The following is a 57,671-nucleotide window of genomic DNA, read 5'->3' as shown; positions in this document are numbered from 1 at the left end:
TTCCTCATCCGAAAAGCGCTCATTTTGAGCATTTTGAGCAATGAGTTTGTCTAACATCGTCGATCCGATTATGCGAATTTGCAACCGCGATGCAAACGCGCTAGCTGCCTTACGCCTATCAGTAGTAGCAACTACCGCATGCTCCACACCAACAGCACGTCTTAACCCCTCAACCCAAAGAATTCGTTCGAAAACCTGCGCATGCTTAATCTTATACTTACAATCCACAATTACACGTGATCGATGTGTGGGAGAACCTACACCATAAGCCCAAAGGTCGAGATCGGTAACTTCTTCACTGTTGAATCGAAACTTTATATTACGCACAGGAAAGTAACCTATCTGGAGGAAAAACGCACGGACAGCTTCCTCTGCTTTGTACCCTCCGTTATTATTCTGTGCCATTAGAAAATCCTCCCGGTGCGAAGAGATTGAAGCATATCTATAAATTTTCCGTCTGATGGAGCCACAATTTTCTTTTTTCGTACCTTCCCTCGGTTTTCCTCAGGACCTGAATAAGTTATAACCGGAGAACCGGGGAGACGTTCAAGAAGAGATTCCGAGCTACCACTTCCTTGAGTAAGTACTTCCAATGCAACTATACCTACTTCTTTTTTTAATAGCCGCAGGTTATAACAGCCTGCTTTAATGCCCTCCCTCGTCTCGACGACACGCTTTAACTCCAGATATCTATAGTCCTGGCCAGCTGCTGTGTTTTCATTTAACCACTCGCCTCGAATAAGCTTCTCAAGGAGTAGATGAAGTTTGAATATCCTACCCCGAGAAGCTGAACTGCGAGTCATACCATATGCAAGAGACGATACAAGTGCCTTCGCGTAATCAAGAGTATCCTCCTCCCACGGGTTACCGTATTTGGAGAATGATGCAGGACGTGTGACGTATAAGACCTCCTCATTCTCGTTAGCCACTCTATTAACATCAAAAAGAGCTATGGACTGAAGCTTTGAAAATAGGCTTGAACCAAGAAGTTTCTTAGCTTCATCAACGGTAGCATAACCACGTGTGGCAACTATTTGACTGAATTCGTTAACCTTATGTTGTTCACTACTAGACAATGATTGAAGAACACTATATGTCTTTTTAGCATCGTTTGACCGAAAGATATTACCGTTGAAATAAAGTTTGTCCTTGGATGCTAAGTTTATTTCCTCAGCATCAACAAAACCTATATCCTCCGCCTGAGCAAGTGTTTCCTGAGTACGTTTCTTGGTTAGTCTATATTGATCAGAAACGTATTCTCTCATTTCCCTCGCAAGTATAGGTTCTTGTGATACACGTTCTGCAATGTCTACAACAGCCAGTTCTTCGGGCTCAGGACTTAGGTCATCAAAAATTTCGGCTGTTTTCTCTAAAATAGTGCCATGAGTAAGGCCAAGGATGGCTACTTCACCGTTCTTCGAACGACTAATAAGATGGCGTTCCTCCATTTTTTCAAGCAAAACTGGTAACTCTAGATCTGGGTTTATGCTATTAGCTTTTGCCAGAGTCGTAAGCTTTCTCTTTGAAATACTTTGCTCGTCAGTTGCCGATAGTATTGACAAGGTACGACCAAATTTACCAGCGCTTTCAATACATGTAAACTGACCTTGCGCATCAACCTTTTGAAGTTTTAATGAATGGGCAATAAGCCAAGCACCTTTCGTTCGTGTGGGAATAGTCATTTTCGACCTCTCCGAAGTTCTGCTAGTATTACATTTTAATAAGAATTCGGCAACAAATTAGGTACTGTCACGGGGACGGTTCTGTTGACAACAACAACATCAACGCTGGCGTTTGTCCCGTAAGGAGAGCTCTGACGGAGGGCCGTTCACGCGATACGGTGCGGTGAAGACTCGGTTAAGGGAACAGGCGCGCGCATCGTGCCCGCCGTAGTTATAGGGTTTGATACGAAGCAATCAAGAACAACTCGTCCAATCCGCCATCGCCTGAAAAGTAACATCGGCTCTATAAACGGGCCGTAGTTCCCTCCAAGGCAAGCCGATGTCGCCGTCGGCCCGGAGCACTGCTCTCCGGTGGGACGGACGATAGCGCCTCGCTACCTGTTTCAAATACTACCCAGTTCCATAAACCTTTCCATTGGTTATATTTTCCCACAGTCGTCGAGACATTTCAACCTGCGGGGTAATATAATGCATAAATTTGTCTGAATTTGTTCACAATCATCTTTCGAGGATCCCGCATTAGTTAAACACTATTGGCTGGCGTTCGTCACACAATGAGAGCTCTGACGGAGGGCCGCTTACGCGGACACGGTGAAGACTCGGCTAAGCGAACAGGCGCACACATCGTGCCGAATTCACGGAAGGAATTTAACAGGCATGGAAAAAGGCTGTTTATTGCCCAATCCGGCTTCATTGAAAAGGTAATGTCAGGCTCTATACGTGCGCCGTGGTTCGCTCCGAGGCGAGCCGATGTCGCCGTCGGCCCGGAGCACTGCTCTCATGGGGGTACAACGCCAGCGAAGCCTGTTTTTTTCCGTGGTTTTCCTTTCAAAAATCAGGAGCACCTTCCTTTAGAAGATGCCCCTACCGTTTCTGTAAACCGTTTTGTTTTTCCGCTGCTATCGTGTTTTCTTAGTGCTTGCGATCAGGCGCGCTCCCCTAAAAACCGAACGGCCTCGGTCACTTCACCGCCGGGTCCTGGTGAGCGTTATGCAACGGCTTCATATCCGCATCCGTTTCCGGTTCCCACACCCAACCGCCCGCGTCCCACTTCCCTATTCGCCAGCCGCCTTTGGTAGAGCATGCTCATTAAGATCTTTGTACAGTCTGGCCTGTGCCGCCGAAAGCTGAACATCCGTTTGGGCGTCCACGGGCTGTTCGACCTTTACGTCAGGCTCGACGCCCTTATTGTTTATATCCCGCTTTTTCGGCGTGAGGTACTTGGCGGTGGTCAGTTTCAGGCCGGCCCCGTTTTTCAGATCGTAAACCGTCTGAACCACACCTTTCCCGTAAGTTCTCACGCCCATAACCACTCCCGCGCCGGTGTCTTTAACGGCGCCGGCGACAATCTCCGCCGCGCTGGCGCTGTTTTCGTTTACCAGAACCACCAGCGGCAGGGAGAGCCGGTAAGCATCCGCCTTGTGAACCTCGTCCCGCCCTTCCCGGTATCTGACGTAAACCACCGGTCCCTTCGGCACGAAGTTATCCGCCACCGCCACCGCCGCGTTCAACTCACCGCCCGGGTTGTCTCGAAGGTCGAGGATTACCGCCCTCATACCTTTGTTCCGGAGGTCATTGATCACCTTGGAGAGTTCGTGCGGCGTTTTTTCGGTAAACTGGGCGACTGAAATATACCCGATTTTTTCGGGGAGAAGCTTTCCCTCAACCGACGGCACACTTATCTCCTCCCGGGTAAGGGTCACCTGCAGCGGTTTGCTCCCTTGGCGCATTATGGTGATCGTCACCTTTGTTCCCACCGGGCCGCGCATAAGATTAACCGCCGTTTCCAGGTCAAGCCCCTCCACCCGGTGGTCACCGATCTTTACGATGACGTCCCCGGCCTTGATCCCCGCCCGTCCCGCCGGCGTGTCCGGAAAAGGCCTAATAACCGTCAACTGTTCGTCTCTGATGCCTACGACAATTCCCAGGCCGCCGAACGATCCCCTGATCTGCTCCTTAAGATGTTGATAAGTTTTAGGTTCAAGGTAAACCGAATAAGGGTCGTCGAGAGAATCAACTATTCCTTTGGTTGCTCCATTAAGAAGCTGTTTAAGGCTTGCCTCCTCGATATAATTCGAACGGATAAGCGAAACAACTTCAAACAGGTTTTCAGCCTGGTTTAACCCGATAAACGCAGTCCCCAGTCCGATTAAAAGGCCGAACACCACCAACCCCACGCATCCGACCGCCAACCAGAACCGGCTCACGTTATATAACCGCACGCAATCCCCCCGTCCACGAATCCGTCTCCGGAAAAACTGTTTTACATTATACCATAGATACCGGCGCCGTCCGAAAACTATACCAAAACAAAACACCGGCTGACGATCCTCCGGTGTCAAAAACTTTTGCCGGATAAACACTTTGGCGGTTTACCCATTAAATCCTAACCCGGACAAGCCGGAACCAAAACTTCTCACCACAGAGTCACAGAGTTCACAGAGAACTGTAAAACAAAGAATATAGAATATAAAATGTAGAATACAGAATCCGGGACCGCTCGTAACCCGTAACCCGCAACACGGAACTCGAAACTGAATTAGCCCCCCTCCGTGTGCTCTGTGTCTCTGTGGTTGTTTTCTCTCGCCATCTTGCGTAGATCTTGGCGTCAAAGGCCCTACAGGTAATTGTTGGGGTTCTGGGGCGTGCCGTTAAGCCGTACCTCGAAGTGCAGGTGCGGTCCCGTCGACATGCCCGTGCTCCCGACGCGCGCGATCTGATTCCCGCACTTAACCTTCTGTCCTTCACGGACGCTGTAGCTGGAAAGGTGGGCGTAAAGCGTCGTCAACCCCCCGCCGTGGTCCAACATCACCACATTACCGTAACCGCTCATTGTACCGACATAAATCACCGTGCCGTCTTGAGCCGCAAGAACCGCCGCACCGTAAGACGCGGCGATGTCGATCCCGGAATGGTAACGCATCCGGTGAAGGATGGGATGCATTCTGTTACCGTACCCGGAGGAAATAACCCGCGTGCTCGGACAAGGCCATAGAAGCGCTCCGGTAACACGCTTCCCCTGCTTCGCCCTTTGGACGGCGATCTGACGCAGGATTTCGCGTTCCTGGGCCTCCAGAGCATCGAGTTCCCTCTCGAATCGTTTCAGATCACCCTTGCTGTCCGCAAGCAAAACCTCTTTCTCACCCTGGCGGGAGGCCATCTGGGCCTTGGCGGACAATTGCTGTGACCGAAGGGCAGCCAGATGGTCGCGTTGTGCTTCGACCTTCTGTTTATACTCCGCCACAGCCTCCCTGCGGGCGGTCATCTCTTCAACCAGTTCTTTGTCAAATGATGTAATCTCACGCAAGAAATCCGCCCGCGAAATCAGATCGTTTAAATCGGTGGCGCCGAACAACACGTCCAGGTAGCTTACGCTTCCCTCTTCATACATCGCCCGAAGACGCTGGCGGAATATCGTCACGGTCTCGTTGAGTTTGTCCTCGGCGTCCTTAAGATCCCGTTCGGCCTTCCGAAGTTTGGCCTCGGTTGCGCCCAATTCCTGGTCAATATTCTCAATCTCGCGTGATTTATCCCTTATGGCCTGGTCGAGTTTTTGAATCTCCTGCATGAAGCTGTTAACGGTCCGTTTCGTACTGGACACCGCGCTGCGTTTTTGGGACAACTTGTTTCTGGTCTCCTGCAGCTTTTGTTCTAAGGTTTTCCCCCAGGCGGCGGATAAAGCGCCTGTAAAGAGGCTCGCGACCAAAAATACAACCACAAGGCTACGCCAAAAACGCACCGGCATCACTCCCTAAAAAATCTGTTCTTCTTCTGGTGGGCGCGACAATAAGCAACGCATTGCTACGTCAGCCCGGTGAGCCGAATCCTCACGTACGCACCCAGTACGCTCCGGTTCGTCTGCACCGGTCTTCCTTGCACTGCATCACTTCTCCCCGCGCTCCGCCCGTATTACGCTACTGCTTCTAAGCAACCAGCTTACGAGTCGCGAGTTTCTAGTCAAAACCATAACCCTCAACCAATAGTCATTGCCTCTCCGCTGTTTCCCGGACTGAGGACTGAGGACTTTCGACTAAGGCCTGATAATTAAGTCCTGAATCCTAAGTTTAAATAGCTTCCCCTACTACCTACTCCCTACTATCTTACTGCTCTATACCGTAAGAAAACGGTGAATCGATAACGCACTCGACACCGCGCCGAGCAACACCCCGCACCCTAAAAGACAGCCGAAAAGCGGGGCTGCCACCTCGCCGCCGGGTACAGGATGTATAAACATAAGAGAAGCCTGACTGACCTGTTCGATAAGGGAAGTGTAGCCGTAATAAAGGAATCCCGAAGCCAGCGCGGCGCCGACAAAGCCGATTATTATCCCCTCCAGAATGAAGGGACCGCGTACAAACCAATTCGTCGCCCCGAGGAGTTTCATGACGCCGATCTCCTCCTGGCGGTTGAGAATCGAGAGCCGGATGGTGGTCATAGTCAAAAACACCGCCGCCAGACCGAAAAGCACCACCAGCCCGACCGCCGCGATCCTTACCCAGTTGGTAAGCTGGAGAAGCTTTTCCACGACGCCTTCCCCGTAACGCACCTTTTCAACCCCCGGAAAGGTCGCCGCCTGTTTGGCAATCAACGTAACCGAAGACGCGTCTTCAGGATGCAACCGGAAGGTGTCGGGCAGCGGATTATCGTCCTCAAGCCCGTTCAGAAGGTCGCTTCTTTCCCCAAGGTCGCGTCTCAGTTTCTCCAGCGCTTTTTCCTTAGGTATGAACGTCACCCCGGCCACGCCGTCTATTTTCCCCAGTTCCTTACCCAGTTGAGAAACAAGGTCGGCGGAAACGTCCTCCGCGACGAATACCGCCACGTCAATTCCTTCTTCCACCGCCCGGGAAAAATGTGCGGCGTTCAGAGCCAGCAGACATACAAAACCCAGAATAAGAAGAGCTACTAAAACCATTCCTGCTGCCGATGTAGCCAGCCAACCATTGCGGAAAAGGGAAACGAAAGCCTCACGCCACCAACGCAAAAGGGTCCTAAGTGCCATACAGATAGCTTCCCCTTGCCTCGTATTCCACAAGGCGGCCTTCATTTAGACTTATAATCTTTTTGTCCAGCGCGTTGACAATATCCAGTGCGTGAGTCGCCATTAAAACGGTGGTGCCCTCCCGGTTTATCTCAAGGAGAAGCCTGATAAGCTCACGGGCGTTTTCCGTATCGAGGTTTCCGGTAGGCTCGTCCGCCATAACCAGACAGGGCCGGTTGACCAGAGCCCTGGCGAGCGACACTCGCTGCTGCTCTCCCCCCGATAGCTGACCGGGGAAGGAACCTGCCTTGGTAAGAAGTCCGACCTGATCCAGGACCTCGGGAACCCGCCTTTTGATCTCGCGCCAGGGTATACCGTTGATTTCGAGGGCCAGGGCTACGTTCTCAAATACGGTTTTCCGCGGCAGCAAGCGGAAGTCCTGAAAAACCATGCCGATACGCCGGCGAAAGAGCGCCACTTCCTTGTGCTTCAACCGCCCGATATTCTTGCCGTCGAAAATTACCTGACCCCGTGTGGGCAGTTCCTCACGACAAATGAGCCTGATAAGCGTGGTCTTTCCCGCGCCGCTCGGCCCTGTGACAAAGAGGAAATCCCCTTTGTTCAACGTGATGGTCACGTCCGTAAGGGCCTTGACCGCGTTCTGGTATACCTTGGTGACATTGTACAGCCTTACCAATAGAGTCACTCCCACCGGACGCCGAAATCCATGCCTGCGTCTTCTTATTACATCGGTTCCTTATGAATCGAAATTAAATAGGATAAAAGGCAATTGTTTTCGAGCGTCCCGTATTATTCCTGTTGGTTCTTCGTGGTTAACTGAAGACGCCAACTTACTTGTCCATTCGACATTACCCTGATAAATCCTCTAAAAACGGGAAAATAAGTAAGGAACTTGTTGCCTTTGGTTCCTTAAAAAACAAAAAATGATAGGAGTTGTGGTTTAAGAAGAAAAAGTCAAAGAAAATCACCCGTGGGTGGTTTCAATGGAACAGGTAAGAGGGGGTTTAACTAAAAGGAAACGCCGGAACGCTGTCGCGGGGTGCCCTGTGTGCAGGAGGGTTGGATGCAAGTACCGGCATCGACTCCCCAACCCGCACTCAGGAAACCGCCGCTTTGCTGTCACAACTTCTTTCAGTCCGGTCTTTACCTTTTGCGTTTTATCGCTTTTTTTACCGAAAGCGCAATGTTGGCCGGGGTTAGCCCGTACTTGGCCAGCAGTTCAGCCGGTTTCCCGGATTCACCGAAGGTATCTTCGACCCCTACCCTTCTCAGGGGTACCGGGTAGTTTTCAGCTAAAATCTCCGCCACCGCGCTGCCCAGCCCGCCGATTATGCTGTGTTCCTCCGCCGTAACGACGGCGCCGGTCTCCCGCGCCGCCTGTATCACCGCCGAAACGTCGATGGGCTTGATGGTATGAACGTCGATCACCCGGACCTCGACCCCTTCCTTGCTTAAACCGGCCGCCGCCTCCAGAGCGGCCCCGACCATCATCCCGGTGGCGATAATGGCGGCGTCGTTCCCATCCCGGAGTGTTACCGCCTCACCCGGTCTGAACACAAAACCCTCCCCGTGTATGACCGGCACCGCCAAACGCCCGAGGCGGATGTAAACCGGACCGTTAATCGCGGCGGCCGCACGCACGGCGCCTGCCGTTTCAACGGCGTCCGCTGGAACAAAAACCGTCATGTTCGGGAGCACCCGCATCAGCGCGATATCTTCAACCGACTGGTGCGAACTGCCGTCCTCCCCTACTGTGATTCCGGCGTGGGTTGCGCCGATTTTCACGTTTAAACGCGGATAGGCGACGCTTTGCCGCACCTGGTCGAAAACCCGGCCGGTTGCGAAAACCGCGAAACTTGAACAAAAAGGGATTTTCCCTGCAGCCGCAAGGCCGGCGGCGGCCCCGATCATGTTTTGTTCCGCCACACCGAAATCAAAGAACCGCTCAGGGTAATTCTTTTTAAAATCTATGGTTTTAGTGGATTTCGCAAGATCAGCATCCAGAACCACTACATCCGGGTTTTCCGCACCTATTTGAACCAGCGCTTTGCCGTACGCTTCCCGGGTGGCTATCTTCTCCGACATACTCAACCCCCTCAAAGAAAATAAGCGTTCTTTATGTGGGGCGCAACTATAAGCTGCGTATAGCTTTGTCGGCGCCACCGGCCGGATGCTCACGTACGTTTCGAGTACGCTCCGCTCCGCCCGGCGTCGTCCTTCGCACTCTATTTGCTTCTCGTTGCGCTCCGTTCATGTTACGCTTCTGCTTCCAAGTTTCAAGCTCACGGGTCTTTACATTTTCATTCTTATCGCTATGCCTCCCGCTACACTTAGGCACAAAGCGTTACAAAAATAGTCCTTTATAAGATTTTATATTTCGTATTATGGTTCCCTTGGCGTCTTGGCGGTTATTTGATTCCCGCATTCCGCATTCTTTCAACCTTGAACCTTGAACTTTGAACGTTGAACCTCAAACTCCTAAGAAATAGGCGCCCCGAGCTCGATCAAGGCCTTCATCGACTGCTCTCCCTTCGGAGCGGAGCCGTGCCAGTCCACCTGATTTTCCATGAAGGACACACCTTTACCTTTTATCGTGCGGGCGACCACCATGGTCGGTTTATCCTTGATCCCTTTAGCTTCTTCCGCCGCTGCCAGAATCGCCTTTAAATCGTGACCGTCGATCTCGATGACGTGCCAGCCGAAAGCCCTCCACTTATCCGCTACCTGCCCGAGCGACATGACCTCTTCTACCGCGCCGTCTATCTGCAACCCGTTATAGTCAAGGAAGGCGGTGATGTTATCCAGTTTGTAATGCGCCGCCGCCATAGCCGCTTCCCAGACCTGGCCTTCCTGGGTTTCCCCGTCTCCTAGCACAACGTAGACCCGGTAATCCCGGCCGTCAAGCCTTGCGGCAAGCGCCATCCCGTTCGCCGCTGAAAGACCCTGCCCCAGTGAGCCGGTAGACATCTCCACACCCGGCAGTTTGCGCATATCCGGATGCCCCTGCAAACGGCTCCCGAGTTTTCTAAGGGTCATAAGCTCCTTTACCGGAAAAAAGCCGCGCTCCGCCAGGGTCGCGTACAAGAGCGGTGCGGCATGTCCCTTGGACAGTACAAACCGGTCCCTGTCGGGATCATCCGGACGTTTCGGGTCAATCCGCATCACCCCGAAATACAGCGCCGCTACGATATCGGCCGCCGAAAGCGACCCTCCGGGGTGGCCCGAACCCGCAGCGGTTATCATCAGAATGATGTAACGCCGTATCTCCATTACTTTTTCCTGCAACACATGAAAAGGCACCGACATCTTTCTCAACCTCCGGATCTATCTTCTTTCGTGGCAACTATTCAGCCGTAACCTGACACTTACGGAGCGCTGCGAGGAGTAATGCAGTGCAAGGAAGACCGGCAGAGACGAACCGGAGCGTACTAAGTACGTACGTGAGGATTCGGCTTTGCCGGCTGAAGCAGCAACGCGTTGCTTATCGCTGCGCCCCTCGGAAGCACCTGAATAATTACCTTTTGTATTCCTTGAACCCCTCTCCCAAAACCTCATGAACATCAGCCAAAACTATGAAAGCACGTGGGTCTATCCTGTAGACCGCTTCCTTCATCTGTGTAACCTCGCTCCTCGATACCACCGACAGCAAAAGGGTACGATCATCTCCCGTATAAGCCCCGGTCCCCCTCCACAGGGTTACGCCCCGGTCGAGTTCCTTGAGTACAACGTTTGCTATTTCCGGATACTTATCCGACACTATTAAGAAGGCCTTGGTGTACCCCAGGCCTTCCTGGACGACATCGACCACCCAGACCGAGACAAAGATGGTGATCAAGGCATACATCGCCAGTTCCGGTGAACGAAAAGCGAATCCGGCGGCAAGAACGACCGTCCCGTCAATAAAGAACAACAGCTGACCCACGTTAATACCGACGTAGCTTCGCAGGATCGCCGCCGCCAAATCGGTCCCGCCGGTGCTGGCCTTAGCCCGGAAGACAACTCCCAACCCCAGACCGAGCAAAACGCCGCCGTAAAGACTTGACAGAAAAGCGTCGGTGGTGGGAACAGGCAGGAACGGCACCAGAAAGTCCACCGTACCGGAAAGAAGCACCGTTCCCAAAAGCGAACGTAGGCTAAAACCCCACCCGAGACGAAACAACCCCCAGAAGAAAAGCGGAACATTCAGCGCCAGCATGGACACACCGACCGGAAAACCGAAAACATAATGGAGAACCGTAGCGATACCGCTTACTCCACCGGCTGCAATCTTGTTGGGCACCAGGAAGAGGTCCAGCCCCAGGGCTATCAAAACGACCCCGATTAAAAAAAGTAGTAAATTCCAGACCACCCTGCCCAGCATCGGCACCCCTGAACTTTAGCATGCCCTGGGATGCCGATGCAAAACAACGCCCGGCTGTTCGGAAGTCGGATGCAGGATGTCAGAAGTCGTAGGTCTTGAAGGAATTCACTGTTGCGGAATCCTCATGTTTAATCTGACATCTGACTTCCGGTTTCTGACATCTGAATCCGCGCCGGTCGTCTTCGCCTTTCGCGCCATGCTTGTTTTTCGCGACCTCCGGGAACTTTTCTAAGTTTGGTCACCGAAAGCCGTCAGGGACGTGCATCACCATCCCATGATTACCGCCGGATTTTCCGGAAGAAGCGGCGCAACTTCGTCCGGCTGACCTTAACCAAGAAACATGGAACATTTATGACATTCCGGGTGGAACGCTTTTATTTAATTCGCGCCCCTGCGGTTAATTCCTCCTTTTCCTCTGGGAAAAACAGCCTCTTCGACCGCCGTAACGCATCATCCGCTGATGAAATAAAAAAAACCGGGAGGTTGATGACCGCCCGGTTAACTATGCATATATCTGGCACCCCGTAAACCCTCGGGTCACCCGTTATGGACCCGATTGGCTTAGCTCCTGAGCCTCCAGTTGCAGGAAGGCACGAATAAAATCGTCGATTTCACCGTCAAGCACCGCCTGGACGTTGCCTCGTTCCAGGTTCGTCCGGTGGTCCTTCACCAGGCTGTACGGGTTTAGGATGTACGAGCGAATCTGACTGCCCCAGGCGATGTCACGCTGCTCCCCCCTGATCGTGGCCAATTCCGCTTCACGCTCCTTAAGCCTCAGATCCAGGAGTTTCGCTCTTAAAATTGTAAAGGCGGCGGCCTTGTTCGCCGCCTGAGAGCGCTCGCTCTGGCAGGTTACTGAAATCCCGGTAGTCAGGTGCGTGATCCGGACGGCCGACTCAGTCTTGTTGACATGCTGCCCGCCGGCGCCGCTTGCCCTAAAGGTGTCTATCCTGACTTCATCCGGCTTAATCTCTACCCCGGTATCGTCGCCCACCATCGGCAGCACATCCACCGAAGAAAAAGAGGTGTGCCGTCTCCCGCTAGCGTCGAAGGGAGAGATACGCACCAGGCGGTGGACACCCCGTTCCGCCCGGAGGTAACCGTAAGCGTTATCCCCTGTAACCTCAAAGGTAACACTTTTCAAACCCGCCTCGTCACCGGGCAGAAGGTCGAGGGTCTGAACCCGGTAATGGTGCTCCTCCGCCCAGCGTGTGTACATCCTGAAGAGCATAGCCACCCAGTCCTGGGCGTCCGTCCCCCCTGCCCCCGCATGCAAGGCGATAATAGCGCTGTAAGAATCGTAAGGTCCCGAGAGCATAACGGTTATTTCGAGGGCGGCCACCTCCCCGGCCAGACGCTCGAAGTCCCTCGCCAGATCGGAAGCTAACCGCCCGTCGTCTTCCTCCTCCGCCAATTCGAGCAGCATGCATATTTCCTCGTGCCCGTCGCGCAGGTGTTGATACTCGGACAGCACGTTGCGCAGTGCGGCCATCTGCCGGCTGATTTCCTGAGCGCGCCCCTGATCATCCCAGAACCCGGGCAGGGCCATTTGCTTTTCTAACTCTGCAATCCTTTGTTCTTTAGCGGCTGTGTCAAAGAGAGGCCTCGAGGTTTCCGATTTTCTCTTCCAAAACCTCGAGGTCCCTCCTTAATTCCATGAACATCTTTATCCCCCTGTCTCCTCAGAAAATAGTGCTGCTTTCGGTGGGCGCGGCGATAAGCAACGCATTGCTGCGTCAGCCGGGGGAGCCGAATCCTCACGTACGCACCCAATACGCTCCGGTTCGTCTCCGCCGTTCTTCCTTGCACTGCATCACTTCTCACCGCGTTCCGCCTTTGTTACGTTACTACATCTAAGTAACCAGCTTACGGGTCCTTCGTGATGCCGCCACAATGAAATGCCGGCTTCTGCCTCCTGCCCCCGACTCGTAACTCGCGACTCGTAACTCGTAACTTATTTTCGTTACCCCGTCGAGACCTGACGGCCGCAGCACTTCTTGTACTTTTTCCCGCTGCCGCACGGACAAGGGTCGTTACGCCCTACTTTTTGTTCCCGCCGCACCGTTTGCCCGCCGCCTTCCTCGGACTGCCGGTTCTCCACCGTCTGTCTCCGCTCGGGTGCTTCCGCAACCCGCACACGGAACAGGTAGCGGACAGTGTCCTCCTGAATCGAGGCGACCATGTTCTGAAACATTTCGTAGCTCTCAAACTTATATTCTACAAGCGGGTCGCGCTGCCCGTATGCCCGAAGTCCGATTCCCTCCCGCAACTGGTCCATCGCGTCGAGGTGGTCCATCCACCTTTCATCCACCAGCCGCAAAACGACCAGCCGCTCCAGTTCCCGCATCGTCTGCGAGCCGAGTTCTCTTTCCCGCTGGTCGTAGAAGGAATGCGCCCGTTCCAGGAGGATGTCTTCTATCTCCTCGTGGCGCCTGCCGCTGAGTTCGGCGGGATCAATCCCCTCCGGGAAAAGCACCTCGGTCGCGTAATTCGCCAGGGCGTCAAAATCCCAATCTTCCGCATGCACGCCATCCGGGCAGTAGGTTGCTACCGTACGGGAAACGACCTCTTCAATCATGCCGTTAATGATACTCTGGGTATCGTTGCCGGAAAGAACCTGCCGGCGCTGGCTGTAAATAATCTCACGCTGCTGGTTCATCACGTCGTCGTATTCGAGGACGTGCTTGCGTACGGAGAAGTTGCGGCTTTCCACCCGCTTTTGGGCGGTTTCCAATGAACGCGTGACCAGCGAATGCTCGATCGGCATATCCTCTTCCAGCCCCAGCTTCGTAGCCAGTCCCGAAATCGTATCGCCGCCGAACAACCGCAAAAGGTCATCTTCTAAAGATGAGAAAAACTGCGTCGATCCCGGGTCCCCCTGGCGGCCGCAGCGGCCCCGGAGCTGGTTATCGATTCGACGGCTTTCGTGCCGTTCCGTTCCCGCAATATGAAGCCCACCGAGTGCCACGACCTTTTCCCGCTCGGCCTCGCAGGCTTTGGTCGTCCTAGCTAGAATTTCCTTAAAAGCCTTCCGTGCTTCCGCCACCTCCGGGGTCGAGGGTTTCCCGTACTCTGTCGCCTCTGTAACCACGGATATCGGGTAGGAGCGCCGCAGCTCTTCTTTGGCCAAAAAAACCGGATTGCCGCCCAGAAGAATATCCGTACCGCGACCGGCCATGTTGGTGGCGATGGTCACCATGCCCAGACGCCCGGCTTGGGCAACGATTTCGGCTTCCTTTTCGTGGTGTTTAGCGTTAAGAACATTATGCGGAATCCCGCGGCGTTTCAACATGTCACTTATGACCTCGGACTTTTCGATCGAAATCGTCCCCACCAGCACCGGCTGCCCGGTGGCGTGCCGGTCGGCGATCTCCTCCACCGCCACCTTAAACTTCCCCCGCTCTGTCTTAAAGACAGCATCCGATAAGTCCTGCCGGATCATCGGTTTGTGCGTCGGAATGACGACAACGTCAACACCGTAAATCTTCCGGAACTCCTCCTCCTCAGTCGCCGCGGTACCGGTCATGCCGGCAAGCTTCTCGTACATTCGGAAATAGTTCTGGAAGGTGATGGTGGCCAGTGTCTGCGATTCTCGTTCTATCTTTACCCCTTCCTTGGCCTCGATCGCCTGATGCAGCCCCTCGCTGTACCTGCGCCCGAACATCAACCGCCCGGTAAACTCATCGACTATGATAACCTGGCCGTCCTTAACCACATAATCGCGGTCCCGCTTCATTAAGGCCTGTGCTTTAAGCGCCTGCCGGATATGGTGCATCAGCTCGATATTCTTCTCATCGGAGAGGTTATCCACCTTGAGGAACTTTTCCACCTTGTCTACACCGGATTCGGTGATGGTAACCGTATGCGCCTTTTCATCCGTTACGTAATCCTTATCAGCTTCCAGACGGGGCACCAGCCGGGCGCAAACGTAGTAAAGATCCGTCGGCTTGCCCGAAGGGCCGGAAATAATAAGCGGTGTGCGCGCCTCGTCGATAAGGATGGAGTCGACCTCGTCGACGATCGCAAAGTAGTGCTCACGCTGCACCACCTCATCCGGGCCTAGCGCCATGTTGTCCCGGAGGTAGTCGAAACCGAACTCGTTGTTTGTTCCGTATGTTACGTCCGCTCCGTATGCCTTTTTCCGAGCGTTCCAGTCCAGACCGTGCACCACCACGCCGACCTCCAGACCCAGGAAACGGTAAACCTGCCCCATCCATTCCGCGTCCCGGCGCGCCAGGTAGTCGTTCACGGTGACCACATGGACACCCTTGCCCATAAGGGCGTTGAGATAAACCGGGAGGGTGGCTACGAGCGTCTTGCCTTCACCGGTCTTCATCTCTGCTATCCGGCCCTGGTGGAGCACTATCCCACCCATCAACTGAACGTCGAAATGGCGCATCCCCGTTACCCGGCGGGACGTTTCACGCACCACCGCGTAAGCCTCCGCCAACAGGTCGTCAAGCGTCGCCCCCTGCTCCATTCGCGCGCGCAATTCTCCGGTTTTTGCGGCAAGTTCGGCGTCTGAAAGAGCCTCCATCGAATGCTCGTATTCGTTGATTGAGGTTATCGAACGTCTCAGCTTCTTGATTATCTTGGCGTTATCGTCCAAGATGTTGCTTAAAATCTTAAGCAGGGTCATCCCCTCCACATAAATTAAGGAACCTTAACGGTTCCTTAATTTTAACTCAAGTTCAATTATTACCGACTTAAATTATTGTAGCACTCAAAACGTTTCTGTTCAACCGGTCAACACGCTCAGGCGGCGGTTGACAGCATCCAGTGTGGCCCTTATGATGGTATCCGCTTCTTCCTCGTCAACTACCGCACTTCCGGTCAGGAACTCCTCTCCCATGGGGGAAAGGAGCGATACGGCGACAAGGGCCACCCTCTTGCCGGCAAGCGAAGCCACCGTAAGATCCTCAAGGATAAAGGTATGTCCGCTCTGGATCCAGTTACCCAGGGCTATAAGCGTCGCCTGGGCGATCAAACGCTGACGGTTCCGGATGGATGACGGACCCACCGCGATCCCGTTAACCACCGTTCCTTCGTTGGCAATCTCCACCTTGATCTCAACCTGGTTGCCCTTCGAACTGATGTTTAGTCCGGCAAACCGTGGGCGACGTTCTATGGACATCGTGTTATCGGTCTGCGGCGGTTCTTGAAGATGGGCGACGGTAACCATTTCCGGTTTTACATCGACCGCAAAATACTTCTTCATTACCGCTACAACATCAGCAGCAACTTCCGCCGCGCTACGCTCCGCTCCGGCAAGTACTTGAACGGAACTGGCGGTGTTCTCCGGGCTTAAAGTCACACGGGCAGACACCACGTCAGGAATATTACGCAGCATCTCTTCACACAAAGATACCTGCCCGTTCCCCAATTTACTCATCTCAATCTCCCCACTTAAAACGGGATTATCAAGCTTCTGGCTCAATAAGTCCAAAATTACCGTCTTTCCGCCGGTATATGACGTTCACGGCTTCTGTTTCTGCATTGGTGAAAACAAAGAAACTGTGGCCGAGCAGATTAATCTGCATTAAGGCCTCATCTATACTCATCGGCTTTATCGCAAAACGCTTAACCCTTACCAGGTCACTTTCTTCCACGGGTTCTTCCTTCAGATCAGGCGCAGGCGCCTCAATACCGGAATTTACGGCCTGGCGTACACGCCGGTTGAACCGCTTCTTATAGCGCTTAACCTGTTTTTCCAGTTTTTCTACGACCACATCCACCGCGGCATACATGTCATGGGTAGCTTCTTCGCCGCGTAAAATCAAGCCGTTTACCGGAATCGTAACCTCTATACGATGGTCTTCCCGCTCCACCGAAAGCGCTACCTGTGCTTCGCCGAAATTATTAAAGTAACGGTCCAGCTTGGCAAGCCTTTTTTCTACATATTTTCTCAGCGCGTCAGTAACCTCAATGTTTTTCCCTCGTACGGTCATTTGCATTGTGGTCAGCTCCTTTCTGATAAACGAAGGGATTTATGGTATATTATTTCCTCCTTTCGTAGCAAATTCCTGCTAACATATTTAGAAACCTTTCGACAATTATTAGACTATACACCGGCAGGATCGATTTTTAGTGACGTGCCATACCGATTAGAACACTACACTCGGAATCGTTGCTCGGCGCATGGCCGTCACCCCCGGTGAGATAAAAAAACCCCGGCTTGTCGCCGAGGTCTTTGGTTCGTCCTTGTTAGACTTTTGTTACGTTTGCCGCCTGTGGCCCCCTCGGACCATCGACTATCTCAAATTCAACTTCTTGTCCTTCCTGGAGTGCTTTAAACCCGCGCTCCTGAATGGCGGAATAATGTACGAAGACGTCACCGCCGCCATCCAAACGCTCAATGAACCCGTAACCCTTTTCCCTACTGAACCACTTGACTCGACCTTGCATTAAAAAACTACCTCCTAAGAATTTATCCGCGGCACGCCGCTTGAGGTATTTTATCACAACCCGACCGTTATGTCAAGTTTCTGGAAAAAACCGTATACTGTCAATATTTATTATCATGCGCCGACGGCTTTATGATACATATAATTCAAAATAAAGGACGGCCTTCCGGACCCCTGCCCATATAAAAAATCACAGCGCTTGAAAGCCGTTCTCAAGCCTCCGTCGTTCTTCGGTTCAGTCCTGCTGCCGGCGCGGTGCGACCGGAAAACGCACCTCGGTTTCGAGCTCCTCCACAGGCATATCACAAAAATCCGGGGGGTAAACCTCTTCCGCCGGACCGGTGAGACGGTAACCCTTGTCGTAAACCACCTGGAACAGGGCCGGCATAAGGGATTCTATACTTGCGTAACCGCCGCGGTAGATTGAAAACACGACCTCCCGGCGCGGAAGGTCCTTTACCCCCGGCCCGTTTTCATCCGGCGCGCCGGTGGTTTCGCCCGCTACGGGAATCTGCAACTCCCATTCCCGCAAGAGCGGCGGCATTCCGGCCGGGTTGCTGTGATAGACTAAAACCGGCGCCCCTACGGAACTCATTCCCTCTTCGCCGATCCAGGCATCGAGCTTTTTAAAGGCGTCGGGCAGGTCTTCGTACTTTCCTTTTCGCATTATATATGCCGCCCGCGCCGGAGGCAGTGTTTTCTCTTCCACTCGAGGCCACACGCTGTTTCAGCTCCATTCTCGCCGCTTCAATTCTTCGGCCTTTTTAGGTTTCTTTCGCCAGCCCTGCGATCTTTTCCTTTTTACACATTGCTTATGACCGCGGTTTTCACCGGCAATCTTCGTCAGGCGGGGTTCCAGCTTGCCCGGCAGGGCGCCTGACATCATCTCCCGTAATCCTCCGTCCTGCTCTCCGTCTGCACAATTCCACTTGTCCTGTTATAATAACTTAAACACCAGCCATCCGGAGGTGGATCCTTGCCTTTAGTTATGATAGTGGACGACGAGCGTTTACTCGTCAAGGGCCTGAAATACAGCCTTGAGGAAAACGGGTTTACGGTGACCACGGCCTACGACGGCGAGGAGGCTTTAAAGGTTTTACAAGGAACGCGAATCGACCTGGTGATACTTGATATCATGCTGCCGAAAATCGACGGCCTGGAAGTCTGCCGCCGCATCAGAAACCGCTGGAGCATCCCGATAATCATGCTGACCGCCCGGGGAGAAGACACGGATAAAATAGTGGGCCTCGAACTCGGCGCCGACGATTACCTCGCCAAGCCTTTCAACACCAGGGAACTTATCGCCCGGGTCAAAGCCGTCCTGCGCCGCACGACTCACCACGTTTTGGAGCCGGCCGGCGCGGTCCTGGAATTCGGCGAGCTGAAGATTGACATTCCCCGCCGGAGCGTTACCGTCGGTTCGGCCCAGGTGGAGTTGACGGCCACGGAGTTCAACCTCCTGTCCACCCTTGCCATGCACCCCGGCCGGGTGTTCACACGTGAGGTCCTGCTTGAACAGGTATGGGGATCGCCCTACACCGACCCGAGGACCATAGACGTTTACGTCCGCCGTATCCGCGAAAAGATGGAGCCGGACGCCGCCAACCCGCGCTGGATTTTAACCCGGCGGGGCGCCGGCTACTTCTTTCAGGAGTAACGTCGTGCGTCTGAGCATTCGCTGGAAACTCGCCGGAACTTATTTCATCGTTATTATCGCCATTCTAACCGGTACCAATTTATTTGTGCTGCGCACCCTCGAACAGGGATATCTGCAGACCCGCCGCGCAACCTTCCTGGGTGACGCCAACATTATCGCGTCCACTGGGGGAAACACCGTCCTGCGGGCGGACCGGAACGCATACCATCTTGCCCGCCGGTTCAGCGACCAGATGGGAGCAAGAATATTAATCGTAGACAGCAAAGGCCGGGTTATTGTAGATTCCTTTGACGAAGCCCGGCTTAAGGGCAGTCTTCTCCGGCACTCCGAGGTACAAGCGGCCCTGAAGGGCCGAAGCGCCGCCGCCGCTCACGTCCTCACCGACGGGGAACGCGTCCTTTATGCGGCCGTTCCCGTAACCGGGGAGGATGGGGCGTCGGGGGCGGTCGTGGTCGTAGCCGGGCTCGGGGATGTTTACGCCGCCCTTAACCAGATACGAGGCCGGATGGCGGTGGTTTCTGTCGGCAGCGGTTTACTCGCGGCTATATTGAGCCTCATTCTCGCCGGTCTGCTCACCAAGCCGATCAACGAGCTGAGACGGGCGGCGCAGCGTATGGCCGGAGGGCGACTCGGTTCGCTCGTACCGGTGCGTCGCGGGGATGAGATCGGGGAACTCGGCGCCGCTTTCAACAACATGAGCACGGAACTCGCGCGCCTGGACAGGGTGCGGCGCGAATTCCTGTCCAACGCCTCGCACGAACTGAAGTCTCCTTTAAGCTCGATCAAGGCGCTTTCCCAATCGCTCATCGACGGGCGGGAGGAAGACGTGACCGTTTACCGCGAGTTCCTCCGCGACATAGATACGGAAGTCGACAGACTGACCCGTCTGGTAAACGATATGTTGGAAATGGCCCGTCTTGAAGGCGATACCCGTCCCTTGTCCCGCAAGGAAGAAAACATCCGGGGATTAATAGAGCATGTGGGAGCCATTCTCGGCGCGAGGGCCCTCAACCGGGGCATCACCATACGCATTTGGGCTGACCGGGAGTTGAAGTGGCCGGTGAACGCGGACCTGTTGACCCTGGTGCTCGTGAACCTTATGGACAACGCCCTTCGTTACACACCGCCCGGGGGCGAGGTTGCGATTACGGCCGGCGTCGACGCGAAAAATCTTACCGTTACGGTGCGGGATACCGGGGTAGGCATCGCTCGGGAAGACCTGCCACAGGTATTTGATCGTTTTTACAGGGTTGACAGGGCGCGCTCCAGAGAAACCGGAGGAACGGGGCTGGGACTGGCCATTGTAAAGCGGGCGGTAGAGCGTATGGGCGGCGGAATAGTGCCGGACAGCACCCCCGGTAAGGGAACCACCTTTACCATAAACCTGCCGGGTGTAACAATACCGTAACAGTCGTTTTATCGCGCTGTAATAATTCCGTCTTATAATTATCTTAAGGGCTGCAGCCAAAAATTAGATACGGAGGTCTTAATCATGTTCCTGAAAAGCTTAAAGCGTAACACATTGGTCGGTTTTGCCTTGTTAGCGCTATTATCTCTCACCGTGTCAGCCGGCGGTTGCGGCAAGAAGCCGGAAGCGAAACCGGATATCGGAAGCCCCCGGCAGACTATCGAAAACGGAACGCCGGAGATCAGCGCCGAGCCGAAGGAAACGAAGGAAAGGGTCACCCTTTATTTCGGCGACAATCAGGCGATGTACCTGATTCCCGAAACGCGTGAGGTGGCGAAGGGAAACCAGACGATCGAAGAGATCATTGTAGACCAACTGATCGAAGGCCCCCGGAATTCCGAACTCACCGGGACGATACCTGATTCTACGAAGTTGATTTCCGTTCAGGTGGTTGACAGGGTCGCTTACGTGAACTTCTCCAAGGAACTGCAGACAAAACACTGGGGCGGTTCAGCGGGTGAAACCATGACGATATACTCGGTGGCAAACTCACTGGCCAAGATTGAAGGCATCGACAAGGTCCAGTTCCTGATTGAAGGCAAAAAGCTGGAAAGCCTTGCCGGCCATATCGACCTTACCGGACCGGTGGACCCGCGTTGGGACCTGGTGAAGGAGAAGTGAGAGGTTGGAGGTTGGAATTGAAACATTCATTGAAGTTGCCGATGTAGGTTCTGTATTTTTGAGTTGATCCTCGATTTTCCTGGCGCTGAGCCCCCTTGGCATACAGCGCCAGGAATTAGTCCTGTTACCGGGTTCAAATAAGGGAACACTTACAGACCCAAATCAAGGTTTCTTCTAACTATAGCTTTCTGCTTAAGCCCTTCTACCCAAGCTTGAAACGCACGGTCTTGAATCTGGTCGAGAGATTCTTCTTCGTGGACGTGCTTATTTTTCAGCTCCCAATCCATTTCTGCAATAACGTCTGCTCTAAGTTTCTGAAAGGTCATCCATTCGCGAGTCCTTTTTGTAAGTGTTTTTGAATCGAGATCCATCTTTTCTTCTATCCCAGGATAAGCCTTGTTCATTGTTCCTATTCCCTGAGAAACCTCCTGCGGGCTTACGGATATCTTTCTCCTCCCGGCCTCCTGAAGAAGAACTTTTCTTACTATTAATTGATCGAGGGCTTTATTAAACAGTGCTTCTTCACCCAAAGGCTTTCCATGGGTTTGTCTTTTAACCTCCGCCTCCTGCTCATTCAGTTCCTCCTCATAGACGACCTCTCCGTTCACCCACGCCACAATACCATTTGCTTCTTTGTTGGCATTTGTGGAATCAGCAAATCTCTTAAGCGCCTCCTCAAGCATTATCCACTTCGTGAAGTAAGGATTACCGCCGCCAATTTGCTCAGCGCCTCTTAGCGGGCCAAGGTAAATGCTTTCATCCTTCGGGTCTTTACTGCGATAAACCTCACTGTAAATGTCATCACCTTCGTAAATGTCATCACCTTCTCCGTTATAGATCCGGTCGCCGGTAGGTTCTAAATCGGCCAAGGTGATGTTGTCTGTTCTCGGCCAAGTTGTCTCAGCAGATTCAACGGCTAATACATAGGTTTTTCCTTTGTAGTTCATTCTCGCTAAGCCCAGGGGAACCCATCCTTTCAGATGGCCTGATAGCTCGAGCATGATAAACTCGCCTTTGCCGTCCTTTGGCAGATAAACCTGAGCATCAGCGAAGTCAAGATTATTTGTATCTCTATGAAATTGAAGAACCTTATCGGTATACTCAAGGTCCGCCAAGCTCAAGCCGTATGCTTCGGGAGAATCCGGTAGATTATCTAAGTCTTTAACGGCAAATTTGGAGGCAGGCTGTCCACCTATGAAATAAGCAAGCCCTTTGAATTGGACGTACGGCCCCGGGCTGGCACTGATCTTAGACCCCTGCTTTGCTGAATGCCCATAAAAGTTCAGGAATGCCGCCACCAGGCCCAGAGTAAGCACGCACGCCGTTAAGATAATAATCAGCTTTCCTTTCCTTGACATTACTGCCTGCCTCCCTTATTCACCAGTCGGTTAAAATCTGGCCCTATTCGCCCACATCTTATCCCAATGCATGCCGCACCAACTATCCGGGTAAGCCCATGGATCATCCATGATACAAGCAGCGTCACCTGTATGATCTTGGCACCCGTAAATGTGCCCGGTCTCATGGCGGGTTATCTTCCAATTAACAGTCTCACTCCCCCCGTATCTCCTTACGATAACATGGGTCCCAAGTACGTCACCCCAACCCCAATAACTCATCTCGACCGGTTGCCAAGTATAACCATATACGGTATCACCATTACCGGGAAGCACTTCATCTTTTAGCTCATTGAAAAGATATTTGAGAACTCTTGTGTCATCTCTCGAATCCCAACTGTAATAGGTCCATACATACAGGTTGATACCGAACTGAGTATAAAGGTTATTATCGGCAGTTTCAACCGCGTTGTTAGCCGCGGTTTGCCAGCTGCTGCCATAATTAGCTCGCCATTCCTCGTCACAGGCGGCCTTCACCCAGCAAGTATAGATGGTTAATGCGGCTGTTATTTTGTCGCCTTCGTCAGGAATGGGCACTATTGGCGCCGTGTCCGCTTTTAAATCTTCTTCTAACGGCTGGAGTTCAAGTCCTGTACATAACTCACCAGCATGTTTATCAGCCTTATCTTTGTTGGTTACGCCGGTCATTTCAGCTTTATCTTCATATGTCAAGGTGGTCACAGTTTTTGCTGGATCAGCAAAAGCGGTGAGCGGCATCACAAACGATAATGCCAGTACCATTAGAAGCGAGAACAACCTTTTTAAGCCTATCATAGTTTACCCTCCTCTTGATATGGCGTGAAAATTTCACTTCTCTCTTTCGAAGTTAACCTTTTTTCAATCGAGTCTGCATGTTTGCTTAAGCCCTCCTCCTCTCTTTTTAGATTCCGAGCGGAGAAGGCGGCATTACTTGAAAATCACCATCCCTCAGTTGTACAATGACTATGAGGGTAAGGGCGGATCTTCCCCTGTCTCCCATTTGCGAGGCGGTTGACCGGAGGGATCCCACCTTATTCTCTCTGTTATACAGCAGATGCTTTCCACCCCCTTTCGGTAAAATATCCTACTCATCCCGAAACGCTATTTAAAGCATAGCTTAATTTGGCAAAGTATGCTTAGTCAATACCTGCCAGCAGGTATCTTTCTGCTCAAAATCAGATATTTTTGTTCCTGTAGTCAGGTAATTGGAGATAAAACTACGGCGACGAGGTTAAGAATCTACTGTCCGGAACTTTCGCAGTAATTCCACAAGATTTCCGACACCGAGCCTGCCGTAAATATTTCTGCAGTGTGTTTCAACCGTGAGGATGCTCAGAGAAAGCTCGGCCGCGATTTCTTCGTTCTGGAGCCCTAATAGTTTGAGTTGCAGCACTCCTTTCTGGCGTGGGGTAAGTTCCTGCTCCGCCTTCCGGGGTAAGACCGGTAACAGGGAGGCACCGGCGTCGGTCCCCTGAAGGTCTAAGAATTCTCTTTTATCGAATTGAGCAGATTTTCCAGAAACGCCACAGTGCAACCGAGTTCTTTTTCCGCGTGCATCGAGATGTTAAAATACCCTAAAGTATTGCCGTCGGGGTCTTTCACCGGGCCGGCGACGCACCACCAGTCTTTGAAAAGCGCGCAGTAATGTTGTTCTCCTCTAACGGCCACAAGGCGGTCATATTCTTTCGCCAGAGCTAGGGCGTTGGTACCGCAACTCTCCTTAGCGAAAACGGTTCCGGGCTTGATATCGGCATCATCGGCGGCGGTTAAAACCTCCGGCGATGCAAAGATCTTCAGCGCTACCAATTCCCGGTCGCACAGGATATAGATGTGGTCATTTTGCGGTCCTGTATAATGATGCGGGGTGATTACGCGTTCCACAGCGACAAGAAGCAGTGAATTCGCCGCCAGTCGACTGGCAAGTTCAATCTTCGGGAGAATTCTCTGCGGCTTATCGAGCTCGACCGGCACCTGCAAGGCGCGACAGCGGTCGTAAGAGGCTTTCAACTCCTCCGGAGAGCAGAGATAGATACCGTAATCCACGGGCCCCGGGTCTTTCGGAAAAACAGGCAAAACCCCACCCCTTATGGCGATTATATCTTTTCTTTCTTGGTTGGTTGGTCGGATGTTGCTGTAGAAGATGGTTGATGGAATTGCTGGTAGGTTGCGATGATATTCTAACGTGTGGCAAGATGCGACATTATATGGGAATTATTATATCGAAATATGGAGGGGTGTCAAGGGCTTTTTTGTAACCCTTGGAATATGTAAGTAAAGATATCCTGCCCGCCTGTTATTTATTGAAGGATAAGGTTTTATAACAAACGGGATGGTTTTGGGCAAAAAATAAGGGTTTCAATCCCGCGGACGGTGCAGCGGGAACAGTATCACCTCGCGTATGGATGAGACTCCGGTAAACAGCATTATCAGGCGGTCGATACCGATGCCCAGTCCCCCGGCCGGCGGCATGCCGTATTCGAGCGCGGTGACGTAATCCTCGTCGAACATATGCGCCTCCTCGTCACCGGCTTCCCGCTTGTCCAACTGGTTTAAAAAACGCTGCCGCTGGTCCAGCGGGTCGTTTAATTCGGAGAAGGCGTTGGCGATCTCCCGCCCGGCGATGAAAAGCTCAAACCGGTACGTCAGCCGCGGGTCGTCCGATTTCCGTTTCGCGAGCGGCGATATATCCACGGGATAGTCGATAATGAAGGTCGGCTCAAGCAGTTCCTGCTCCACCTTTTCCTCGAAGACGGCGTTGACGGATTCGCCCCAGAGGGGCAGCTTGTCCCCCACCTCTACGCCGAGGCGTCGCGCTTCCCGCCGGGCCTCTTGCGCGTCGAGCTTGCTGAAGTCCACACCAGTCTTCCGCTGTATGATATCGAGGAATGAAAGGCGCGGCCAGGGCGGTTGAAAGCTCAGCGTTTCTTCGCCGCACTTCACCTCGAAGGTACCGAGAACCTCCCGGGCAACGGTACTGATAAGCTCCTCGGTGAGGTCCATCATGTCGTAGTAGTCGGAATAGGCCTGGTAGAGCTCAAGCATGGTGAATTCGGGGTTGTGCCTTGTGGAAATCCCCTCGTTGCGGAAGTTGCGGTTTATCTCGTAGATACTCTCAAAACCACCCACAAGAAGCCGCTTTAAATAAAGCTCGGGGGCGATTCTCAGATAAAGCTTCAGGTCAAGGGCGTTGTGGTGGGTGATAAAGGGCCTTGCCGCCGCGCCGCCGGCGATCGTCTGCATCATGGGGGTCTCCACCTCCAGGAACCCGCGGTCGTCGAGAAAGCGGCGAACGGCTTGAATGACCTTACTTCTTAAAACAAACGTCTGCTTAACTTCGGGATTAACGATAAGATCGAGGTAGCGCTGGCGGGAACGGAGTTCCACGTCCCTCAGGCCGTGCCACTTTTCGGGCAGCGGCCGCAAGGATTTCGCGAGCAGGGTGATCTCCTTCGCCCCGATGGTGATCTCACCCATCCGCGTTCTAAACACCGTACCGCGCACACCGAGGATATCTCCTATGTCGATCTTCTTAAAGACCCCGTAACCTTCAAGCCCGACCTCGTCCTGTCGGATGTGAATCTGTATCCGTCCGGAAAAATCCTGAAGGTCGGCAAAAGATGCCTTTCCGTGACCGCGCTTGGCGATAAGCCTGCCCGCAACGCTCACCTCTTTACCCTCGAGCTCGGCAAAACCGTCGGCAACCTCCTGCGCGCTACAGGTTCGCTCGTAACGTCCGCCGTATACCCGGACCCCGGCTTCCCTCAACTCTTCGAGTTTCTCGCGACGTACCTTAAGCAGCTCGTCTAACTCTTCTTCAGGTCCACGCATTTTACAATACTCCTGCCCCGTTAATTACTTCTTTGTAATATCAAGGATCATTAGTTTTCGCGTCCCGGCGGGAGCCTGAACATCAACGACGGCTCCTTTAGGCCGCCCCAGGACGCTCTGCCCCACCGGCGATTCGTTCGAAATCTTCATTGACCCCGGATCAGCTTCCGCCGAACCCACAATTTTATATTCGTACTCCGCGCCGTCGGATAGATCCTTCAACTTGATGGTAGCGCCGATACTCACCTCATCGGTCCCTACGTCGGCCGAATCGATGACACGCGCATTACGGAGCATCTTCTCAAGGGTAAGGATCTGTCCCTCGAGGAAGGCTTGCTCGTTCTTGGCGTCTTCGTACTCGGAGTTTTCGGTTATATCCCCAAACTCGATCGCCTGCTTAATCCGCTCCGCTACTTCGCGACGCCGGACAGACTTGAGGGTTTCCAGCTCGTCTTCCAGCTTTCGCAATCCCTCACTAGTAAGGATGACTTCTTTTTCTCTCATCAAATCTTCTCCTTGCCGACCGTAATTGCTTCGAACCAATATAATATATCCATATATGCGCGGCGTTTCTTAATATTCGGCCCGGGAATAACCTGATAAAAATAACTTTAGCACTGCGTCCGTAAAAAACAGCACAGTGCCTTCCCTGACCTTTGGGCATCATTATAAAAAGCCTGCTTTTAGTTTGTCAAGTACGGCTTTTTTACATGGGAAAATCTTAATCCGCACTAATCGCCGTTTCCATCTCCCAGCATCAAATAATAAAACGGTCCCAGATTCTCCTTGCATCCGGTTCAACCGGCCCCCAGCCGCCTTTTCAGGGCTTTAACGCCTTCTTTGCCGCTTCCCTCACCTTCTCGATGGCTTTTTCGTCAAGGGCTTTTTCGAAGCTGCGAAAACCGGCAAGACCGAATCCGTGTTTCTTCGCCAGAGCCGCGATCTCTTCGACCTTTTCGGTGGAAAGTTCCCGGCCTAATGTAAAGGATTCGTAGCGGCGCTCAAGAGCCAAGATCATGGTTTCTGCCATACAGGCGTAAGAGGTTTTGGGCGGAAATCCAAAATTAATATTAAAATTAACGTTTCCCGGAACCGCGACAACCCCTCCCTCTATCACCAGGACGTCCGGCCGTTCGGCCGCCACCCGGCGGGAAACGTCCCGGGGACGTGCCACGTCGCACACCACGGCCCCGGGTTTCAGGTCTTCGGGTTCGATGACGCTGTCTATCGCACTCGTGACTGTAATAACGATATCGGACCCTAAAAGGGTTTTCTTGAGGTCGGTTGAGATTTTTACCGCAAGTCCGGTCTTGTAAAGGATGCGGTCCGCAATAAGTTCGAGTTTGCCGACATCGCGTCCGACCATTGTTAGGTCCTTCGTCTCGCGGCTCAATAGCTCGGCGCAGACCCTCCCGATGGACCCTGTCGCCCCGACAACCGCCACCGCGGCCTCACTAAGGTCGTGCCCCATCAACCGCGCCGCTTCTTTCGTTCCTTCGACCGCCGTCGCCACGGTATAACTGTTCCCGGTTGTGACCGGTATTTTCAACGCCTTCGCCACGGTTACTCCCGCGTCCCCGACAACCTTGGTGAAGGCTCCGAGCCCGAGTATCCTCGCGCCCAACCGCTCGGCCAGTTTTCCAGCCCCGATTATCTTTTTCAATACGTAGTCCGGCGGCAGACTCGTAATCTGCCTTGCCGTCAAGGGACAGGAGACGAACCATCCTTCAACCTCGGCGTGCGGCGAACGCACGCCGGTGATGTGCGCCACTTTCATCGACGGCAGCCACTTAAAGGCGCCTTCCAGCATCTTCTCCGGAATATAGCGGGCAAACGAGTACTTGCGCGCTACGTCCGCCACCTTAAGCGGATGCATCACGAAAGCGAAATTATCCATAGGTTACTACCTCCAGGTGTTCGGCAAAACAACAGGTAACTGTTCAGGTATCCCGGTCGCCGGGCGCGGCGATATATCCAGCACTCAACATGGTTTCTTAACGCCGCAACTGTTAATTTCCCAATACAGCTTCTTGACGAAACATTTGAAAGAATTTAGTGCTGGATGCTCACGTACTTCGCTCCGCGCTACCCCAGGCCGGCTTTCCCGCTCTGCTTGCATCTCACGCGTTCCGTCAGAGAAACACTAAGCTCTAAATAATTGCAACATGAAATCCAAGTGGTAGGCAGAAGTGTAAATATATGCTTTTTAACTGGACCTTCGGCACTTCTGACTTCCCGCCTCCGACATCCATAGTAACAAGGGACGGCCTCAGCAGCAAGCTAAAAATTCGGTCAGGAGGGAAATGACCTCACCGATGTCGCCGGCTCTGTATACCGCTTCTCTCAAACGCGCGGCGCCCTTAAGCCCCCGTGTATACCAGTCCGCCTGACGGCGTACTTGGACCAGTACATCGCCCGGTTGCAAGGCTGTAAGCAGCTCGCAGTGTTTGACGGCCGCGGCGACCCGTTCCGCAGGCGCCGGAGGCGGGAGCTTATGCCCGGTCTGTAAAAAACTCCGACAGGCGGAAAAAATCCAGGGATTGCCGCGCGCCGCACGTCCGATCATTACGGCGTCACAGCCGGTCTCCGCGAACATCCGCGCCGCGTCCTCCGCTCCCCATACATCACCGTTCCCTATCACCGGTATATCAACCGCCTGTTTCACCGCGAAGATGATTCCCCAGTCCGCGCGGCCGGAAAAGAACTGGCTGCGGTAGCGCCCATGCACCGTAACCCCCGCAGCGCCGGCCTTTTCCACAACCCGCGCCAAAACAACCGCGTCGATCGAATTCTCGTCCCAGCCGCGCCGGAGTTTCACCAGGACCGGTATATCGACGCTGTTTCTTGCCGCCGCCACGATCGCCGCCGCCAGTTCCGGTTGGAGCATCAGACCGGCCCCGGCGCCGCCCTGTACGACCTTAGGTACCGGGCAACCCATATTGATGTCGACTGCGGAAGCCCCGGCCGCCGCCGCAACCATCGCCGCCTTCGCCATTTCTTCAGGACGCGCGCCGAAAAGCTGCGCCACCACGCCGCTTTCACCTTCGAGATTAAACAGTCTGCGGGAGTGATTCGAGGGATGACACAAAACCGGTGCGGCAACCATTTCCGTCCAGGTCGCCGCCGCCCCGTGCTCCCGTGCGATCAGCCTGAAAGCCTTATCGCTCACTGAAGCCATGGGAGCGGAAACCACCGGGAAACCGGAACCCAGAAGAAAATCAAAAAAACCGGAGGGGCTATCTAGCATACTGCTCCGCACCGAAACGGCAGTTTTTAGTAAGAAGTCCGGAGGCCGCGGAAAACAAGCATGACGCGGAAGGTGAAGCCAGGCGGCGCGGAGCGTACTGAATCAGAAGTTGAAGAACCTCCATCATCTTGCCTCCCACCTCCAAACTAGTCAGGCACCGTTTTACCTTTAAGCCTGCTGGTTTCGTTCATAAATCAGGCGCAAGCCCGTTAAGGTGATATAAGGGTCCACCCTCTCTATCGTCTGGCTCTCCTGAGCTATCAACTCCGCAAAGCCGCCGGTCGCAACCACTGACGGCCCTTCTTTAAGCTCCGTCTTAATCCTTCGCACGATCTCGTCCACCATACCGGCAAAGCCCAGCACGATTCCCGCCTGCATGCTCTGGACGGTGTTCCGTCCGATGACTGCCGGCGGCGCTATCAAATCAACCCGCGGCAGCCTTGCCGCCCGGGAAAAGAGCGCCTCGCAGGATATCCCCACACCCGGAGCGATAACCCCGCCGAGGTACTCCCCCCTGGCGGAAATCACATCGAAGGTGATAGCGGTCCCGAAATCGACGATGATAAGAGGGCCGCCGTAAAGCGCAAACCCTGCCGCCGCGTTGACCACCCTGTCGGCGCCGACCTCCCGGGGGTTTTCGTATTTTATCGGAACCCCGGTGCGGATGCCGGGCCCGATGAAGAACACCTGCCTGTTGAAATAGCGCCGGGACATTTCCTCGACCACCGGATTCAACGGCGGGACGACGGAACAGGAAGCAACGTCCCTCACCTCTCCCGGGTCAAGGTGCTCTTCCCGTAAAAACTGGCGGAGTGTCAGCCCTAACTCGTCCGCCGTCTGCTCGCGCCTGGTCGCCAGACGCCAGGCGGCGGTCAGTTTTTGTTCCTGAAAAACACCCGCGCTGATGTTGGTGTTCCCGATATCAAGCACCAGGATCATCGCCTCTCCCCTCCCGCACCGTTACTTCACCGCCGCTCAACCGAAGAGTACCACCGTCCGGCAGACCTAATACGAGCCTCCCGTCGACTTCAACGTCGAGGATGACTCCGCCCGTCAGCCGCCCGGCATCACTCACCGTTACCTCTTTCCCGAGACAACAAAGCCGTTTTTTATATTCTTCGCGAAAAGGTCCGAACCCCTCCCGGCACCAGCGGGAATAACCGTCTTCCAGGGTCTTGAGAATAGCGCCGAGCAGGCGCGCGCGGCAGGTTTCTTTACCGGTGTGTATCCTCAGGGATGTGGCGGCGGCATCGAGTTCCGCCGGGAAAGAGGTGATGTTTACATTCAAACCTACCCCTGCTACGGCGTAGTGCACCTGCTCCGCCTCGGCGCCTATTTCGATTAAAACCCCGCCCGCTTTTCGCCCGCCCAAAAATATATCGTTCGGCCATTTCAACTCACTGCAAATTCGCAGAAAATCGTTCACACCCTGAACAACCGCAAGCGAAACCAGAAGCGACAGAGAATGAATCCCCGCCGGGGAAACTCCGGGGCGCAGGATCAACGAAAACCACAACCCGCCCCTCGGGGAGTGCCACAAACGCCCGCGCCTCCCGCGCCCTCCGGTCTGCTCCTCGGTCACAACCACCGTCCCTTCAGACGCCCCCGCGTGCGCAAGTTCCTTCGCCCGGTCGTTCGTCGAAGAAAGGACCCCGTGGTAGTGGTAAGGCCGGCCGAACCCTCCGGTAAAAAGCGGAACAACGGCCCAGGGGTGCAGCACATCGGGCACGTTGAGCAAAAGATAACCCTTGCGGGGGCTTGCCGAAATGACGAACCCTTCCCGCCTCAATGCCCGGATGTGCTTCCACACCGCTTCGCGGGAAATACCCAGGTCCTGGCTGACTTCGGCCCCCGATACGTAACCCTTGGCGGTCATCAGTCGGGTCATCAGTTGTTCACGCAAAGGCTGCACTGCCGTCCTCCCTTGAAAATAAGCGTTCTTTTGCAGGGCGCCGCGATAAGCTGCGTTCCGTGCATGTTACAACACTGCTTCTAAATTACAAGCTTGCGGGTCTATATTTCATGCCTCGTCGTGCCGCAACGCAGCATGGGTCACTCCTTCGGAAACGTCCTCTATTTCCAGCGAGATATCCAGCGCTCGCACCGAATGGGTCAACGCGCCCACCGAAATGAGGTCAACCCCCGTGGCCGCGACCGCCCTGATGTTTTCTTCGGTTATACCGCCCGAAGCCTCAATCACGGACCGTCCGCCGATAAGGCGCACAGCCTCTTGCATCAACGCCACCGGCATGTTGTCCAGCATGATGATCTCGGCCCCCGCAGCCAGCGCCTCTTCAACCTGCGTCAGGGTTTCCGCTTCAACCTCTATTCTCAGGCCATGCGGCGCCCCTTCCCGCGCCAGTTTCACCGCTTCTTTGACCCCCCCGGCAACACGGATATGGTTGTCTTTAATGAGTATACCATCGTAGAGACCGAAGCGATGGTTCTTCCCTCCGGCTATACGCACCGCGTATTTCTCGAGTGACCGCATAACCGGCGTGGTCTTGCGCGTGTCAACCACCCGGGCCGGAAGTCCGCTTATCCTTTCCACCATGAACGCCGTCCTGGTCGCAATCCCGGAAAGGTGCCGCAGGAAGTTAAGGGCAACCCGTTCACCGGTCAGGATTGCCCGCGCCGGGCCGTGAACCTCCGCAAGGACCGCGCCGGCCTCGACCCTGGATCCCTCGACAACCCGGTAATCGCAACGGACAGCCGGGTTCAACCGTGTATAGACCCTCTCCGCAACCGGCAGGCCCGCGATCACTCCGTCTTCCCGGGTAACGAACACGCCCCGAGCGGAAACATGCGCCGGGACGATGGCTCTTGTTGTGCAGTCGCCTGCTCCGATATCCTCATCAAGTGCCCGGTCTATCAGCCGGTCTAACCCTATAACATACTCATCGGCCATTTTCTTTACACCTGCCGCCGGAAAATAATATGTTTCCGCCACCGTTTGCGGCTTTCCGCATAATCCGCACGGTAGTGGCCGCCTCGCGATTCGGTCCGCATCAAAGCCGATTCTGAAATTAATTCAGCCACGTCAAGCATGTTCCGCAGTTCCATATCGTCAGGTGCGGCAGCCGCCTTATCCCGCAGCCAATCCCATTCTTCGAGCCGCTCCAAAGCGGTCTCAAGACCTTTTCCCGTACGTACCGGCCCCGCGAACTCCTGCATAAGCGCCTTCAGGTCCTCTTTCAATTTTCCGGCGTCGAAACCGCTCGGCGGATCGAGGCCCTCATTTGCCGCAGACTGATCAACGGTTTCCTTCGTCAGCGTCCGCGCGTGTTCCGCGATCCTCCCGCCGAAAACCAGCCCGTCGAGCAAAGAGTTGGACGCGAGACGATTCGCGCCGTGCACGCCCGCGCAGGCCACCTCGCCGCAAGCGTAAAGACCTTTTATATTTGTCTCCCCATAAAGCCCGGTTTTTACGCCGCCCATAAAATAATGCGCCGCGGGGGAAACCGGTATGAGGTCACGCGCAAGGTCAAGACCGTGAGCCCTCAAACGTTCCGTTATAGTTGGAAAGCGTGCCTCAACCTTTTCCGGTTTCAGGTGGGCGAGACTGAGGTAAACGCATTCGGAACCGTCGATCGCAAGCTCCTTCAAAATCGCGCGCACCACTACATCCCGCGGCGCGAGTTCAGACAGGGGATGGTACCGGGGCATAAAGCGTTCCCCACTGGAATTCAGGAGGATGCCCCCTTCACCCCTGACCGCCTCTGAGATTAAAAAGCGGCGCGCCCCTTTGAGCGCGAGCACCGTCGGATGAAACTGCACAAACTCCATATCCATCACTTCGGCGCCGGCGCGGTAGGCGATCGATATCCCGTCGCCGGTGACGACCTTCGGGTTGGTGGTATGGCTGTAAATCTGCCCGGCTCCGCCGGTCGCCAGCGCCACGATCCCGGCGCGGAAGATGGTCAATTTCTCCCGGACCGTATCCCAGGTGAGCACACCCCAGCAAACCCGGTTGGTGACCAGAAGGTCCACCACGAAATGGTTTTCCAGCACCGTGACCCGCGGGTCCGAACTGACTATGGACGAAAGCACCCTCTGGATTTCCGCCCCGGTTGCGTCCCCGGCCGCGTGAAGAATGCGACGTATGGTGTGCGCGCCTTCACGGGTAAAATCGAGCCGCCCGTTGGCCCGGTCAAAGTTGGCGCCGAACCTTATAAGTTCCTCCACCCTTGCCGGGCCGTGGTTAACTAAAATCCGAACCGCGTCGGCGTCACAAAGCCCCGCCCCCGCGAGCAGTGTATCGCCGTAATGAAGCATCGGTGAATCGCTCGGGCCCAGCGCCGCGGCGATCCCCCCCTGCGCCCGTTCCGTGGCGGTATCGTCTATACCCCGCTTGGTAAGGACCACCACGTCATCCCAGAATTCGGTGGCCACGTGCGCTGTGTAAAGCCCGGCGATACCGCTTCCTAAAATAAGAAAGGCACACTCCGCGGTTTCCAGTTCCCGGCTGTCAAAGTTCACCAGGTAACGCCCGGCCACACACTCCACCCCCATATTTTAACTATTCAAGCACGGGTTCCGGGTCCGAATTCAGAAGTAAGTAGCCAGAATCCAGAATTTTAGAATCAGGAGCTATAGAGCCCTGACCTATACTGGGTATTATCTTCATGAAACGATTGGAAGACCGTGTGAGACACGACTTATAATATTTCTCGAAACCTTCTGACTTCTGACTTCTGGATACTGAATCCTGACCCCAAACAATTACCCGTCAGCCCACCGCCAGCATCCGCTCCACCGCTTGCACCGCACGCTCGCGTACCTCACCCGGGACCTCCACCCGCGGCTCGAGTGTACGGAGCGCATCGCAAATCTTTTCGAGAGTGATCTGCTTCATCTGCGAACAGATTAAAGACGCGGATGCAAGATAAAACCGTTTTTCCGGATTTTCTTTGCGGAGCTGATACAAAAGGCCTTCTTCTGTCACAACAATAAACTCCTCGGCCGAACTTTCGCCGGCAAAACGGAGCATCCCCGAGGTGCTCGCCACCTTGTCGGCCAGGGAAAGCACCTCTGCGCGGCACTCCGGGTGCGCTATAACCCGGGCGCCGGGGTGCTCTTTCCGGGCTCTGAGGATATCAATAGACCGGATCCGGTCATGAACATAACAATGCCCGTCCCATAATACAAAACGCCGGTCCGGGTTCTGCGACGCCGCGTATTGGCCCAGATTATAGTCGGGGACGAACAAAACCTCCTTTTCCGGCGGCAGGCTCTGCACCACCTTTGATGCGTTGGCGGAGGTGCAGACGATGTCACTCTCCGCTTTCACCGCCGCCGAGGTGTTGACATAACAGACAACCGCGGCTTCGGGCATTTGTTCCTTCCGTGCCCTGAGCGCTTCCGGGGTTACTGTCTCCGCCAATGGGCACCCGGCCTGCAAATCCGGAATGAGCACCGTTTTATCGGGTGATAATACGGCCGCGGTTTCCGCCATAAAGTGTACACCGCAGAAAACCAGCACCCCGGCGGGCGTAGATGCCGCACGGCGCGAAAGTTCCAGTGAATCGCCGATGTAATCCGCGATCTCCTGTACCTCGGGACGCTGGTAGTAATGGCTGAGTATCAGCGCATCCCGTTCCTCTTTAAGCCGTTTGATTTCCTGCACCAGTTCATTGTTGCCGCTCAATGCTTCACATCTCCTGCGTTATTGGTCACAACAAAAGCCGCTCAGCCCTTGGATTAAGGTTAATTCTAATTGGGGCGCTTTGCACTGTCAAGAAGGTTGCGGAAGCACCGGTAAATTGTGCCTGAAGCCGGGCTTTGTCCCAAAAGGTATGAAAAAAGGAATCCGATATACGAATTCCTGCAACTTACTCCCGCTCCGGCATTATAATATACTGTCCAATGTCCCGTTTTAGATGCTCCCAGCTTCCCTCGCAGGGTTCACATCCCGAAGCTTCTACCTTCTACATTCTGAATTCTGCATTCTATTCTCCTACCCAACCGTGCCGTGGGTTTCCTCCCGCTTGACCTCAACCACCTTGTTTTTATCGTCTACCATCACTATCCTGGGCCGGAAACTGCGGGCCTCCGCGTAGGGAACAACGGCGTAAGCGATAATGATGATTTTATCTCCGGGCTTCGCCAGCAGGGCGCCCGCGCCGTTGAGACAGACAACCCCCGAATCCCGCGGTCCCGAAATGGTGTACGTCTCGAAGCGCTCGCCGTTACTAATATCGGCGACCTGAACCCTTTCCCCCGGAAAGATATCCGCCGCCTCCATCAACGCCTCATCAATGGTTATACTGCCGACGTAGTCCACATTGGTCTCCGTAACCGTGGCCCGGTGGATTTTTCCCCTTAACATCATTAGGAGCATTTACTCCACCTCCACCAAAACATTGTCAATCAGCCGCGCCCGCCCGAAAAACGCGGCTACCGCCATCAACAACCTGCCCGGCTGTATTTCCTCGACAGGCTTCAATTCCGGCCAGTTTAAAACCTCGGCGTAGTCCAGCCGCGCAAGCGGTTCGGCACTGATGTTCGCCTCCAGCAGCCTTTGCAGCCGCGCCGGGTTTCGCTCGCCTTTCCGGACGGCCTCCTCGGCCAGCTTCAGGCTCCGGTAAATAACCGGCGACGCCTGTCTTTCCTCGCTTCCCAGGTAGACGTTCCGGGAACTGACGGCCAGCCCGTCAGCCTCGCGCACCGTAGGATGAACCATCACGCTGGTCGGGATGTTCAAGTCCTCCACCATCCGCCGGATCACCGCCACCTGCTGCGCGTCCTTAATTCCGAAGTACGCCCGGTCAGGTTGTACGATGTTCAGAAGCTTCGTCACCACCGTCGCCACGCCCCGGAAATGCCCCGGACGGGAACGACCGCAGAGAACGTCTGTTATCCCCGATACGTCAACGGTGGTGGCGAATCCGTCCGGGTACATCTCCCCCGCTTCCGGGAGAAACAGCGCGTGCACCCCGGCGTCGCGGCAGATTCGCCGGTCCCTTTCAAGGTCCCGGGGATACTCACGAAAATCTTCCCTGGGACCAAATTGCAGCGGATTAACGAAGATACTTACCACCACCCGGTCGGTATCTTCCCGTGCGGTCGACATCAGCGCGGCGTGACCGACGTGAAGGAAACCCATCGTGGGCACAAACCCGACCCGTTTTCCTTCCGCGCGCACCCCGTTTACGTATCCGCGCATCTCCGTAATTCTTTGGAATATATCCATAATACTTACTCCTTGGTGAGTATTCAAGGCTTATTATCCAGTAGTCAGTCATCAGTATGCAGTATAAAAAATCTAACCCGTAACCCGTGACCCGCAACTTGCGACTGTTATTGTTTCCCCAATGCCCCCGGACTGAGGACTGAGGACTGAGGACTTTCAACTTGGAACTTCCCGTGACTTACGACTACTCTTTCAAGAAATCATCCAGTTCCTCCGCCGGCATGGAGAAAGAATGCTCGGGGCAAGGAAATTCCTTTTTCAAAACCTCTTCCCGGTAGGCCTCCAACGCCCGCTTGATTTCATCCACCAGGTTGGCGTAACGTTTGGCGAACTTGGGTGAAAAACCGCCGTAAAGCCCGAGAAGATCGTGCGAAACCAGCACCTGCCCGTCGCAGTCGGAACCCGCCCCTATGCCTATGGTAGGCACCGGCACCCTCTCCGTTATCCGCCGGGCCACCTCGGAAGGCACACACTCCAGCACTATGGCGCAGGCGCCCGCCTCCGCGAGACTGACCGCATCCTGCACGAGGCGCCGGGCGGCTTGGGCCTGCCGGCCCTGCACCCGGTAGCCCCCGAGCTGGTGCACGTACTGCGGCGTCAGTCCGATGTGCCCGACCACCGGGATGCCGCTGACCGCAATCGCTTTTACCGTATCGGCCCAATCCTGCCCGCCTTCAAGCTTAACCGCCTGCGCTCCCGCCTCCTTTAAGAAACGGCCTGCGTTATAAACCGCTTCTTCTACGGAAACCTGGTAAGACATGAACGGCATGTCCCCGATCACCATCGCCCGGAAGGCGCCCCGCGCCACCGCCTTCGTATGATGGAGCATTTCTTCCATCGTAACGGGCAGAGTGGAGTCGTACCCGAGAATAACGTTGCCCAGCGAATCCCCGACCAGAATGGTGTCTATCCCCGACTCGTCCACCAGTCTGGCGGTGGGAAAATCGTAGGCGGTAAGCATCGTTATCGGTCGCTTTTCGTCTTTCCACCGCCTGAGATCCGCCGTTGTCACCCGTTCCTTGGACATTTCACTTCACCTCGCTGAAAATTTTTTGGAGTTCTTCTGCCGCTTCGGGTGATAAACCCTTCTCCCGGGCTATTTTCACGGTAAAAAGTCCGATCAGACGGTAAAGCCCCCATTCTTCCTTCCCCATCGCCGCGGCGTGCTGCCGGATCGTCCCGCTGTCCCCGCGGGCGACCGGTCCTGTAAGCGCGGCAATCGGTCCCACCTCGCTTACATTGTTTATGGTGCCCTGGATCAAAGGAAGGAAAGCGGGCAAAATATCGGCCCGCGGCAAACCGGACTGCCCGGCGAGGACGAGCACCAGATCAAGCAGCGTGACAAGATAATTGGAGGCGACACAGGCTGCGGCGTGATAGAGCGGCTTTGCCGCCGCCTCTATCTGAAAAAGGCTGCCGCCCAGGTCGTCTACCAGCTGTCGCGCCAGCGGATAGGCGTCCCGGTCGCCTTCAAAGGTGAAGTACGAACCGGGCAGGCGCTCCAGTGCAAGCTCCGGCGTCGCGAAAGACTGCAGCGGATGCAGCGAAAACACCACCGCGCCGGCTTCCTTTGCCGGCATTAAGATCGCCGCCGGGTGCGCGCCGCTTACATGGGCCACATACTGGCCCCCGCGGATGCCCCCTTCGCGGGCGATTTCCGCCGCCGTCGTCCCGATAACACCGTCGGGAGTCGTTACGAACACCAGTTCGCCTTCCCGCGCCGCTTCCGCCGCCGCGCAGACCCTTGCGCCCACCTTCGCGGCGAGACGCTCGGCCGAAGCCGCGCTCCGGCTTGCCACCGCCGCCACCGGATAGCCCCTTTCTGTCAGACTCAGGGCCAGGGCGGAACCAACGCGGCCCGCCCCGATTACGGCCACCTTTGGATGTTGATGCAAAACCCCACCCCCTTAAAAAAAGAAAATACCTCCGGGCCGTCCGAAAGGTATAATACACTGCTACCCCCGTCTCGGTCCTTACCGGCTCCAAGCGGATTTGCCTGTAAAAAAGAAATTGGTGGTGCGGCTCCCGATCGATGCCGCCCTCATCAGCCAGTATATTATCATATGAGCATCAAACAAAGCAATCAACTAATCCCGACCGGTAGTTTTGGCGGGGCGAACTGAAAAAAACGCCTATCTTGTTGTTACGTTTACGGTTTTAGTTCTTTCGTCCCACTGCACCGTACCCCCGATGGCCTCAACAAAGGAACGCAGTTCAACCCAGGTCTTACCGTCGACTATCTTAAAGGGCACGCCGAGTGCGGGTCGGCCGTTTATAACCAGCCGCGGCTCTTCTTCCGGCAATTCCACACCAAAATGGCGGGCTGCCGCACGCGCTATCGCCCGCGCCATAATAGTCCTGGCCCCCGGAAGCGCCAGAAGATGCTCTTCATGAGGGTTGCTGATGAAAGCAAGCTCCGTGAGCACCGCCGGCATAACGGTGTGCCGGAGGACGTAAAACCTGGCCGTTTTGGTGCCCCGGTCGCGCAGCTTGAGTGCTTCCAATAGTTCGGCCTGCACCAGTTTTGCGGCATCGGCTCCCGGTCCCGTGTCGCTGAAGGAATAGGTTTCCGTTCCGTTAGCCTTCGGATCGTTTGCGCCGTTGCAGTGAACGCTGACAAAAAGGTCGGTGCCCGCCTTGTTCGCTATCTCACACCGCGCGGCAAGATCCTTGTTTTTATCCGCGGGCCACGGAACCTGATCACTATTCCGCGTAAAAATCACGCCTACTCTCGCTCTCTCAAGATAAGAACCGGTCTTGAGCGCAACCTCAAGGTTGACGTCCTTTTCTTTTAATCCTGACGGCCCTGTCGCTCCCGGATCGTAGCCCCCGTGACCGGGGTCTAGGCACACCAGCATCCCAATTACCTCCTCTTGAAAATAGTGCTTCTTTCGCCGGGCGCGGCGATAAGTAACGCATTGCTGCATCACTTCTCGCCGCGTTCCGCCTTTGTTACGTCACTGCTTCTAAGTGACCAGCTTAAGGGTCCTCATTTTCATTCGACGTGGTGCCGTCTTCGGCAGCATGGCGAACTCCTCAGAAAATAGAATCAACCGCCAAGGCGCTCAAGAAAACAAATCCGGATAACAGGCAAATGCCTTACCGTTCCGATTTTCATTCTTATAACCATGCCTTTCGCTGCGCTCAGGCACAAAACGTTATGAAAATGTTTTTCATTTTTCGTTGTGCCGCAACGCGGCATAGGCGACTCCTTCACCGCCGTCCGGCATAACGGGCGGAAGCTTTATCAAGAAACACTTATTCAGTTTCCGAAATATCATGATAACTAAGGAGGGAAGAACCCATGCTGTATTTCGTTCGGTCCGGAGATACCTTGTACCTTATTGCGGGGCGTTTCGGCACCACCATAGACGCGATACTCGGCGCCAATGTGATCTGCAACCCGGATATCATCTACCCCGGTGAGGTCCTGATCATCCCGGAACCGGGGCTCGACCTGCCGAAAGCCGGCGGCGGCCCCTATTATGTCGTGCGCCCGGGAGACACCCTTTGGTGTCTTGCCCGCGAGTTCGGCACCACAATAGAAGTGCTGGCGCGAATCAACCAGATACCCGACCCGAATTACATTCTGGCAGGCTCCGAACTACTTATCGCACCCGAAATCCCCGACCCCGCACAACTTAAAGAGACCTGGGAGCGGACGGCGGCGCAGTACTGCGATATGCTCAACCCGCTCCAGATTCACGGTATTTACTACATCGGCTCTTTCCAGTGGGAAGCGCTGGGACGCAGGGCTATCCCCTATTTACTGCAGTTGCTCCGGAATCCTTGCGATGTAGTGCGGGCTTACACCGTGATCAGTTTCGGCAGGCTCGGCCTCAACCGGCAGGTCAGGACTGCTCTCGGCGGCGTGAGCGGTGACCCCGCCGTCGCCGACCTGGTTCCGCTGGCCTTAAGACGGATCGATCTTGTGGCGCAGGGGCGTAAAAGGGTTCATCTGATCATGCGGGATGTCACCCTTTTAGACTGGCCTCAGATAGGTTCCACAGGGACGCCGCTGCCCGCAGGCACGGAAGTTATCGCCCTCAGATGGCACATCCCGAGCCCCACCGGTGAAGAAGGTCCGAGAGGCGGCATCCAGTTATACGATTATGTGCAGGCGGTAAGCACCGGAAGAACCGGGTTTCTGGCGCGTGTCGGTTTTGACGAAATACTTCTTATTTAGTCGCGGGTCACGAATCGCAGGTTACGAGTCAAGTAGTAGAGCCATTGCGGAAACAGTCGGGCGGAGCCCAATCCCGGCATCTCCTGGCTTTTGTGCAGAACATCACCGTTATGCTTACGGCTTTCGCCCTGGTGCGGGAAAGGGAACGCGGCTGCCGAGCGTGCTCCTGCGCGGGTTCATCTTCCCGCGCTCTTCCATGCCGGCCGTCATCCGATACATCGGCAACCTCATCCCCCTGACCTATTTTCTCGATATCCTGCGGGGGATTATGCTCAAGGGTATCGGCGTGCAATACCTCTGGCGGGACATTTCCAAACGCAATGAAAGAACTGGCCGGAAAGAAAGGGTTCCACGCTGTGACCACCGACGAACTGGCTGCGGCCGCCGGTGTGAGCAAGCGCACCCTTTGCCGCTACTTCGCCGGCAAGGACGAGATAATCGAGGCGGTTCTCGATGATATGATAACCGGCGTCGAGCGGCGGGGGCAGTCGACCGTTCTTAAAAACACAACATTATCCCACGCTGTTTTTAAATACATCTTGCATACGGAAGCAAATAGTTGTATCGTATATACCAATATTTAGCACTGCCTTCTTTAAACGCAACCATTAGCTTGGTATTTCGCCAACGGAACGCCTGAATGGATCCTTTCAACGATTTTGCGAGGCTGCGCCGTGAAGAATCTAAAGGTTATTCTACCCATAACCGGTCTGTTTGTTTTGATCGCGGTATCGGTGACCCTGTTTTCCGCCATCGGCTTTTCGCAACACGGAGGAAACGCTTCTCCTTCTCCCGTATCCGGAGGATCCGAGGAAAAGGGCACGGTTGAACCCGCCGTCGTCCATAAGGTTCCCGCGGCCAACCTTCCTTCCGCTTTGAATTTTAAAACCCTGGTTTTCAGCGGTAAAAAGGTCGTCCAACCCTTTAAAAGAAACGGTGATTTATCATTCGACGCGTCCTCGGACTACACCGGGGTAGAAGGTGTGGTTTGCTTCAGAGGCAACAATTACCGGGACTCCGCCAGTTACGGGTGCGCAGGCGTAACCCTTGAAAAACTGGAGAAGGTATGGAGCCGCCGGACGGGTCGGATAGACTCCTGGACCGGTGTCGGCTGGACGGGACAGCCGGTGATAATCAAATGGAACGAAAACCTGAAGCAGAAAATGAACCTTTTCCCGGCCGCCAAAAAGAAGGAAGGCCTGAAAGAAGTCATTTGCGGGGCACTGGACGGCAGGGTCTACTTTCTCGACCTTGGAACGGGCGAACCGACCCGCCCCCCGATCAACATGCCGGGCCCCGTTAAGGGAAGCGTTTCCGTGGACCCCAGGGGGATTCCGCTGCTTTATGTAGGCCAGGGGATAGACGCCGTGAACGGCAAGCGGGTTCCCATAGGTTTCAGCGTTTACAGCCTGCTTGACGAAAGGCTTATGTTCTTTATCAACGGGCACGATAAACCTGCGCTGAAAGGTTGGGGGGCGTTCGATTCAAACAGCCTGGTCCACGCCGGCGCGGACACGCTCATCGAAGCCGGCGAGAACGGCCTCGTTTATATCATAAAGCTGAACACCGCTTTCGACCCCGAACGCGGCCTTCTGCAAATCAATCCGGAAGAGGTAAGGTACCGTTACCGCTGTTCGCTTAACAGGCAAAGCGGCATAGAAGACTCCGTCGCCGTTTATAAGCACTTCGCCTATTTCGCGGACAACGACGGGGTGCTGCAGTGTCTGGATTTAAATACGCTTGTCCCCGTGTGGGCGCGGAGTGTAACCGACGACACGGACAGTACCGCGGTCCTGGAGGAGGAAGGCGGCGGCGCCGTTCTTTACACCGCCTGCGAGGTGGATAAACAGAGAAAGGGCGGATCCTCCTACGTCAGGAAAATTAACGCCTTAACAGGCACGACGATGTGGGAAAGGTCCTTTTCGTGTTCCCACAATGTTTACGAGAACGGCGGAACGCTCGCCACCCCCGCGTTAGGCAAACATGACATCTCCGACCTGGTGATTTACAGCATCGCCCGGTGCAACGGGCCGAAAGGAGGAAGGCTCGTCGCCTTTAATAAAGATAGCGGCAAGACCGTGTGGGAGATAGCGCTTCCCTATTACTCCTGGAGTTCGCCGGTCGATGTCTATACCCCGGGCGGGAAGGGTTACATCGTCTTCTGCGACTCCGGCGGCAGTATGTACCTGATCGACGGAAGGAAAGGCATAATCCGCGATAAGGTCAACCTGGGCGCCAATGTCGAGGGTTCCCCCGCGGTCTTCGATGACATGGTCGTGGTCGGCACCAGGGGACAAAAGATCTGGGGTGTGCGGATAAAGTAACAGAAAGTTACAAGCCGCAAATCAAGTCCTCAGTCGACAGTCCTAAGTCCGCATGACAGGGAAAAGCAACAATAGTTGTTACGGATTGCGGGTCAAGTCCCTCAGTCGAAAGTCCTCAGTCCTCAGCTAACAGTGGAAAACACTAAGTCAAAGGCTGCGATTCAGGAAAGAGCTTGTGCCTGATATTTTACAAGGGATCACCCATGCCGCGCTGCGGCACAACGAAGGCAGCCGTATCGTGTCATGCGCCCTGACGACGACCGAAACCGGCGATACGGCGATGGTCGGAGGAGTCTTTACGAAGGAAGCGTACCGGAGGCAGGGGTTTTCCCGGGACTGCACGTTGCACCTTTGCCGTGATTTGACGGAAAGACGCAAAGAAGTCTACCTATTTTACGATTCGGCGGATGGAACGCTGGCAAAAATGTACGGGGATTCAGGGTTTGAAGCAACCGGCGACCGGGTTCTCGCTACGGTCGCAGAAGGGTAACGTACTGATGAAGAGCGCGGCGATAAGCAACGCATTGCTGCGTCAGCGCGGCGAAGCCGAATCCTCACGTACGTATTCAGTACGCTCCGGTTCGTCTCCGCCGGTCTTCCTTGCACTGCATGACTTCTCGCCGCGCTCCGTAAGTGTTAAGTGACGGCTGAATAGTTACTTGGAAGGACCTTCGGCGAATCGTCCCTGAGCGCGGCAAGATCCCGCATCGCCCGAAAACCCGGGCGCAGCCACTCCGGCAGGGAATCCTCCTTCAGCCCTCCGAAAACAGATTCCGCCTCGCTGAACCTTCCCAGCCGGCGGTACAGTTCTCCGACCAGATAGCCGGTAACCGCCGCTTCCACCCCGCCGCACCCCTGCGCGAGCGCCCCCTGGAAAAGCCTGACCGCCTGTTCCTGATGGTAGCGCTCCGCCTCCGGGTCGCCCTCGTAGCGCGCGCACCATGACCCGCGCAGGTGGAGGCGCGCGAGACGCATTACGGGCGCTTTCCTGCGCCGCTGCCAGATGACCGCGAGCCGGTACTTTTCGCTCCCGGGATACAGCGCTCGCTGCTCGCGCAAGAATTTCCCGAGCGCCCGCTGTATCGGGTGGTACTCGCTGTAACGGGGAAACCCGCCCAGATAGTCGAACTCCTCGTAGTTGGCGGCAAAACGGCAGCCGGGACATACCACGACAAAAAAAGGGTAGACAAAAATGCTGCCCGCCCGGTAGCACAAGTCACTCTCCAGGAAGCCGCCCGAACCGGTACCCTTCATTACCTCCGCCGGAAAAGCGGTATAACACTCCGGACAGCGCAGGCGGCAAAAAACCGGCACCAGGCTCATTGCCCATGTACCTCAGTCTAAAAGGCGGGCCCGGAAAACCTCAACTCCCACCCGTTCAATTGTACGGCCCAGTCGCTCGCCCCGTTTCGCAAGTTCCCCGTAAAGATCCAGCGCCTTTCGGGCCAGAGCGACCACCGTTTCACCGTCCACGTCCCGCGCCATTTCGTCGCCGATCCGCGGCCTGCCGCCGCTGGTTCCACCGGCAATCACCGTCCAGCCCTTGGGTTTACCGAAAGCCCCGAAATCCCTGAGCCAGGATTCCCCGCAGTTGAAAGTGCAGCCGGAAAGTCCGATTTTCACCTTGTGCGCAAACTCACCGTACCCGACGAGTAATTTGTCCAGGCGCGCGCCCAAACCCAGGGAATCCTGCTGTCCGAAACGGCAAAAAGCGTTCCCCGGGCAAGCCTGTACGTAGTGTACGCAGTGCCCCGTCGCCGGGGCAGGCCCCACCCCTAGGTCGGCCCAAATCGCTTCCACGTCCTCGGGTTTTATCCCGACCAGGGCAATCCGCTGCGCGGAAGTAATCTTCGCCACGGGAATGCCGTACTTTTCTATCACGTCCGCCAACCGCCGGAATACGGCGGCGTCCATCACGCCGGCGGGCGCAAACCGCGGTACGATAGCGTAGGTTTCTTTATCACGCTGGAGAATGGCGCCACGCGGGCACTCTTGTTCGTTCGCCATAACAACACCCCCTGTGCCCGTCATTTTCGGCGCCAGGAAACGTTATTCCTGCAAGATTATAAGGGTGGAGGTTTGAGGCAGGGATTATATGGAAAGTATTTGACAATGGGAGAGGTCCCAGGCGGGATTCGATGAAAATCGTTATAGCAAACCCGCTTCTTTTAATTTCTTCTCGACTGAAGGGTAGAGCGAAATATCGGTATGAGGAAAGAACCGGCTGCCCGCAAAACGGTTCATGAAGTCCGCATTCACGTTCAGCTCAAAGTAGGTCACCCGCCGGCGGATCTCCTCCATCTCCCGTCTTGCCTCCTCGAAAACAAGCGCCCGTCTTGCCCCTTCGAGCGAGGTGTTCCCGAGCAGCCCGATCCGGTAGCGCGGGAGATCGGGATAGAGCCCGATGGTAACAGCGGCCTCTACGTCAAGATTTTCTCCGAAGGCGCCGGCGGCATAAAACCGGCTGATTTCTGCGGGCCTTACGCCCACGGCGGCCAGGAGGGTTTCCATCGCCGCGTTGACCGCCCCTTTAGTCTTGAGGAAGCTTTTGATGTCTTGCTGCGTAATTACGATATCCGCACCGCTCTCCGTATCGCTTCCCGGGACCGCCACAAACGCTTCGCGCCCGTCACGGAAGCGTCCCGCCCGGTCGATAACCCCTGCCAGAAGCATCCCGGCCAGGGCGTCCACCACCGCCGAGCCGCACAGTCCCTTCGCCCTGCCGCCGTCCATCACCCGGTATTCAACCGTCTGCGTCCGGGGGCCGATGCGCACGCGGTCCACCGCTCCCGGCCCGGCACGCATCCCCTGGCGCACCACACCGCTCTCCAAAGCCGGTCCCGCCGCTCCCGCCGCCGCGACCAGCCATTCCCTGCCGCCTATGACCATCTCCCCGTTGGTCCCAATGTCCATGAAAAGCGCCGTTTCGTCCTCCCGGCACATCCCGCTCACCAGGATACCCGCTACCGCGTCGCCGCCTACATAGCTCCCGACCCCGGGCAGGCAGTAAACCACCGCCTCCGGGTGAACCGCGAGCCATAAATCTCCCGCACGCAGGAATCCGGGGTTGTTTACGACCGGAATATACGGCTCCCGGCAGATCCGCGACGGGTCCAGCCCCAGGAAAAAATGGATCACGGCGGTATTGGCTCCCACCGCCACGGATGTTACCTCCGCCAAAGAAACCCCGGCATCGGAGGCCGCTTCTTCCGCTATCCGATTAATGCTTTCCAAGAGCAGGACCTGAAGTTCCGCCGGTCCTTCCTCGCCGGAGGCATGAATCCTTGTGAGGATATCCTCCCCCACCAGCGTCTGCATGTTCTCGCCCGCCGCCGCAGCCGTCACCTTTCCCGAGGTCAAATCTACCACCGCCGCGGTTATCGTCGTCGTTCCCGCATCGACCGCCAGACCGTACTGCCTTCCCGTGGTGTCCCCCCGCTCAACCGCCTGAAGCCGCCAGCCTCCCACATCCCGTCCGAGCGTCACCGTTACGCGCCAGTCCGAATCCCGCAGCACCCCGGACATCCGCCGTATCACGTTCAGTGGCACGCTTACCTCACCGGTATCCGCGGGAATCGCCGCCAGAAGCCGTTCCTTATCGGCCGTATTGTCCTCAAGATGAGGTTGCGAAAGCTCGACATACAGTTTCCTGCTCAGCAACGTCTGCCTCCGAATACCATAAATATCGTAAAGAAATCGACCCAGCTTTTTGATAAACCGGAAAACACAATGCTATTATGAAGAAGCTCTTTAAAAGCGCCGCAGACTCTCCTTCAGCGCCAGCGCCGTCTGCCGCATGCCGTACAGCGCGAAGGCGATGCGCCGGGGGCGGTTACGGCTTTTCCCGAACCAGTCCAGCCTGAAAGCGGTCGCCCGGCTGAGCCGCATGAGCAGCAGCGCAAGCCACAACCTGCCGGCCGTCGGCGGCTTTCGGGCAAAAACCTCGCGCGCTTCCGGAAGACCGAATACGGCTTCCGGGTCCACGTTTCGGTAGCGTTTCAAGATCCCGGCGCTCAGAATGACAGCCCAGATCACGCCGGCGATAAACAGGATGGATGACAGCAGACCATTCAGATCGGCGATGTACAGAGCTTTCAGCCAGAATACATCCGGCTCGCCGAGGTTGGTCATGAAGTGCTCGAAGGTTGCCAGCCCGCCGGCCGCCGCCGGCAGCAGCCACCGGATCCGGCGCCGCGCATCCAGCCTCAGGGCAAAGCCTATGACTAAAGCCAGAGCCGCCGTCACCCCGGCGTGACCGAACCAGGCGGTCGCAGCCGCTTCGGGCCGTTCCAGTGTCGGCAGAAGGTAGAACCAGCCCAGGTGCGGGCTGATGTGCTCGGCGATACGGGCGTAGGAGTGCAGGTCCACCGCCATCCCGCGCCACACCGTCTCGATGAACTGAAATCCGCCGCCGAGAGCCGCACCCAGTACGGCCAGGTCCAGCGGACCGGCCGTGTAGCGCAGGTGCCGCCAAGGACCCACAATGAGAATAACCGCAAGCGGCAGTATCTTAAATGCTTCTTCGCAGACCGGCGCGAGAAAAACCGCGCCTACATCAACGTTCTTCCCAACAATATCCGCAAAAAAGTAATGAACGGGGTAAGCGTACTCCAGCAGACTGACGAGCGGCAATTGCACAAGAAGAACCAGCGCCATGACGGGACCGGCACCCATTAGAAAGGCGCTGATAACAAGCCGCAGGGGAACGGTGCGCCAGGGCCAGGTAAGCACCGCAAGCTGAAGAACGAACATGGCCGGCCAGTAAAGCGCCACCCACAGCTCGCTCCATAATGACGCCGAAAAAACGGGCAGAACGGCCAAAAAGAGCGCGGTGACGAACACCAGCGGCCAATATGTTTTCATCTTCTAATCCTTCTTTCCCGCCATGTAGTCCCCGAGCCGGTGCACTCCTTCCACCGCCCTTTCGGCCGCCGCCTGATCCCCCGACAGGGCGCCGCCGATGTCGCCCCCCATGTCAAGCTGCCAGCGCACCAGACCGGCGGCCGCGTTTTCGGGAGAGGTGGGAAGGGCCTTCCCGGGCAGACCCGCGAGCTTCCCTTCGACGAACCCCATGCCGGCCGTCCTGGGCATGACGCCCACACCGGCCGCGAAACCCGCCAGGCTCTTTACCGCCTCCGCCTTCTGCGCCGCCGTCAGTCCGTTAAAGTTGCCCGCCGCAAACCACGCATTAATGGCTGAAAAAAGATCGTTTACCAACGATAAAACACTTTGCATATGTCGCCCCGCCTCCCGCAAGTTTCCTGAATGAACAGTTAAGTATCGTGTGACGGAGGCTTTTTACCCTATCAAATCTTAAGAAAACATCCTGCTTGACCGGTTTAACAGACCGGTTTAACAGAATTGTAACACTTCCTTAAAATTTCAGCCACAATTACCGGTTATTCTAAAGTCGGCAGCGCAAATTATTTAGGAAGGAGGTGAACCTATGTTTAAAAACAAGAGGTTCATGATCGGCCTTGCCTTTCTTCTAGCCCTTGCTATTGCCATTCCGGCTATAGCCCAGGGCGCAACCACGCCGTCAGACTCAAACACAAACTCACAATCTACCGTCACCATCGCACCGGAAAAGGCCAAGGAGATAAACGCCTTGCGCCAAAAGATGCTCGATCTTAAATCGCAGATGATCGACAAGTACCTGGAGGCCGGCGTGATCACCTCCGAACAGGCCCAGGCGGCCAAGGACCGGCTCGAAAAATGCAGACAAAACATGGAGAACAACCCGAACGTTGTCCCGCGCTTTCTCGGCGGCGGTAAAGGTTTGCGGGGCCACGGCAGGGGATTTTGGGGACAGGGCCCGGGTACTTCCGGAGGCGCTACCCAGAGCGGTTTCGGCGGAAACTGTCCGGGTTGCCCGTGTGGCTCATCCAACAGCAGTTCCGTCACTTCAAGTTAAAGCAAACATCAGGACCGCGATTGCAGAGGGACCGGCCTTTGGCCGGTCCCTACGAATTATAGGCTATGGGAAGGTTCTACTGATCGCCGCCGGCCTAAATAATTTCAGCCCCGGCAACGACAGGAAAATTGCATCATCATAACGGCAATAAACAGATGTTTATAACATATAATGGTTATGTATGATCCGACTATGAAGAAAGAAGGGGCTGTATGGGTGAATTCTGTCCGATTGCCGGGCATACGGTCAATGCAAAAGCGGCCCGCGTTGCCTCATTCCTTACAACGCTGGTGTTACTGGTATTCTTGTTGACGCCGGTGAAGTGGTTAATCTTTGTCTTAGCGGCTGATTTCTTTCTGAGATCCACGTCAGGAGCGAAATTCAGTCCTTTCGCCGCAGCGGGCAGATACATGCTCGCCGCCTTGAAAGTCGAACCGCAAATGGAAAACGCGGGGCCGAAACTCTTTGCCGCAAAACTGGGACTTTTCTTTTCCGTTCTTACCGGTGTTCTTTTTCTGGCCGGCTGGACGCTTCAGGCATCCGTCGTCGCGGTTTTATTCTTATTCTGTGCGGCGTTGGAAGCCTTTTTCGGCTGCTGTCTGGGATGTAAAATGTACCCCCTGCTTTACAGACCTAAACCATGAGTGCGGGTATTTGTCCGTCTTAACCGGATTAAAGAATCGGAACCGAACGAGTTGGGAAGGAGAAAAAGGTGCTCCCGGCAGCGAGAGCACCTTTTTCATTCAAACACATTAATTAGCGAAGATTATTTGTGTATCTCCGTTGAGTTTCTTGTTGAACTGGGGGCTGTTGCGGCTTATTATAGTCAACCGGCCGTCCCCGCCCGGCTCTCCAAAACTCTGGTATTCCCTGCACTGTACGGACTTCTCCCAGTTGTAGCCGGCCTTCGGCAGCTCGCGCTCATAGAACGCCGTGACCTTTTCTATCACGTCGGGAGTCTCCCACTTGACGCAGTACCGGCCCTTGATGATGACGGAACTCTGCCATATAACGGCCCCGGGATAAACCGGAAACTCTTCAGGAAAACCTTCGGGAAGCACAAGTTCTTCCGGATCCGTCTTGCTTTCATCCGGCGCGGCGGAATCCGCCGGCGTCTTTTGTACCTCGGGGGCATTCACCGCCTGCTGCCCCGATTCCGGGACCGAAGCATTCTGTTTCGCCCCGCAGCCCGCAAATGCCAGAAGCACCAGAGCAACCAACCCTGCCAATACCGTTCTCCTCACGGTTCACCACCTTACCACAGTAACTGTTTTAACCGCATCCAAACAGTCGGTACTCAGGGGGGCCATATCTAAAATACCCGGCCGAAAAGGACCTGTTCCTTGGGGGTCAATAGCCCCTCCCAATGCAGATTATTTTGCGGCTATAGGACCGGAGCGGTTATGTCGAACGCCTCGCCGAAATCCGAGAATGTCGCGCCGCCGGTGCCCTGCACACTCATTTGAACACCAGAAACCATCATAGAAATATTTAACCGGAAGTCCTCTTTAACCAACTGGTCCTTTTCATTAACGTAACAGGTTATCAGATAGTTAAGATCCGAAACCGACGAGTCTCCGCCCAGTGACTCCAGAAGGTCGTTAAGGTCTCCGCCGTACATGTTGTTGAATAGCTGTGTCAGTTCCGCCTTCCCGGTGTATATGGTATATACGGTCACCGGTTCTCCGTTAAGCACGCCCTCCTCCTGTTTCACAGGGACGCTCCGTATCAGCGCCGTAAAAGCGTCCTCCGAAACCGACATTTCGGTCCACTCTTCTTGTGTCAAGGGCATTTCCGCAGTGACCCAGGGTTGATCGTCCATCCTGGTGTAAATGGTACCGTCTTTTAGCACGGTCTCTATCTTTGAAGTCTTATTCACGGTCAGGATGTTCATCGACAGATTACCGTCAAAGTGCATGTCGCTTCCGTAAACCTCCGCGCTGCCCGTTAGCCTCATATCCCCGGATTGTCCGTTGAAGGTGATATGTTCGTCGAAATCGAACTGGCACCGGGAGTTTCGCGAGCCTTTCATAGCGTCGTAGAGCGCCTCGTAATTCACGGGTTGAACGGTTGCATCCCGGATGGCGATGATTTTCGTCGCACTATCCCAGTCGACCTGAGCGCCCAGGCTTTCGGAAATAAACCTCACGGGGACCATGGTCCTGCCGTTCACGATCTTCGCCGGAACGTCCAGTTTAACCGGAGTTCCGTTGACCACGGCGGTGGTGTTGTTTATCACCAGCTTCATTACAACATCGCCCTTAGTCGCCGTTATGGTCTTCGTAGCGGCGTCCCACTCGACAGCGGCGCCCATTCCTTCAAAAATGCCCCGCAAAGGCACCAGGGTCCGTCCCTGGCTGATCACAGGGTTAACGTCGACATAAATTAACTGGTTGTTGATGCTCAGCTTTACATCATTCTGCCCCGCGGCGGCGGTCAAAGGGAAAAGAACCAGAAGCAGTAACCCGACAGCAAGCGCGAAACAATTCTTTTTCATACGATGCATACTCCTTACCTGTATTTTGTACGAACCATGCGCGGTCCTTACTACCCCCCGCCGGCATAGACGCTATCGGAATTATTCGCGATACCACACTGGTTCTCCTGCAATTACCTCCCAAATTTGGTGTTTTTAACGACGAAGAAGAACCGCGTTTCCGGTGCAAGAAGGTTTCCGTTATCCCGAAAGCCCGGCTTTATACTTCTCCTGACAGCGCCTGAAGCTGCTCTTTAAAAAGCAGCTTCTCCACTTTCCCACCCCTGCTTTCCCCATGATTCCCCTTATTTCATCCTATTTTTCTTTGCACGGTTATTTTTCTTTGCAAATCGTGCTCTTTCGTGCTTTGCCTTCGTCGATTTTTAGTAATATAATCAGGACAAATAAAACACAACAGGGAGGTGAACGAATGCGCGGAACCAAATGGTTACTTATCATTGTAGTGCTTTTAGCCGCGGGATTGTTCTTGACCGGTTGCGGCGGTAAAAAAACTGAGCCGACGTCCAAGCCTCAGGCGGAACAGCCGGCAGCGGAACCGGCGGCCAAAGAACAACCGGCGGAGAAACCGGCGGAGGACAAGCCGGCTGAAGATAAACCAGCGGCAGAGGAGCCTGCGGCAAATAATCCGGCGGCGGATAATGCGGCCAAGGAGGAACCGGACGAGGAAGAACCGGCACCGGCCGGTCCAGCCAAACAACCTGCGGATCACACAACTTTTGGGGATGACTGTATTGGCTGCCATGGAGCAAATTTACCTACGGGTCACGCCCAAGAAAATTGCGCGGGTTGCCACCCGCCCTCAAACTAGGTTTTAAATCTCAGCAGAGCAGAGAATTCATGGTATTTCTAATTGCGTAATCAGCTGTTTTAAAACCCCTGGGGAGCAAATCTCAGGGTTTTTTTATCAGTAAGCAGGGAAATCATGTTTTTTCTACGCAACCTGATAATAAGATTGTGCGGGGTCGTTATCGATTATCGAGTTAGACACCGTCATGGTTCATCAGTGAGAACGAGTCTCGTTGGCAGAGGATTATCCCTGACGGCGGACTCCCCGCCTGCTTTCACGGTTTCCGACCCGCCTTTTCACTTGTTGCGGATACTTCCTATAATCCCCGTTATTCAAGAAGGAAAATGCTGTTTTAAATCGAAGAGTTTATTTTATCAGTGCTTAAAAAAGCCGCCCTTTCAGGCTGCCGATAAGCCCGAAAACTGTTTACCCTTTTGTACTTATTAATGATACCCTTTTTAGCAAAGTTATCTGTCAAGGTGATTATGCCGGCAGAAGCGCCGGACATTAAAGTATTAACTTATTCTGAGAAAGGAGGCGTCAACCAGCGGCGTTAACACCTTGTGAGTGCTGGACCCGACGATGAGATAAGAAGTTACGTTCCCGGTCAACCACGAACGGACGGTATCCAGCCGGAAGAAGCCAAGTATAAAAGATACAGGGGATCAGCTCGGAGTTTCAATCATGTGGAGTTGTAAACGCAAGTGGTCAATATTTTTTGGAGGTATGTATTGAATGAAGTTGAAACGTCTTTGTCTCGCTCTTTTCATAATATTGGGCCTCATTGTGTTTACCGTGCCGCTCATGGCGTCGGGCAAAGCGAAGGACCCGGATTTCGCCGCCGACCAGATCCTCGTCAAATTCAAACCGGGTACGAGCGACAGCATAAAACAAAAGGTTCACGCCAGGCACGGCGGCCAGTCGATTGATGAGATTGCCGCCCTAAGCGTACAGGTGGTAAAGGTGCCCGCGGGCAAGGCACTCGAAAAGGTCAAGGCTTATAGAGACGAAACCGCCGTAGAGTATGCCGAACCGGATTATGTGGCGGAAGCCCTCGCCGTTCCCAACGATCCTTACTTTAATCAGCAGTGGGGCATGAGCAAGATCCAGGCCCCCGGGGCTTGGGACGTAACCACCGGAAGCGCGGCGGTAAAGATCGCCGTCCTTGACACCGGCGTCGACCAGAACCACCCGGACCTTGCGGGTAAGATTACAGCCAATAAAAACTTCACCCGGAGCAAAACTTTTGACGACAAGTACGGGCACGGCACCCACGTAGCCGGGATCGCCGCCGCCGTTACCAACAACGGCATCGGTGTCGCCGGTACGGGTTATCACTGCGTAATCATGAACGGCAAGGTCCTGGGCGATAACGGCAGCGGTTACAACAGTTGGATCGCCGGCGGCATCACCTGGGCGGCGGACAACGGCGCGAAGGTGATCAACATGAGCCTCGGCAGCGCAGCGCCGTCTACGACGCTTGAAGACGCGGTCAAATACGCCTGGGGTAAAGGTGCGGTGATATGCGCGGCGGCCGGCAACAGCGGCACTTCCGACCCGCTGTATCCCGCCCGTTACGACGTTTGCATCGCCGTCGCGGCCTCCGACCAGAACGACGCCAAAGCAAGTTTTTCCTCATACGGCGACTGGGTGGATGTTGCCGCGCCGGGTGTGAGCATCTTCTCCACCCTGCCCAATCATAAGTCGACCTTACGCAAGCTCAATTACGGCTCGCTGAGCGGCACGTCGATGGCCACGCCTCACGTTTCCGGCCTCGCGGCGCTTCTCTGGGCAACAGGTTACGGCGCCGACAACAACCTGGTGCGGTGGCGCATCGAGTCCACCTGCGACGCGGTAGACTGGTGTCCCAACGGCCGAATCAACGCCTTTAACGCGGTGCAGTAAAACTTAACCGTTAATCTTCAAACGCATCCATAACCAGCCGGAGTAATAATCAACTATTACTCCGGCTTTTTTTATATATAATAATTGTTGGGGTTGGGAAAAAACGTGTTTAGGAAAACGGCTTCGTACTTAATCAGGTTTATTGCGCATCCGAAGGAGGCGTCCGAGGAAATCGCCGGGGACCCCCGGGGAGTGTGGGCCGGTTTCTGGTTTTCGTTGGTATTTTATTTCGCGTATTCCATCGTCGCGCTCGTATACTACCTACTTAACCACCTGCCGGTGGCAAAACCCTTCCTGACCATCCCGCTCGAAAAGTGGTACCTGGTACAAACCTTCACCACCATCCCGATCGGTTTCGCCGGTATGCTGTCGTACTCCGGATTGGTATATCTCCTGGCTAAGGCCGCCGGAGGAAAGGGGAGTTTTGACGCCACCTTTGCGTCGCAGAATTTCACTATTCTAACCCCGTGGATTTTTTTGACCTGGCTGCCGGAGGCTTTCATAGCGCCCATATTGTTTTTTAAAGGCGTTCATCAGGTGCCGTGGCCGGCGTGGGTTGAAAACCTCAGGGTTTTTGTAATACCCATCGCCTGGATGTTGGCTGCTTCCGTAATCGCCCTACGACGGATTCACGGAATCAACCCGGCGCTGTGTTTCTCAATCGTCGTTGTTTCGCTGGTCCCGATGGCCGCAATAATGGCCGTATTTATCAGGTAAACATCTCCAACCGCCCCACCCGGCACGGTTTTTCCCCCTCACATCCTCTGCTTCGAACCCTTACCCCTGCAATCCGGCCTGACCCTTCTCCCATATTTTAGACTGTAACGCGGAGCAAACCCCGCACATAGCATGAAGCACAAGGTTGTTAGTCTCAACTAACAGAAGACGCGTTTCGGGCACGCCCTTGAGGGGCGGATACCGTCCCGGATTCTTTTACACGTCGTTACGAAAGGAGGAATACCCGGAATTATGCAGATACGCGGGTTAAATCGGCGCCTGTTCCTTTCCGCGATGGGTGTCGTCTTTTTGTCTGAGATGGGAGATAAAACCCAGATCACCACCCTGCTGCTGGCCGGGGCGAAGCCCGCCTACGTCCTCTGGGTGGGACTCGGTTCGGCCATGGCGCTGATCTGCACCACTTTTTTGGAGGTGGTTATCGGGTCGGAAATAATGGCCCGTTTTATTCAACCTTCCACCATCAGACTGATTTCCGGCATAGCGTTTTTGATGCTGGGGGCCCTTCTGGTCTCCGGCATAATCGGCAACATCCAGTTGAATCAGAAGGTTTGACCTCTTCCAATTGGAACCTTTAACCACAGCGGGGAGAATCGTTATGAGCATAAAACTCCTTACCTGGTTGACCACCTACATCCTGATAGTACTGTGCGAGTTGGGCGACAAGACCCAGATGGCGGTGCTTCTGATTACGAGCAACAACCCGGCGAAACGCTGGCTTATATTTGCGGCAAGTGCGATCGCCCTTACCCTCTGCGTAATCGTAGAAGTAACTGTCGGCACGACGCTGGCGCGTTATATAAGCCCGGCGGCCATCAACCGCGGCACCGGATTGGTTTTTCTGCTTATCGGGGTGATAAGCCTTACCCGGCACTTCAAAGTCCTTGAAAGAACGGGTCTTGCGGGTGCGAAACAAACTGAAGAGATGCCTTTCGGCAAAACCGTGGCCGCGCCTGGACCGGATTCTTGGGAGAGTACCGCAAAAAACCTTTAACGCCGGAAAGAAACCTGTATGTTCTTAAGGAACTCTACCCTGTATCCGACCTCCCCAAGCAACAGTCTCTTAGACCGGGGTCAATGTGACCCGGTCCTTCGTTTCTTCTTCGGCGCAAAACAGGTTATACCGCTCAAGCCATGTCGGGTATAGTTCGGTAAACTGTACAAATTTGATGATTGCCGTAAGCGTAGGCAAGGAAAGATAATGCTCGATGGCCTCCGCCTCGGCGACAACGTCGCACTTTGAACCGATCAGGCTCAAAAATCCCTGTATAATACGGTTCCTTTCCACCAGGAAACTGCCCAGACATTCTCCTTTTTCGGTCAGTTTTATATCTTTATAAGGACGGTACCTGATGTACCCATCCGCGGCCAGCTTCTGTAAGGCCCTTGTCACCGACGGGAGCCGGACGCCGAGGCAGGCGGCGATGTCCGTCACCCGCACGGTTTCGCCCCTTGCGCTTATACGATAGATTTCTTCCAGATAGTCCTCAAGACTCGGCGACAACAAGGCAATCCCCCCCTCGCAAAGCGTCCCTTCAGCCGAGGCCGCCTTACGGGCAACGAGCGGTCTTTTACTGAGAAGCAACATGTTTTCGGTCCGCTGCTTATCCCTATAAAATGTATAGAGGCCGGTACATATTTATTACCGGCCTTATAGCCATGCAGCCATCTGATATTCGCGACGGAAGACAGGCCTCAGGGCAGATTGCGAAAAATACTTTCAAGGCGGTACATTAATATTCTTGTTGATAAACTCTTGACACACACCCTTTCTCGGAATATAATCTGTTTGCTGAGATTAAGACTTAGTCTCAGTCTCAATTAATCCTCTTGGCGGAGGAAAGGCATGCCCCCTAAACTGGAAAGCTTTCGCGACTTTTTGGCGACGCGCGGCGGCAAATTAACCAACGAACGAAAAGCGGTTCTCAAGGCCATCCTGGGTTTTCACGACCATTTCACGGCCGACGAACTCTTCGACAGCCTCAGAGCCCGCGGTGATAAAGTTTCCCGCGCCTCCGTCTACCGCGCTCTTGACCTTCTTGTTTCGTCAAACCTGCTGCGAAAACTCGACCTCGGGGAAAACAAAGGTTACTACGAGCAGGGTTTTGAAACGCACCACCACCTGGTGTGCGCAAGCTGCAACCGGGTGATTGAATTCGCCGCCGAGTTGCTGTTAGATCTCGACGGTGAACTGCGAAAACGCTACCAGTTCAGCACCGCCGGTTTTTCGCAGAAGATAACCGGGCTGTGCCACGAATGCAGCCAGACGCGCAATGAGAGAGGCAGTGAAGAATAGTTAATGTCAACCATTCGTTACACACTCACGGAGATGAAGAAGGGAACCCGGGGCCGGGTGCTCCAAATCACCGGCGGTGTCCAGGCGGCGAAGCGGCTCAACGCCCTCGGCATCATTCCCGGCAAGGAGATTCTTAAAGTCAGCGAGATGCCGCTTCACGGGCCGGTTGTGGTAAACGTCGAGCAAACCCAGG

57 protein-coding genes and 1 pseudogene (2 of these 58 cut by a window edge) are annotated in these 57,671 nt (G+C 54.9%); 17 read left to right on the top strand and 41 right to left on the bottom strand.

The window, feature by feature from the left end:
- From AB1500_08540 to AB1500_08470, 15 genes are all read right to left on the bottom strand, one after another.
- Nucleotides 1–405, bottom strand: the 5' portion of a protein-coding gene (locus AB1500_08540; protein ID MEW6183209.1) for a hypothetical protein. It extends 585 nt beyond the left edge of the window; 405 of the gene's 990 nt are visible here — the first part of the coding sequence; its start codon is at nucleotides 403–405; the stop codon falls past the left edge of the window.
- Nucleotides 405–1,682, bottom strand: coding sequence for a hypothetical protein (locus AB1500_08535; protein MEW6183208.1), 1,278 nt, complete (start codon nucleotides 1,680–1,682; stop codon nucleotides 405–407). Before AB1500_08535 ends, AB1500_08540 begins: the two co-directional genes overlap by 1 nt.
- Nucleotides 1,683–2,737: 1,055 nt before the next feature.
- The gene (locus tag AB1500_08530) at nucleotides 2,738–3,904 is read right to left on the bottom strand and encodes a S41 family peptidase (GenBank protein ID MEW6183207.1); all 1,167 of its coding nucleotides are present in this window, start codon (nucleotides 3,902–3,904) and stop codon (nucleotides 2,738–2,740) included.
- A gap of 395 nt (nucleotides 3,905–4,299) precedes the next feature.
- Nucleotides 4,300–5,421 (bottom strand): peptidoglycan DD-metalloendopeptidase family protein, encoded by a 1,122-nt coding sequence (locus AB1500_08525; GenBank protein MEW6183206.1) that lies wholly within the window; start codon nucleotides 5,419–5,421, stop codon nucleotides 4,300–4,302.
- A gap of 369 nt (nucleotides 5,422–5,790) precedes the next feature.
- Complete coding sequence (ftsX, locus tag AB1500_08520) at nucleotides 5,791–6,681, bottom strand: permease-like cell division protein FtsX (GenBank protein ID MEW6183205.1); 891 nt, start codon at nucleotides 6,679–6,681, stop codon at nucleotides 5,791–5,793.
- On the bottom strand, nucleotides 6,671–7,357 hold the full coding sequence (gene ftsE, locus AB1500_08515) for a cell division ATP-binding protein FtsE (GenBank protein MEW6183204.1): 687 nt from the start codon (nucleotides 7,355–7,357) through the stop codon (nucleotides 6,671–6,673). The genes ftsX and ftsE overlap by 11 nt, the downstream gene beginning before the upstream one ends.
- 467 nt (nucleotides 7,358–7,824) lie before the next feature.
- A complete protein-coding gene (locus tag AB1500_08510) occupies nucleotides 7,825–8,766 on the bottom strand; it encodes a transketolase family protein (GenBank protein ID MEW6183203.1) in 942 nt (313 codons plus the stop codon).
- A 393-nt stretch (nucleotides 8,767–9,159) separates the two neighbouring features.
- A complete protein-coding gene (locus AB1500_08505; protein ID MEW6183202.1) occupies nucleotides 9,160–9,987 on the bottom strand; it encodes a transketolase in 828 nt (275 codons plus the stop codon).
- Nucleotides 9,988–10,195: 208 nt separating this feature from the next.
- Complete coding sequence (locus AB1500_08500) at nucleotides 10,196–11,041, bottom strand: YitT family protein (GenBank protein ID MEW6183201.1); 846 nt, start codon at nucleotides 11,039–11,041, stop codon at nucleotides 10,196–10,198.
- 544 nt (nucleotides 11,042–11,585) lie between these two features.
- Nucleotides 11,586–12,705 (bottom strand): peptide chain release factor 2 gene (gene prfB / locus AB1500_08495; protein ID MEW6183200.1). Its coding sequence is split into 2 segments (ribosomal slippage): nucleotides 11,586–12,641 and nucleotides 12,643–12,705, totalling 1,119 coding nucleotides; the frame shifts between segments, so codons are not numbered across the junction.
- 299 nt (nucleotides 12,706–13,004) lie between these two features.
- On the bottom strand, nucleotides 13,005–15,674 hold the full coding sequence (secA, locus tag AB1500_08490; GenBank protein MEW6183199.1) for a preprotein translocase subunit SecA: 2,670 nt from the start codon (nucleotides 15,672–15,674) through the stop codon (nucleotides 13,005–13,007).
- 105 nt (nucleotides 15,675–15,779) lie between these two features.
- Entirely contained in the window at nucleotides 15,780–16,433 is a 654-nt protein-coding gene (locus tag AB1500_08485; GenBank protein MEW6183198.1) for a hypothetical protein, read from the bottom strand.
- Between the two features lie 28 nt (nucleotides 16,434–16,461).
- On the bottom strand, nucleotides 16,462–16,995 hold the full coding sequence (raiA, locus tag AB1500_08480) for a ribosome-associated translation inhibitor RaiA (protein ID MEW6183197.1): 534 nt from the start codon (nucleotides 16,993–16,995) through the stop codon (nucleotides 16,462–16,464).
- Between the two features lie 250 nt (nucleotides 16,996–17,245).
- Nucleotides 17,246–17,446: a cold shock domain-containing protein gene (locus tag AB1500_08475; protein ID MEW6183196.1), complete on the bottom strand. Its 201-nt coding sequence runs from the start codon at nucleotides 17,444–17,446 to the stop codon at nucleotides 17,246–17,248.
- 234 nt (nucleotides 17,447–17,680) lie between these two features.
- A complete protein-coding gene (locus tag AB1500_08470; protein MEW6183195.1) occupies nucleotides 17,681–18,154 on the bottom strand; it encodes a GyrI-like domain-containing protein in 474 nt (157 codons plus the stop codon).
- A 267-nt stretch (nucleotides 18,155–18,421) separates the two neighbouring features.
- Between AB1500_08470 and AB1500_08465 the strand changes: the two genes are divergently transcribed.
- The 3 genes from AB1500_08465 to AB1500_08455 all read left to right on the top strand — a co-directional run bounded on the left by AB1500_08465 (nucleotide 18,422) and on the right by AB1500_08455 (nucleotide 21,191).
- The gene (locus tag AB1500_08465; protein ID MEW6183194.1) at nucleotides 18,422–19,102 is read left to right on the top strand and encodes a response regulator transcription factor; all 681 of its coding nucleotides are present in this window, start codon (nucleotides 18,422–18,424) and stop codon (nucleotides 19,100–19,102) included.
- Nucleotides 19,103–19,106: 4 nt separating this feature from the next.
- Nucleotides 19,107–20,510 carry an ATP-binding protein gene (locus AB1500_08460; GenBank protein MEW6183193.1) on the top strand — a complete coding sequence of 468 codons (1,404 nt, stop codon included), beginning with the start codon at nucleotides 19,107–19,109 and terminating at the stop codon, nucleotides 20,508–20,510.
- Nucleotides 20,511–20,594: 84 nt separating this feature from the next.
- On the top strand, nucleotides 20,595–21,191 hold the full coding sequence (locus AB1500_08455) for a GerMN domain-containing protein (protein MEW6183192.1): 597 nt from the start codon (nucleotides 20,595–20,597) through the stop codon (nucleotides 21,189–21,191).
- A 149-nt stretch (nucleotides 21,192–21,340) separates the two neighbouring features.
- On the opposite strand, the gene AB1500_08450 is transcribed toward AB1500_08455, so the two are convergent.
- The 18 genes from AB1500_08450 to AB1500_08365 form a co-directional block, all read right to left on the bottom strand.
- Nucleotides 21,341–22,549, bottom strand: a complete 1,209-nt coding sequence (locus AB1500_08450) for a SurA N-terminal domain-containing protein (protein MEW6183191.1) — start codon at nucleotides 22,547–22,549, stop codon at nucleotides 21,341–21,343.
- 30 nt (nucleotides 22,550–22,579) lie between these two features.
- Entirely contained in the window at nucleotides 22,580–23,362 is a 783-nt protein-coding gene (locus AB1500_08445; protein ID MEW6183190.1) for a M12 family metallo-peptidase, read from the bottom strand.
- Between the two features lie 436 nt (nucleotides 23,363–23,798).
- Nucleotides 23,799–23,960 (bottom strand): helix-turn-helix transcriptional regulator, encoded by a 162-nt coding sequence (locus tag AB1500_08440; GenBank protein ID MEW6183189.1) that lies wholly within the window; start codon nucleotides 23,958–23,960, stop codon nucleotides 23,799–23,801.
- 86 nt (nucleotides 23,961–24,046) lie between these two features.
- Nucleotides 24,047–24,640 carry a hypothetical protein gene (locus AB1500_08435; protein MEW6183188.1) on the bottom strand — a complete coding sequence of 198 codons (594 nt, stop codon included), beginning with the start codon at nucleotides 24,638–24,640 and terminating at the stop codon, nucleotides 24,047–24,049.
- Between the two features lie 282 nt (nucleotides 24,641–24,922).
- Entirely contained in the window at nucleotides 24,923–26,395 is a 1,473-nt protein-coding gene (gene lysS / locus AB1500_08430; protein MEW6183187.1) for a lysine--tRNA ligase, read from the bottom strand.
- A 24-nt stretch (nucleotides 26,396–26,419) separates the two neighbouring features.
- Nucleotides 26,420–26,899: a transcription elongation factor GreA gene (greA, locus tag AB1500_08425; protein MEW6183186.1), complete on the bottom strand. Its 480-nt coding sequence runs from the start codon at nucleotides 26,897–26,899 to the stop codon at nucleotides 26,420–26,422.
- Between the two features lie 316 nt (nucleotides 26,900–27,215).
- Complete coding sequence (locus AB1500_08420; protein MEW6183185.1) at nucleotides 27,216–28,292, bottom strand: shikimate dehydrogenase; 1,077 nt, start codon at nucleotides 28,290–28,292, stop codon at nucleotides 27,216–27,218.
- 372 nt (nucleotides 28,293–28,664) lie between these two features.
- The gene (gene dusB, locus AB1500_08415; protein MEW6183184.1) at nucleotides 28,665–29,642 is read right to left on the bottom strand and encodes a tRNA dihydrouridine synthase DusB; all 978 of its coding nucleotides are present in this window, start codon (nucleotides 29,640–29,642) and stop codon (nucleotides 28,665–28,667) included.
- A 168-nt stretch (nucleotides 29,643–29,810) separates the two neighbouring features.
- Nucleotides 29,811–30,581 carry a type III pantothenate kinase gene (locus tag AB1500_08410; protein ID MEW6183183.1) on the bottom strand — a complete coding sequence of 257 codons (771 nt, stop codon included), beginning with the start codon at nucleotides 30,579–30,581 and terminating at the stop codon, nucleotides 29,811–29,813.
- Nucleotides 30,565–31,554, bottom strand: coding sequence for a biotin--[acetyl-CoA-carboxylase] ligase (locus AB1500_08405; GenBank protein ID MEW6183182.1), 990 nt, complete (start codon nucleotides 31,552–31,554; stop codon nucleotides 30,565–30,567). The genes AB1500_08410 and AB1500_08405 overlap by 17 nt, the downstream gene beginning before the upstream one ends.
- Nucleotides 31,555–31,662: 108 nt before the next feature.
- Nucleotides 31,663–32,550 carry a carboxylating nicotinate-nucleotide diphosphorylase gene (gene nadC / locus AB1500_08400; GenBank protein MEW6183181.1) on the bottom strand — a complete coding sequence of 296 codons (888 nt, stop codon included), beginning with the start codon at nucleotides 32,548–32,550 and terminating at the stop codon, nucleotides 31,663–31,665.
- Between the two features lie 5 nt (nucleotides 32,551–32,555).
- Nucleotides 32,556–34,139 carry an L-aspartate oxidase gene (gene nadB / locus AB1500_08395; protein MEW6183180.1) on the bottom strand — a complete coding sequence of 528 codons (1,584 nt, stop codon included), beginning with the start codon at nucleotides 34,137–34,139 and terminating at the stop codon, nucleotides 32,556–32,558.
- 232 nt (nucleotides 34,140–34,371) lie between these two features.
- Nucleotides 34,372–35,289 (bottom strand): quinolinate synthase NadA, encoded by a 918-nt coding sequence (nadA, locus tag AB1500_08390; protein MEW6183179.1) that lies wholly within the window; start codon nucleotides 35,287–35,289, stop codon nucleotides 34,372–34,374.
- Between the two features lie 309 nt (nucleotides 35,290–35,598).
- Complete coding sequence (gene panD, locus AB1500_08385) at nucleotides 35,599–35,982, bottom strand: aspartate 1-decarboxylase (protein MEW6183178.1); 384 nt, start codon at nucleotides 35,980–35,982, stop codon at nucleotides 35,599–35,601.
- Complete coding sequence (panC, locus tag AB1500_08380; protein MEW6183177.1) at nucleotides 35,983–36,834, bottom strand: pantoate--beta-alanine ligase; 852 nt, start codon at nucleotides 36,832–36,834, stop codon at nucleotides 35,983–35,985. It abuts the gene before it with no gap.
- Between the two features lie 184 nt (nucleotides 36,835–37,018).
- Nucleotides 37,019–37,861, bottom strand: coding sequence for a 3-methyl-2-oxobutanoate hydroxymethyltransferase (gene panB, locus AB1500_08375; protein ID MEW6183176.1), 843 nt, complete (start codon nucleotides 37,859–37,861; stop codon nucleotides 37,019–37,021).
- Between the two features lies 1 nt (nucleotide 37,862).
- Nucleotides 37,863–38,729, bottom strand: a complete 867-nt coding sequence (locus tag AB1500_08370) for a Rossmann-like and DUF2520 domain-containing protein (protein MEW6183175.1) — start codon at nucleotides 38,727–38,729, stop codon at nucleotides 37,863–37,865.
- A 237-nt stretch (nucleotides 38,730–38,966) separates the two neighbouring features.
- Nucleotides 38,967–39,692: an N-acetylmuramoyl-L-alanine amidase gene (locus AB1500_08365; protein MEW6183174.1), complete on the bottom strand. Its 726-nt coding sequence runs from the start codon at nucleotides 39,690–39,692 to the stop codon at nucleotides 38,967–38,969.
- A gap of 446 nt (nucleotides 39,693–40,138) precedes the next feature.
- Here AB1500_08365 and AB1500_08360 point away from each other — a divergent pair, with 446 nt between their 5' ends.
- The 5 genes and pseudogenes from AB1500_08360 to AB1500_08340 all read left to right on the top strand — a co-directional run bounded on the left by AB1500_08360 (nucleotide 40,139) and on the right by AB1500_08340 (nucleotide 43,834).
- Nucleotides 40,139–41,020 (top strand): LysM peptidoglycan-binding domain-containing protein, encoded by an 882-nt coding sequence (locus tag AB1500_08360; GenBank protein MEW6183173.1) that lies wholly within the window; start codon nucleotides 40,139–40,141, stop codon nucleotides 41,018–41,020.
- A gap of 151 nt (nucleotides 41,021–41,171) precedes the next feature.
- Nucleotides 41,172–41,330 (top strand): annotated as a pseudogene (locus AB1500_08355) (ABC transporter permease).
- Between the two features lie 10 nt (nucleotides 41,331–41,340).
- Nucleotides 41,341–41,604, top strand: coding sequence for a helix-turn-helix domain-containing protein (locus AB1500_08350; protein ID MEW6183172.1), 264 nt, complete (start codon nucleotides 41,341–41,343; stop codon nucleotides 41,602–41,604).
- Between the two features lie 90 nt (nucleotides 41,605–41,694).
- Nucleotides 41,695–43,344, top strand: coding sequence for a PQQ-binding-like beta-propeller repeat protein (locus tag AB1500_08345; GenBank protein ID MEW6183171.1), 1,650 nt, complete (start codon nucleotides 41,695–41,697; stop codon nucleotides 43,342–43,344).
- Nucleotides 43,345–43,519: 175 nt separating this feature from the next.
- Nucleotides 43,520–43,834 carry a hypothetical protein gene (locus tag AB1500_08340; GenBank protein ID MEW6183170.1) on the top strand — a complete coding sequence of 105 codons (315 nt, stop codon included), beginning with the start codon at nucleotides 43,520–43,522 and terminating at the stop codon, nucleotides 43,832–43,834.
- A 146-nt stretch (nucleotides 43,835–43,980) separates the two neighbouring features.
- Here AB1500_08340 and AB1500_08335 read toward each other — a convergent pair whose 3' ends face one another.
- The 5 genes from AB1500_08335 to AB1500_08315 form a co-directional block, all read right to left on the bottom strand.
- Complete coding sequence (locus AB1500_08335) at nucleotides 43,981–44,667, bottom strand: DUF2225 domain-containing protein (GenBank protein MEW6183169.1); 687 nt, start codon at nucleotides 44,665–44,667, stop codon at nucleotides 43,981–43,983.
- A gap of 12 nt (nucleotides 44,668–44,679) precedes the next feature.
- Nucleotides 44,680–45,351: an NAD(P)/FAD-dependent oxidoreductase gene (locus AB1500_08330; protein ID MEW6183168.1), complete on the bottom strand. Its 672-nt coding sequence runs from the start codon at nucleotides 45,349–45,351 to the stop codon at nucleotides 44,680–44,682.
- A 141-nt stretch (nucleotides 45,352–45,492) separates the two neighbouring features.
- Nucleotides 45,493–47,004: an ASKHA domain-containing protein gene (locus AB1500_08325; GenBank protein ID MEW6183167.1), complete on the bottom strand. Its 1,512-nt coding sequence runs from the start codon at nucleotides 47,002–47,004 to the stop codon at nucleotides 45,493–45,495.
- A 90-nt stretch (nucleotides 47,005–47,094) separates the two neighbouring features.
- Nucleotides 47,095–48,207, bottom strand: a complete 1,113-nt coding sequence (locus AB1500_08320) for a PrsW family glutamic-type intramembrane protease (GenBank protein ID MEW6183166.1) — start codon at nucleotides 48,205–48,207, stop codon at nucleotides 47,095–47,097.
- Nucleotides 48,208–48,210: 3 nt separating this feature from the next.
- Nucleotides 48,211–48,579, bottom strand: a complete 369-nt coding sequence (locus AB1500_08315) for a hypothetical protein (protein MEW6183165.1) — start codon at nucleotides 48,577–48,579, stop codon at nucleotides 48,211–48,213.
- 211 nt (nucleotides 48,580–48,790) lie between these two features.
- Here AB1500_08315 and AB1500_08310 point away from each other — a divergent pair, with 211 nt between their 5' ends.
- Both AB1500_08310 and AB1500_08305 read left to right on the top strand, forming a co-directional pair.
- Nucleotides 48,791–49,258 (top strand): YckD family protein, encoded by a 468-nt coding sequence (locus AB1500_08310; GenBank protein ID MEW6183164.1) that lies wholly within the window; start codon nucleotides 48,791–48,793, stop codon nucleotides 49,256–49,258.
- Between the two features lie 212 nt (nucleotides 49,259–49,470).
- The gene (locus tag AB1500_08305; protein MEW6183163.1) at nucleotides 49,471–49,902 is read left to right on the top strand and encodes a DUF4395 domain-containing protein; all 432 of its coding nucleotides are present in this window, start codon (nucleotides 49,471–49,473) and stop codon (nucleotides 49,900–49,902) included.
- A gap of 108 nt (nucleotides 49,903–50,010) precedes the next feature.
- Here AB1500_08305 and AB1500_08300 read toward each other — a convergent pair whose 3' ends face one another.
- On the bottom strand, nucleotides 50,011–50,487 hold the full coding sequence (locus tag AB1500_08300; protein ID MEW6183162.1) for a hypothetical protein: 477 nt from the start codon (nucleotides 50,485–50,487) through the stop codon (nucleotides 50,011–50,013).
- 155 nt (nucleotides 50,488–50,642) lie between these two features.
- Nucleotides 50,643–51,755, bottom strand: coding sequence for a copper amine oxidase N-terminal domain-containing protein (locus AB1500_08295; protein ID MEW6183161.1), 1,113 nt, complete (start codon nucleotides 51,753–51,755; stop codon nucleotides 50,643–50,645).
- A gap of 409 nt (nucleotides 51,756–52,164) precedes the next feature.
- On the opposite strand from AB1500_08295, the gene AB1500_08290 reads away from it, so the two are divergent.
- The 5 genes from AB1500_08290 (at nucleotide 52,165) to AB1500_08270 (ending at nucleotide 56,176) form a co-directional block, all read left to right on the top strand.
- Entirely contained in the window at nucleotides 52,165–52,563 is a 399-nt protein-coding gene (locus AB1500_08290) for a hypothetical protein (protein MEW6183160.1), read from the top strand.
- Nucleotides 52,564–53,277: 714 nt separating this feature from the next.
- Nucleotides 53,278–54,447 carry a S8 family peptidase gene (locus tag AB1500_08285; GenBank protein MEW6183159.1) on the top strand — a complete coding sequence of 390 codons (1,170 nt, stop codon included), beginning with the start codon at nucleotides 53,278–53,280 and terminating at the stop codon, nucleotides 54,445–54,447.
- Between the two features lie 105 nt (nucleotides 54,448–54,552).
- The gene (locus AB1500_08280) at nucleotides 54,553–55,164 is read left to right on the top strand and encodes a YIP1 family protein (GenBank protein MEW6183158.1); all 612 of its coding nucleotides are present in this window, start codon (nucleotides 54,553–54,555) and stop codon (nucleotides 55,162–55,164) included.
- 252 nt (nucleotides 55,165–55,416) lie between these two features.
- Nucleotides 55,417–55,737: a TMEM165/GDT1 family protein gene (locus AB1500_08275; GenBank protein MEW6183157.1), complete on the top strand. Its 321-nt coding sequence runs from the start codon at nucleotides 55,417–55,419 to the stop codon at nucleotides 55,735–55,737.
- A gap of 43 nt (nucleotides 55,738–55,780) precedes the next feature.
- Nucleotides 55,781–56,176 carry a TMEM165/GDT1 family protein gene (locus tag AB1500_08270; GenBank protein ID MEW6183156.1) on the top strand — a complete coding sequence of 132 codons (396 nt, stop codon included), beginning with the start codon at nucleotides 55,781–55,783 and terminating at the stop codon, nucleotides 56,174–56,176.
- A 69-nt stretch (nucleotides 56,177–56,245) separates the two neighbouring features.
- Here the strand turns inward: AB1500_08270 and AB1500_08265 are convergent, their stop codons facing one another.
- Nucleotides 56,246–56,770, bottom strand: a complete 525-nt coding sequence (locus AB1500_08265) for an iron dependent repressor, metal binding and dimerization domain protein (protein ID MEW6183155.1) — start codon at nucleotides 56,768–56,770, stop codon at nucleotides 56,246–56,248.
- A 258-nt stretch (nucleotides 56,771–57,028) separates the two neighbouring features.
- On the opposite strand from AB1500_08265, the gene AB1500_08260 reads away from it, so the two are divergent.
- Nucleotides 57,029–57,478, top strand: a complete 450-nt coding sequence (locus AB1500_08260; GenBank protein ID MEW6183154.1) for a transcriptional repressor — start codon at nucleotides 57,029–57,031, stop codon at nucleotides 57,476–57,478.
- Between the two features lie 3 nt (nucleotides 57,479–57,481).
- A protein-coding gene (locus AB1500_08255; protein MEW6183153.1) for a FeoA domain-containing protein crosses the window boundary here: on the top strand, nucleotides 57,482–57,671 show its 5' portion. Its footprint extends 50 nt past the window's final position; 190 of the gene's 240 nt are visible here — the first part of the coding sequence; its start codon is at nucleotides 57,482–57,484; its stop codon lies off the right edge, out of view.

The sequence above is a fragment of the Bacillota bacterium genome, from assembly GCA_040755295.1.
GTDB lineage: Bacteria > Bacillota > Desulfotomaculia > Desulfotomaculales > Ammonificaceae > SURF-55.
Note: the sequence above shows the minus strand (reverse complement) of the source record. Positions and strands in the feature narration are given on the sequence as shown.

Coding starts and splice junctions, on each gene's coding strand:
- AB1500_08535 (MEW6183208.1), bottom strand. CDS start 1,682: ATGACTATTCCCACACGAACGAAAGGTGCTTGGCTTATTGCCCATTCA.
- ftsX (MEW6183205.1), bottom strand. CDS start 6,681: ATGGCACTTAGGACCCTTTTGCGTTGGTGGCGTGAGGCTTTCGTTTCC.
- AB1500_08510 (MEW6183203.1), bottom strand. CDS start 8,766: ATGTCGGAGAAGATAGCCACCCGGGAAGCGTACGGCAAAGCGCTGGTT.
- AB1500_08505 (MEW6183202.1), bottom strand. CDS start 9,987: ATGTCGGTGCCTTTTCATGTGTTGCAGGAAAAAGTAATGGAGATACGG.
- AB1500_08500 (MEW6183201.1), bottom strand. CDS start 11,041: ATGCTGGGCAGGGTGGTCTGGAATTTACTACTTTTTTTAATCGGGGTC.
- AB1500_08485 (MEW6183198.1), bottom strand. CDS start 16,433: ATGAGTAAATTGGGGAACGGGCAGGTATCTTTGTGTGAAGAGATGCTG.
- raiA (MEW6183197.1), bottom strand. CDS start 16,995: ATGCAAATGACCGTACGAGGGAAAAACATTGAGGTTACTGACGCGCTG.
- AB1500_08475 (MEW6183196.1), bottom strand. CDS start 17,446: ATGCAAGGTCGAGTCAAGTGGTTCAGTAGGGAAAAGGGTTACGGGTTC.
- AB1500_08455 (MEW6183192.1), top strand. CDS start 20,595: ATGTTCCTGAAAAGCTTAAAGCGTAACACATTGGTCGGTTTTGCCTTG.
- AB1500_08450 (MEW6183191.1), bottom strand. CDS start 22,549: ATGTCAAGGAAAGGAAAGCTGATTATTATCTTAACGGCGTGCGTGCTT.
- AB1500_08445 (MEW6183190.1), bottom strand. CDS start 23,362: ATGATAGGCTTAAAAAGGTTGTTCTCGCTTCTAATGGTACTGGCATTA.
- lysS (MEW6183187.1), bottom strand. CDS start 26,395: ATGCGTGGACCTGAAGAAGAGTTAGACGAGCTGCTTAAGGTACGTCGC.
- greA (MEW6183186.1), bottom strand. CDS start 26,899: ATGAGAGAAAAAGAAGTCATCCTTACTAGTGAGGGATTGCGAAAGCTG.
- AB1500_08420 (MEW6183185.1), bottom strand. CDS start 28,292: ATGGATAATTTCGCTTTCGTGATGCATCCGCTTAAGGTGGCGGACGTA.
- dusB (MEW6183184.1), bottom strand. CDS start 29,642: ATGCTAGATAGCCCCTCCGGTTTTTTTGATTTTCTTCTGGGTTCCGGT.
- AB1500_08410 (MEW6183183.1), bottom strand. CDS start 30,581: ATGATCCTGGTGCTTGATATCGGGAACACCAACATCAGCGCGGGTGTT.
- nadC (MEW6183181.1), bottom strand. CDS start 32,550: ATGGCCGATGAGTATGTTATAGGGTTAGACCGGCTGATAGACCGGGCA.
- panD (MEW6183178.1), bottom strand. CDS start 35,982: ATGCTCCTAATGATGTTAAGGGGAAAAATCCACCGGGCCACGGTTACG.
- panC (MEW6183177.1), bottom strand. CDS start 36,834: ATGGATATATTCCAAAGAATTACGGAGATGCGCGGATACGTAAACGGG.
- panB (MEW6183176.1), bottom strand. CDS start 37,861: ATGTCCAAGGAACGGGTGACAACGGCGGATCTCAGGCGGTGGAAAGAC.
- AB1500_08365 (MEW6183174.1), bottom strand. CDS start 39,692: ATGCTGGTGTGCCTAGACCCCGGTCACGGGGGCTACGATCCGGGAGCG.
- AB1500_08360 (MEW6183173.1), top strand. CDS start 40,139: ATGCTGTATTTCGTTCGGTCCGGAGATACCTTGTACCTTATTGCGGGG.
- AB1500_08350 (MEW6183172.1), top strand. CDS start 41,341: ATGAAAGAACTGGCCGGAAAGAAAGGGTTCCACGCTGTGACCACCGAC.
- AB1500_08335 (MEW6183169.1), bottom strand. CDS start 44,667: ATGAGCCTGGTGCCGGTTTTTTGCCGCCTGCGCTGTCCGGAGTGTTAT.
- AB1500_08330 (MEW6183168.1), bottom strand. CDS start 45,351: ATGGCGAACGAACAAGAGTGCCCGCGTGGCGCCATTCTCCAGCGTGAT.
- AB1500_08320 (MEW6183166.1), bottom strand. CDS start 48,207: ATGAAAACATATTGGCCGCTGGTGTTCGTCACCGCGCTCTTTTTGGCC.
- AB1500_08315 (MEW6183165.1), bottom strand. CDS start 48,579: ATGCAAAGTGTTTTATCGTTGGTAAACGATCTTTTTTCAGCCATTAAT.
- AB1500_08310 (MEW6183164.1), top strand. CDS start 48,791: ATGTTTAAAAACAAGAGGTTCATGATCGGCCTTGCCTTTCTTCTAGCC.
- AB1500_08305 (MEW6183163.1), top strand. CDS start 49,471: ATGGGTGAATTCTGTCCGATTGCCGGGCATACGGTCAATGCAAAAGCG.
- AB1500_08295 (MEW6183161.1), bottom strand. CDS start 51,755: ATGAAAAAGAATTGTTTCGCGCTTGCTGTCGGGTTACTGCTTCTGGTT.
- AB1500_08290 (MEW6183160.1), top strand. CDS start 52,165: ATGCGCGGAACCAAATGGTTACTTATCATTGTAGTGCTTTTAGCCGCG.
- AB1500_08285 (MEW6183159.1), top strand. CDS start 53,278: ATGAAGTTGAAACGTCTTTGTCTCGCTCTTTTCATAATATTGGGCCTC.
- AB1500_08275 (MEW6183157.1), top strand. CDS start 55,417: ATGCAGATACGCGGGTTAAATCGGCGCCTGTTCCTTTCCGCGATGGGT.
- AB1500_08270 (MEW6183156.1), top strand. CDS start 55,781: ATGAGCATAAAACTCCTTACCTGGTTGACCACCTACATCCTGATAGTA.
- AB1500_08265 (MEW6183155.1), bottom strand. CDS start 56,770: ATGTTGCTTCTCAGTAAAAGACCGCTCGTTGCCCGTAAGGCGGCCTCG.
- AB1500_08260 (MEW6183154.1), top strand. CDS start 57,029: ATGCCCCCTAAACTGGAAAGCTTTCGCGACTTTTTGGCGACGCGCGGC.